The organism is Micromonospora chalcea (genome assembly GCF_002926165.1).
GTDB lineage: Bacteria > Actinomycetota > Actinomycetes > Mycobacteriales > Micromonosporaceae > Micromonospora > Micromonospora chalcea.
The window spans coordinates 57,023-114,693 of sequence record NZ_MAGP01000046.1; the positions used below are offsets into that span (position 1 = coordinate 57,023).

The following is a 57,671-nucleotide window of genomic DNA, read 5'->3' on the forward strand; positions in this document are numbered from 1 at the left end:
CGTGCGGGCACTGCGGGCCCACGTCGAGACCTGGCGGCCCTACACCCTCTGGTACGTGGGGCTGGTCGGCCTGGCCGGCGCCGCCGTGGCCGGCGGCCCGCACCATCCGTGGGTGCTGCTGTCGGCCTGGGCCGCGCCGACCGCCGGCTGGCTCGGCGGCCACTATCTCGGCGACTACTTCGACAGGCACCTGGACGCCGGCAGCAAACCGCACCGGCCGATCCCCTCCCGGCGCCTCGGCGCGGGCACCGCGCTCTGGTGCGGCTGGGCCTGTTTCACGCTGCTCGGCGTCCTGGCCGTGCTGGGCGGGTGGGGCACCACCGCGGCGGCGCTGCTGGCCGGGTGCGGCATCGTCGCGTACAGCAGGTGGTTCAAGGCCCGCGGCATCGCCGGAAACCTGGTCCGGGGCGCGCTCGGCGCGGTCGCGCTCGTCTACGGCGCGCTCGCCGCCGGCCTCGCCCCGGACCGCGCCTCGGCGACGCCGGTGCTGCTCGCGCTCGTCGTCGCGTTCTGGTCGCACGACGCGATGTCCAACCTGGTCGGCGCGTTGCGCGACATCGACGGCGACCGCGCGGGCGGTTACCGGACGCTGCCGGTGGGGCGGGGCGTGCCGTTCGCGGTGCGGACCGTGCTGGCGCTCTACGCCGTCGCGATCGCCGCCGCCGTGGCCGCCGGGCTGCTCGCCGGCCGGGGCGCGCGGACCGCGTACCTGATCACCGTGCTCGTGGTCCTGCTGACCGGCGTGGTGGCACTGGCCCCGCTGGTACGCCGGCGCGGCGGCATGCCGGTCGTGGTGGCGCTGCGCGCGCACTCGGTCCTGGTGGTGGAGCGGGTCGCGCTGGCCTCCGCGGCGGTCGGGCTGGGCCTCGGCGTCGCCGTGCAGCTCGCGCTCGCGCTGCCGATGGTCGCGCTGACCTGGGTCGCGCAGCGCGCCATGCGTGCCCGGCACGAACTCGGTCCGCCGGTCGCGGGCCTGACCCTCGCCACCCGCAGTCGAGTACCGGTGGAGGACGCGCCATGACCACTGTGACCACCGAGGCCGTCGGGAAGGCCGTCACCGCCGGCGCGGAGGCGCTCCTGCGCCGGCGCCGCCCCGACGGCGCGTTCGGCGACGACCCGCCCGCCTCGGTGCTGGGTACCGCGGGCGCGGTGGCCGCGCTGCACGCCGCCGACCCGTCCGGCTGCGCGGACCTGGTCGGCGCCGGAACCGCGTGGCTGCGCCGGCAGCAGCACGACGACGGCGGCTGGGGCGGCGTGGTGGGCGCCGGCACCGAGGTCGTGCCCACCGCCGTCGCGATCGCGGCGCTGGCCCTGACCGCGCCGGCCGACAGCGCCGGGGCGATCGCGGCGGGCCGGACCCGGCTGGCCGCGCTGGGCGGCGTCGACACCGTCACCGACCCGGCCATCTCCTTGCTCTGCCGCCAGTTGCTCACCATGGCCGGGATGACCGCCGAGGCGGGCCCGCTGCGCCGGCTGCCACTGGAGATCGTCCTGTTCGACCGGGTACGCCGGCAGCGCCTGTCGTTCCGTACCGCGCCGTTCATCGGGCTCGCCCTGATGCAGGCCGACCTGCTGCCCACCGGCCGCCTGCGCCGGGCCACGCTGGGCCGGGCCCGGCCGGTGGCGCTGCGGCTGCTGCGGTCCATCCATGACCACGAGGGCGGCACCGGCGCGCTCAGCGAGGACCCGTGGCCGGCCGCGCTGGTGCTGCTCGGCCTGGCCCGCAGCGGCGAGGCGCCGGACATCGCCCGCGCCGTCGTCGGCTGGCTGCGCCGGGCGGTACGCCCCGACGGCGCCTGGGACGCGGTCACCAACCTGGACCTGACCCGGACCGGGTACGCGGCGACCGGGCTGATCGCGGCCGGCTACGCCGACGACCCCCGGTTGCGCGCCACCCGGGAGTTCCTCCACGCCGGCCGCAAACCGGAGGCGTTCGAGGTGCTGGACGTGCCGCCGGGCGGATGGAGCTACTCGAACGCGCGCGGCTGGCCGGTGACGCTGGAGTCCGCCGAGATCCTCTCCGCGCTGGCCGGCTTTCCCGGGGCCGACGCCGACCCGGTCCTGCGCGACGGACTGGCGTGGCTGGTCGGCCGCCAGGACAGCCGCGGCTCGTGGAGCCTGTGGGTCCGTGACACCCGGCTCGCCAACGACGGTCCGTGCCCGGCCATCACCAGCCAGGCGATCCTCGCGCTGCACGACGCCGGCCACCCGGACGACCATCCGGCGATCGCCCGGGCGGCGGCCTGGCTGCTGACCCGGGCCGCGGCCGACGGCACGTTCGAGAACCTCTGGTACCGCGACCGCACCTCCGGCACCGCCGTCGTGGTCGCCGCGCTGTCCCGGGTCGGGCACGCCCGGCACGAGGTGGTGCGCCGGGCGGCCCGGTGGCTGCGCGACACCCAGTTGCCCGACGGCTCGTGGGGGCCGGGCGACGGCACGGCGGGCTCGGTCGAGGAGACGTCCTGGGCCGTCCAGGGCCTGCTCGCCACCGGCGACCCGGACGCCACCGGGGCGGTGGACCGGGGCGTGGCCCGGCTGGTCGCCGCCGCCGGGCCGGACGGGAGCTGGCCGGCGGCCCGGGTGTGCAACTACATCCGCCACCACATGCGCTATCCCAACGCCGTGATCACCCAGGCGCTCGCGCTGCGGGCGCTCGGCGAGTACCGCCGGGCCGCCGCGCGGCCGGACGTGGCGCCGCCGGCGGTGACCCGATGACTCCCGACGTGGTGGTGGCCGGCGCGGGCGCCGGCGGCCTGGCCTGCGCCCGCGCGCTCGGCGCGCTCGGCCTGCGGGTGCTGGTGCTGGACCGGCAGCGCACCCCGGCGTCGATCGCCAAGGGCGAGATCCTGCAGCCCGAGACGGTACGCATCCTCGACTCCTGGGGCCTGCTGGACGCCCTGCGGGCCACCGGCGCGCGCCCGGTCGGGCGGCTGGCCATCCGCGACCCGGCCGGCGAGCCGTTGCTCTGCCTGGACTACGCCGGGCTGCCCGGCGCGTACCGGCAGATCCTCTGCGCCGACTACGGCGACCTGCGCCGCGTGCTCACCGACCGGCTGCCGTCCGGAGCGCGCATCCGGTGGGGAGCGCGGGTCACCGGCGTCCTGCGCGACAGCGACGGGCGCATCGGCGGCGTCCGGTTCGTCGCCGACGGCGCCGAACAGGAGATCCACGCGCCGCTGGTGGTCGCCGCCGACGGCATGTCGTCGCCGCTGCGCCGCGGCGCCGGGATCGCGGTCCGGCGCCAGGAGTACCCGCACGGCCTGGTCGCCTTCGACGTGGCCGGCGCCGACGTGGCCGAGGAGGTGTCCGCCTACCGCACCGGCCGGGGACTCTGCCTGGTCTACCCGCTGCCGGGCGGGCGGTGCCGCCTGTACGCGCAGGTGACGCCGGACGAGTTCCGGGGGCGCGTCGACCTGGGCGCGTGGTGCGACCGGCTGCTCGCCGACGTGCCGGCGATCCGGCCGCTGGGCGCGGCGCTGCGCGCGAGCCTGGACCGGCGCCAACTGCTCGCGGTCTACCGGCTGCGCAGCGCGCGCCTGGCCGTGCCGGGGCTCGCGCTCGCCGGCGAGGCCGCCCACGCGGTGCACCCGATGGCGGCGCAGGGCGTCAACAGCTCCCTCGGTGACGCCGAGACGCTCGCCGCCTGCCTGGCGGCCGAGGGCGGCGCGCCGGAACCGGCGGCGGTGGACCGGGCGCTGCTCGCCTTCGAGGCGGCGCGGCGGCCCCGCCTGGACCACGTCGCGACGGTCAGCCACAACGCCTCCCGCATGATCACCGCGGTGTCCGGGCTGCCGAAGCTGCTCGGCGCGCGGATGATGCGCCGCACCGCCGCCAACCCCCGCCTGCTCGGGCTCACCGCCGGCAACCTCTCCGGCACCGACGTCCGGCCGCTGTCCGCGGTCGACCGGATGTACCAGCTCGGGCTCCTGGCCGACCGGCGAGCGCACACCCCGCCGGTCCCGTCGGAAAGTGAGCGACCATGACGCCTGGCACCGCCGTCGGGACGCACCCGCCGGCCGACCTGTCCATGAACGAGACCCCCTACCCGCCGCTGCCGGGGGTGCGGCGGGTGGTCGCCGACGCCGCCGCGGCGCTGCAGCGCTACCCGGACCGCACGTCGGCGGCGCTCGTGGCCGCGCTGTCGCGGCGGCTCGGCGTGGGACCGGAGGCGATCCTCGTCGGCCCCGGCTCGGCCGGACTGTGCCAGCACCTCGTGCAGTCCCTCGGGCCCCGGCCGGACGTCGTCCACCCGGCCCTGTCGTTCGAGGGCTACCCGCTGATCATCGGCAACGCCGGGGCCCGCGCCGTGCCGGTGCCGATGGACGGGTACGGCCACGACCTGCCCGCGATGGCGGACGCGGTGACCGAGCGGACCCGCTGCGTGCTGCTGTGCAACCCGAACAACCCGACCGGGGCGGCGCTGCGCCGCGACGACGTCGAGGCGTTCCTGGACCGGATCCCGGCCGACGTACCGGTCATCGTGGACGAGGCGTACCGCGAGTTCGTCACCGACCCCCGCTCGCCGGACGGGATGGACCTGTACCGGGCGTACGACAACGTCTGCGTGCTGCGCACGTTCTCCAAGGCGTACGGGCTGGCCGCGCTGCGCGTCGGGTACGCCGTCGTGCCGCCCCGGCTCACCCGGGCCGCCGCGCTCACCGGGGCGGTGTTCTTCCCCTCCGCGCTCGCCCAGGCGGCGGCGGTGGCGAGCCTGACGCCGGAGGTGGACGCGGAGCTGACCCGGCGGTGCACGGAGCTGGTGGCGGAGCGTACCCGCCTGGTCGGCGCGCTGCGCGGCCTCGGGCTCACCGTGGCGCCCAGCGAGGCCAACTTCGTGTGGCTACCGCTGGGAGAGCGGGCCGTGCCGTTCGCCGACCGGGCCCGGGAGACCGGCATCCTGGTCATGGCGCTACCCGGCGCCGGGGTCCGGATCACCGTCGGTTCCCCGGAGGCGAACGAGCGGCTGCTCGCGTTCGTCCGCGCGGCGCTCGCCGACGGGCTCTGACCGGCCGGCCGGCGCCAGCGCGACCACGCTCAGGTAGTTCAGGCCGGGCTCGTAGTCGGCCACCACCACCGGCCGGGGCCGCGCCGCGTCCCCGGCGAGACGGTCCAGCAGCGCCCACCAGACCCCGGTGGACGGCTGCCTGCGCGGCCCGGTCGTCACCGCGGCGCCGCCGTGGCCGGGCCACACGGCGGCCAGGTCCGCGCCGAGCACGACCGCGACATCGGTACGTCCGGCCGTCAGCTCGCCCACCTCGGCCGCCGCGAGCGCGGCCACGTCGCCGGCGTCGACGTCCACGTGCTGGCGCAGCGCGGTCACCCGCGCGCCGCCGCCGAGCCCGATCAGCTCGGGACCGCCGGCCGCACCATCGCTGTCGCCGTCGCGGTGCGCGCCGTCGTCGGCGAGCGCGTCGTAGAGCATGGCCACGGCCCGGTGGCGCGCCGGTACGGGCACCGCCGCGTCGTACGGCAGCACCGCCTGCTCGACGGCGAGCAGCAGGGCGCGGCGGCACCCGTACGCGCGGGCGATCCGCAGCCCGGTGAACGCCGCCGCCGAACCCTGGTCGCAGAGCGCGAACGACATCGGCGTGCCCGGGCAGACGTGACTGAGGTACGCCGCGGTGGCCCGCCCGGGCAGCATGTCGTGCACGGCGAACGCCAGCACGAGCAGGTCCACCGGCTCGTCCGGCGGCACGACGGCGGGGATCAGCTCGGCGGCCATCTCCCCGTACGACTGGCCCAGCGCCGCCGCGGGCGCGTCGAACAGGCCGGCGGGCACACGCAGCCCGTACGGCCGGGTCAGGTCGGCCAGGTAGCCGGCGGCGCGCTCGCGCAGCACGGGGTCGCCGAGCAGCGCGGCCGGACCGGTGAACGTGCGCCGCGCGGCCCGCAGCAGGCGGAGTCCGGTCTCCATGGTGGCCTCCGCCGCTCAGTGCTCGAAGACCATGGCGGCGAACGTCGCGCCGTCCCCGGCGCCCACCGCCGCGACCAGATAGCGGTCACCGGGCCGGAGCAGGTCGCGCTGCCGGGCGGTGCGGTAGTTGACGAACGCGTCGGCGCAGAACACGTGCCCGGTCTCGGTGACGTTGTCCAGCAGCACCCGGTCCAGCGGCAGCCCGATCAGCCGGCACAGCCGCTTCCAGGTCATCAGGTTCACGTTGTGCGGCAGCACCAGCCGCAGCTCGGACAGCGTCGTGCCGGACCGCTCCAGCGCCCGGCCGATCACCTCGGCCAGCGCCGGCCGGTACGCCCGCTGGAACCGCGCCGGGGACTCGCCGCCGGCCACGTCGAACTCGCCCCGCTGGTGGCAGGCGTACGCGAGCAGCCGGTCCCGGCCGCCACCGGCGCTGAGCAGGCAGGCCGAGGCGCCCTCGCTGAACACCGACGTCTCCGGGATGAACTGGGCGTCACGGGTGAACGCCTTCTCGCCGGTCAGCACCAGCGCCAGCGGCGGGCCGTCCGGCGTGTCCGGTTCGGACGCGAGCAGCCGCCCGGCCACGTCGATCGCGGCGAGCGCGCTGGCGCAGGACTGCTGGGTGAGCGTGAACGCGAGCGCGTGGCCCAGCCCGAGCGCGCGGCACACCTCGTGCAGCGGGTTGACCGGGTAGGGGGTGACCACCGGGAAGGCCCGCCCGTACACCACGAACCGCACCCGCCGCCGCAGCGTGTGCAGCGCGGTGAGGCCGTGCGCGGCGCGCAGCAGCAGGTCGGTCAGGGACAGCCCGGGGTCGCGGCGGACCTCGGTCAGGCCGTGGAAGCGGCGGAACAGGCGCACCTGCATGTCGCTCAGGCCCAGTGGCGCGGCCAGGCTCTCGACCGGCACCCGGCGCTGCGGCAGGAACACCGAGACGGCCTCGATGGCCGTCATGCGCGAACCGTCACGACACGGATCAGATCAGTGACGCCGATGGATGTCAACGCGCGTGCGATCATATCGACGTGGCTCGCTTCCTGTTCGTCGTCCTGCCGGTGGAGTCCCATCTGAACGCGCCGGTCGCCATCGCCCAGGAACTGGAGGCGGCCGGGCACGAGGTGGCCTGGGTCGGGCCGCGCAGCGATCTGCGCCCGCTGGTCGGCCCGGACGCCACGCTGTTCCCCACCGGCAAGCGCTACTACCGCCCCGACGACGCGGCCGGGATGGCCTCGGTGCGCAGCCTCTGGGAGGGGCACGTGCTGCCCGCGAACCGGTTCATCCGCGACGCCGCCGACGCCGCCGTCGAGCGGTACCGGCCGGACGTGGTGGTGGCCGACCAGTACGCGCTGGCCGGCGCGCTCGCCGCGCACCGCCGCGGGCTGCCGTGGGCGACGTTCTGCGTCGGCATGCTGGAGCTGACACCGCCGACCGAGGAGATGCCCGAGTTCACCGGCTGGGTGGACGCCCAGGTCCGCCGCGTGTGGGCGATGACCGACCTGCCGGTGGACGAGACGATCGACCTGCGCTTCTCGCCGTACCTCGTGATCGGCCTGACCACGACGGCGCTCACCGGCCCGGCGCCGCTGCCGCCGGGCTGCGTGCTCACCGGGCCGGCGCTGGGACGGCGGCCGAACGCGCCCGCGTTCGCCTGGGAGGCGTGGGATCCCGGCCGCCGGCACGTGCTCGTCACGGTCGGCACGATGGCCGAGCACCTCGCCGCCGACTTCTACCGGCGGATGACGGCGGCGACCGCGCCGCTCGCCGACCGGGTCCAGGTGATCCTCACCGCCGGCGCCGGACTGGTGCCCGACCCGCCGCCGCACGTGCTCGTCGCGCCCCGGGTGCCGGTGCTCGAGCTGATGCCCCGGCTCGACGCCCTCGTGTCGCACGGCGGGCTGGGCACCGTGTCCGAGGCGCTGGCCCACGGTGTGCCGGTGGTGGTCGCGCCGATCCGGCACGACCATCCGGCGGTGGCGCGGCAGGTGCGCCGGGCCGGCGCCGGACTGGAGGTCTCCTTCGGCTCCGCGACCCCGGCGGAGCTGACCGCCGCGCTGAGCGCGGTGCTCGACGAACCCGCGTACCGGGCGGGAGCGCGCCGGGTGGGGGAGTCGTTCGCGGCGGCCGGCGGCGCCCGCGCGGCGGCGGCACGTCTCGCCGTGTTGGCACGCACGGCTCCCGACACTGACGCATCGACCGTTGTCCAACCGTCGGGGCCGAACTAGCCTGACCTGACGCACCCGCGCCGGCGTCGCGCCGCACGAGGAGGCTCGATGATCGAGGCCACCGGCCTACGCAAGTCCTTCCGGGTCGGACGTGGCCGCGGCGCCACCACTGTCGAGGCGGTACGCGGCGTCGACTTCGCGGTCCGGCGCGGCGAGATCGTCGGATTCCTCGGCCCGAACGGCGCGGGCAAGTCCACCACGCTGCGGATGCTCGCCACGCTGATCCGGCCCAGCGGGGGAGCGGCCACCATCGCCGGGGTCGACCTGCTGCGCGCGCCCGCGCAGGTGCGGCGGCGGATCGGCTTCGTGGCGCAGGCCAGCGGCACCTACGACGACTCGACCGCCCGGCGGGACCTGGTCCTCCAGGCCCGGATGCACGGGCTGTCCAAGTCGGTGGCGCAGGAGCTGGCCGCCGGGGCGATCCGCGCGTTCCAGCTCGACGACTTCGCCGACCGCAAGATCAAGACGTACTCGGGCGGGCAGCGCCGCCGCCTCGACGTCGCGCTCGGCGTCATCCACTCGCCGCAGGTGATGTTCCTGGACGAGCCGACGGCGGGGCTCGACCCGCCCAGCCGGGTCCGGATGTGGCAGGAGGTACGGCGGCTGCGCGAGGAGGGCATGACCATCTTCCTCACCACGCACTACCTGGACGAGGCCGACAGCCTCTGCGACCGCGTCTCGATCATCGACGCCGGGCGGATCGTGGCCGAGGGCACCCCGTCGGCGCTCAAGCGCGAGATCTCCGGCGACGTGGTCGCCGTCGACTTCGCCGCCGCCGACGTCGCGGACGAGACCGGCGGCGACCTGCCGGCCGCGACGAAGCTGCTGGCCGAGGCGCCGTACGTGCACGCGGCCGAGCCGGTCGACGGCACGCTGCGGCTCTACGACGACAGCGCCGCCACGGCCATCCCGCAGGTCATGCGGGCGCTCTACGACCGGGGCATCGAGCCCGGCGCGATCGAGGCCCGCCGGCCCAGCCTCGACGACGTGTTCCTGGCCAAGACCGGCCGGTCGCTCGCCGAGTGACCGGGCGCCGAGAGGAGTACGGCGTGAAGCTCGTCCGCGACACCTGGCTGATCTTCCAGCAGGAGGCCGGCCTGATGGTGCGCAACCCGGTGATGGTGGCGTTCAGCCTGGCCCAGCCGATCACCTACCTGATCCTCTTCGCGCCGTTCCTCAAGGTGGTGATGGTCGACCGGGGCGCCTCGACCTACGCCGACGCGTACCGCATCTACGTACCCGGCCTGTTCGTGGCGATGGGCCTGTTCGGCGGCCTGTTCGCCGGTTACGGGCTGCTCAGCGCGCTGCGCGCGGGCATCATCGACAGGTGCCGGGTGACGCCGGTGAGCCGGACCGGCCTGCTGCTGGGCCGGGCGCTGATGCACGTGTGCCTCAACGTGGTGCAGGCCATGGTGGTCACGCTCGTGGCGCTGCCGTTCGGCCTGCGGGTGCACCTGGCGAACCTGCTGGTGTCGTACGCGCTGCTGTCGGTGATGGTGCTGCTGAGCACCTCGATCTCGTACGACATCGCGTTGCTGGTCCGCAACGAGAACAGCCTCGGCGTGCTGGTGAACACCGTCGGGCAGCCGGTGTCGCTGCTGGCCGGCGTGCTCATCCCGCTCGTGCTGGCGCCGATGTGGATCCAGCGGGTCGCGGTGTGGAACCCGTTCGCCTGGGCCACCGACGGCATGCGGGCGCTGTTCGCCGGCCAGATCACCCAGAGCGTGGTCTGGCAGGGCGCGCTCATCATGTCCGGGCTGGCCGCGGCGAGCCTGTTCTGGTCGTCGCGCCTGTTCAACCGCGACGTCTCCTGACCGAGCGTACATCGAGCATTGTCTCAGCGTGGCGGGCGCTCTAGCCTGATCGTGTCCCCGCCCGGCGGCCGGTACGCCGCCGGCGCGGCCGTGACGTGTGTCAGCTGAGGAGGCGACTCGTTTGGGTGCCGACAACTTCCGCGCGACGCTGGCGGCCGACATGGAGCTGGGCGCGGGCAACGTGCTGCTCCGGCTGGCCGAGCACGGCGCCGACATGGACATGCCCCGGGTGACGTTCGACGTCGACGTCGACGGCATCCCCGCCTGGACGCCGCTGTCGCTCGCCACCCTGACCGAGCGGGTCGCGGCGCGGGCGGCGTGGTTCCGGGCGCGCGGCGTCCGCCGGGCCGACCCGATCGCGGTGTACGTGACCTCGGCGCCGGACGTGTTCCTCAACTTCCTGGCGCTGACCTGGCTCGGCGCGATCCCGGCGCTGATGAACGGCAACATGCCGATCGAGCTGGCGGCCGAGTTCGTGCGGCGGCTGCGCGCCGCCGGGGTGGTGGTCGACGCCGACCACGCCGCCCTGGCCGGGCACGACCTCGGCGCGCCGGTCCTCGGCGACGCGGCGCAGACCGGCGCGGGCGACCCGGCGCAGGCCCCGCCGCACCACCGGCACCACCCGCAGGACCCGGTGGTCATCACCCACTCCTCGGGCACCACCCGGGTGCCGGCGGCGATCGTCCACTCGCACCACGGCCTGTTCGCCGCGATCCGCGCGGTCCGGCTCACCGAGTCCCGGCCGTACGGCGAGGTGCGGGAGATGTCCGCGCTGCCGGCCGCGCACGCCGCCGGCATCATCACGCTCAACCAGGCGCTCTGCAACGGCTACCAGCTGCTGTGCCTGTCCGCGCAGGGCGGCCCGTTCGCGCGCAGCGCCGAGACGATCCTCTCCGCGATCGAACGGTGGCGCCCCACCGGCGTCTTCGGCTTCGCGGTGACCTGGTCCGAGCTGGCCCGGGTCGACCTCACCACCCGCGACCTCAGCTCGGTGCGCAACTGGTTCAACACCGGAGACTGCGCGCACGAGTCGCACGTACGCCGGCTGGTCGCGGTCGGCAGCCATCCCACGTACACCCGCGACGGCATGGTGGACGCCCCCGGCTCGAAGTTCGTCGACATGCTCGGCTCCACCGAGATGGGGCACGGCGCGTTCCGGATCACCCACCGGCTGGGCAGCGACCGGTACGACCGCTGTGTCGGCAAGCCGTACCCGTTCGCCGAGATCGCGCTGCTCGACGTGGAGACCGGTGAGGAGGTAGCGCCGGGGCAGGTGGGGCACGTCGGCCTGAAGTCGCCGACGCTGGCGCTCGGGTACTGGAACGACTCGGTCACCACGTACCGCACCCGGCTGGGCGGCTACTACCTCACCGGCGACCTGATGTACCGCGACGAGGCCGGCGACTACCACCACGTCGACCGGGCCAGCGACGCGGTCGACCTGGGCAGCGGGACCTGGCTGTACACCGCGCTGTCCGAGGAGCGCGTCCTGCGGCACTGCCCGGACGTCCGTGACTGCACTGTGGTCGCGGCGGCGGCCGAGGACGGCACGACCGTCACCGACGTGCTGCTCCTGCTCGCCGAGGACGCGGATCCGGCGCGTGACCGCACCGACCGGGTCCGGGCCGCGCTGGGCCCCGCGGTGGCCGCGACGCTGCGCCGGGTGGTGACCGTCCCGGACGACGACGTGGTCATGGGACCCACCGGCAAGGTCCGCAAGTTCCTGATGCGACAGCGCCTGCTCGCCGGCGCCGCGGCGCCCGGCGCCGGCTGAGCGGGGGAGATCGACACCTGGCGCGGCCGTGCCAGAATCTGGCCGTGTCCTACCTCCCCTCGCAGCCGTACCCGCCGATGCACGGCGTCGTCCCGCTGATCGCCTACCCGCACCCGATCACCCCGCCGCCGGGCTGCGGAGTGCTCGTGGTCTCGGTGAACCGGGGGCCGTACATGATTCCCGCGCCGGTCACCAGCCGCTTCAAGATCGACCGCCAGGTGGTCGCGATCCCGGGCGAGGGCACGTGGCACGTCGCCGTCCCGGCCGGCGGGCACGACGTCCGCTACACCGACTTCATGGGCGTCCCGCTGATGACCACGTCGCTCATGGTCCAGCCGGGAGCCGCCCACCACCTGGTGTTCCGCTTCGGCGGTTGGCGCAACCGGGTGCACGACGGGTACGGCACCGACGTGACGCGGTTCGGCCTGTGGTCGAACTACTCGGTCGCCCTCGTCACGCTCGTCGTCGGCGGGCTGGCCTGCTGCGGCGTGTTCGGGGTGATGCTGGGCTCGACCGGGTAGCGGCGCCCGGCGCGGGCCCGGCCTTGATCCGGAAAGCCGCCGAAACTTCCGGTCACCATCGCTTACTCGGCTCGTTCAAGAGACCCCCGGCAGGGCTGCGACAGCCTCACGCGGCAGCGCTAAGCCCTATTTGTGCTACTTCGGGTTTCCACAACATTTCCGGAACTTGTTGACACGGAGAAATGAGCCTCCAATACTGTGGCCATCGGCGTATCTCGATTGACGTCGATGTCCGTCCACCGCCGTGGCGCGCAGTCGCCCGTCCCGCCGTCCACCAGCGGACGGCCACATGCGGCTCGTGCCACCCGGCTGGCCGCGCCAGCCGGTCACAGGGAGGAAACCCGTCCATGAACGACGCCCCCGTCCGCACGGGCAACCGCAGGCGCGGACGCCTCCGGATGCTCTTCGGCGGCGCCTGTGCCGTGGCGCTGATCGCCGCCGGGACGACGGCGGTCACGTCCGGCCCGGCCTACGCCGACACCACCGTCACGTCGAACTCGACCGGCACCAACAACGGCTACTTCTATTCCTTCTGGAAAGACAGTGGCAACGTCTCCATGACCATGGGCAACGGTGGTCAGTACAGCACCCAGTGGAGCAACATCAACAACTTCGTCGCCGGCAAGGGCTGGAACCCGGGCGGCCGCCGCACGGTCAGCTACTCCGGCAGCTTCAACCCGTCCGGCAACGCGTACCTGACGCTCTACGGGTGGACCCGCAACCCGCTCGTCGAGTACTACATCGTCGACAGCTGGGGCAGCTGGCGCCCGCCGGGCAGCGGCTACATGGGCTCGGTGTCCTCCGACGGCGGCACGTACGACATCTACCGCACCCAGCGGGTCAACGCCCCCTCGATCGAGGGCACGCGGACGTTCTACCAGTACTGGAGCGTCCGGCAGTCGAAGCGCGTGGGCGGCACCATCACCGCCGGCAACCACTTCGACGCCTGGTCCCGCTACGGCATGAACCTCGGTTCGCACGACTACCAGATCCTCGCCACCGAGGGCTACCAGAGCAGCGGCAACTCCAACATCACGATCGGCGGGACCAGCGGTAACCCGACCACCCCGCCGCCGAACAACGGTGGCTGCACGGTCAGCGTCAGCCGGGCCGAGGAGTGGGGCGACCGGTTCAACGTGACCTTCTCGGTCAGCGGCACCAGCAACTGGGTCGTCAGCATCCAGACCCAGGGCGGCCAGAGCCTGCAGAACAGCTGGAACGCCTCGGTCAGCGGCACCAGCGGCACGCTCACCGCGCGTCCCAACGGCAACGGCAACAACTTCGGCATCACGCTCTACAAGAACGGCAACAGCAACACGCCCACCGCGAGTTGCTCAGCCGCCTGAGCCCTCTTCCGGGGAGGGGGTGCCGCGCCTGGCGCGGCACCCCCGTTTTCGTGTGCGCGGACGGCCGCGGTGGCGGCCGACACACCTGGGCAGAAACTTGATTCATTCCAAAAGACCGGGCTAAGGTCGTCGCATGACGGCCGACTTCGAGACGCAGCTCCGGGCGGTCTCGTTGCGGGTGACCCGGCCCCGGCTGGCGGTGCTCGCGGCGTTGCGCGACCACCCGCACGTCGACACCGACACCGTGATCGCGCTGGTCCGCGCGGAGCAGCCCACCGTGTCCCACCAGGCGGTCTACGATGTGCTGCGGGCCCTCACCGACGCCGGGCTGATCCGGCGCATCCAGCCGGCCGGCGCCACGGCCCGCTACGAGTCTCGGGTGGGAGACAACCACCATCACGTCGTGTGCCGTTCCTGCGGCGCCATCGCCGACGTCGAGTGTGCCGTCGGTAGCGCCCCCTGTCTCACCGCCTCCGACGACCACGGTTTCGTGGTGGACGAGGCGGAGGTCGTCTACTGGGGCGCCTGCCCCGGCTGCGCGGCCGACCGCACCGCCCAGTGATCCGCCAGTTCGGAAGGAAACAGATGAGCGACACCCAGGACAACCGGCCCGTCAGCCCGCAGGGCGTGGACGCGAAGGAGGCGGCCGGCTGCCCGGTCGCGCACGACTCCGTGACCGCGCACGGCAGCGAGAGCGAGAACCCGGCGATCGACTCGCCGACCCCGAAGACCGGCGGTCGTCCGCGCAGCAACCGTGACTGGTGGCCCAACCAGCTCGACCTGTCGGTGCTGCACGCCCACTCGGACAAGGGCAACCCGCTCGGCCCGGAGTTCAGCTACGCCCGGGAGTTCGCCAAGCTCGACGTCGAGGCGCTCAAGCGGGACATCACCGAGGTCCTCACCACCTCGCAGGACTGGTGGCCGGCCGACTTCGGTCACTACGGCGGCCTGATGATCCGGATGAGCTGGCACGCCGCGGGCACCTACCGCATCGAGGACGGCCGCGGTGGCGCCGGCGACGGCGGTCAGCGGTTCGCCCCGCTGAACAGCTGGCCGGACAACGCCAACCTGGACAAGGCCCGCCGGCTGCTCTGGCCGGTCAAGCAGAAGTACGGCCAGAAGATCTCCTGGGCCGACCTGCTGGTGCTCGCCGGCAACGTCGCGCTGGAGTCGATGGGCTTCAAGACCTTCGGCTTCGGCTTCGGCCGTGAGGACGTCTGGGAGCCGGAGGAGATCTTCTGGGGCCCCGAGGACGCCTGGCTCGGCGACGAGCGCTACGCCTCCGAGAAGGAGATGGTGGCCGGCGTCGGCGCGACCGAGATGGGTCTGATCTACGTCAACCCGGAGGGCCCGCGCGGCAACGCCGACCCGCTCGCGGCGGCGCACTTCATCCGCGAGACGTTCCGCCGGATGGCGATGAACGACGAGGAGACCGTCGCGCTGATCGCCGGCGGCCACACGTTCGGCAAGACCCACGGCGCGGGCCCCGCCGACCAGCACGTCGGCCCCGAGCCGGAGGCCGCGCCGCTGGAGGCGCAGGGTCTGGGCTGGCTCAGCACGTACGGCGAGGGCAAGGGCGGCGACACGATCACCAGCGGTCTCGAGGTGACGTGGACCGACAAGCCGACGCGGTGGTCCAACCGGTTCTTCGAGATCCTCTTCGGCTACGAGTGGGAGCTGACCACCAGCCCGGGTGGCGCCAAGCAGTGGGTCGCCAAGGACGCCGAGGCGATCATCCCGGACGCACACGACCCGTCGAAGAAGCACAAGCCGACGATGCTGACGACCGACCTGTCGCTGCGCGTCGACCCGGCGTACGAGAAGATCTCCCGCCGGTTCCTGGAGAACCCGGACGAGTTCGCGCTGGCGTTCGCCAAGGCCTGGTACAAGCTGCTGCACCGTGACATGGGCCCGGTCAGCCGCTTCCTCGGCCCGTGGGTGCCGGAGGCCCAGCTCTGGCAGGACCCGGTGCCGGCCGTCGCGCACGAGCTGGTGAACGACGCCGACGTCGCCGCGCTCAAGGGGAAGGTGCTGGAGTCCGGTCTCACCACCGCCCAGCTGGTCTCCACCGCCTGGGCCTCGGCCGCGAGCTACCGCTCCACCGACAAGCGCGGTGGCGCCAACGGCGCGCGGATCCGCCTGGAGCCGCAGCGCAACTGGGAGGTCAACCAGCCCGAGCAGCTCGCCACCGTGCTGGCCACGCTGGAGGGCATCCAGCAGGAGTTCAACGCCGCCGGCGGCGCCCAGATCTCCCTCGCCGACCTGATCGTGCTGGCCGGCTCGGCCGCTGTCGAGCAGGCGGCGCGCGACGCGGGCGTCGAGCTGACCGTGCCGTTCCACCCGGGGCGTACCGACGCCACCCAGGAGCAGACCGACGTCGAGTCGTTCCGGGTGATGGAGCCGCGCGCCGACGGGTTCCGCAACTACCTGCGGCCGGGCGAGAAGACCCAGCCGGAGGTGCTGCTCGTCGACCGGGCGTACATGCTGAACCTGACCGCGCCGGAGATGACCGTGCTGGTCGGCGGTCTGCGCGCGCTCGGCAACAACGTCCGGGGCGCGTCGCACGGCGTGCTCACCGAACGGCCCGGCGTGCTCACCAACGACTTCTTCGTCAACCTGCTCTCCCCGGGCACCCGGTGGAAGGCGTCGGAGTCCGAGGAGCACGTGTACGAGATCCGGGACCTGGCCACCGACCAGGTCAAGTGGACCGCCACCGCGGTCGACCTGATCTTCGGCTCCAACTCGCAGCTGCGGGCCCTCGCCGAGGTCTACGCCAGCGACGACGCGCGGGAGAAGTTCGTGCGTGACTTCGTCGCCGCCTGGACGAAGGTCATGGAGCTGGACCGCTTCGACCTGGCCTGATCCGCCGTCTCCGAGCGAGCCCCGGTCCGTCGCGCCGCGACGGACCGGGGCTCGTCCCGTGTCCGGCGGGTGTCGGGGATCAGCGGCGCACACCCGGCCCGCAAACGTTGGAAAATCTGCTCAGAAGTTGCGGTCGTCCCGCGAATCGGTTTGTTTCGTCCCGAGCGTCGGGATCCCGGTCGAGCGCCGGATCGCTCGGTCCAGCGTGGATCGCCGCTGGTGGTCGGGGATCTGACCCCGCTCGTGTTGCCTGCGGGTTTCGAAAACTTTGCCGCAAGCTCTTGCAAAGACTTTCATGGATGGCGCATGGTGTTCGCTACCCGGGACGGCCGCCCCACCCCCCGCTCACCCTTTCGAACCCACGGAAGAGGTCCCCCAACCATGCTTTCCGTCAGGCCACACCCCCGTGGCCGTGCCGGTCGCCTGCTGCTCGCCGCCGCGCTCGTCGCGGCGGGCGGCACGGTTGCCGTCGCGGCTGCCACCACCACCGCCGCACCCGCCCGCGCCGCCGTCGTACTCAACGACAGCGAGGTGACCGCCAACCTCTGGGAATGGAACTGGACCTCGGTCGCCGCCGCCTGCACCGACCACCTCGGACCGGCCGGCTACGGCGCGGTGCAGGTGGCACCGCCGCAGGAGTCGGTGAAGCTGCCCGCCAGCGCCGACGGCGCCTACCCGTGGTACGAGGTGTACCAGCCGGTGTCGTACAAGCTGGACAGCCGGTTCGGCAACCGCCAGCAGTTCGCCGCGATGGTCACCGCCTGCCACAACGCCGGTGTGCGCGTCTACGTCGACGCGGTGGTCAACCACATGGCCGGCACCAACAACCCGGCCGGTACGCGCGGCTACGCCGGCACCGAGTTCTCCGGCTACAGCTACCCGGCCGTGCCGTACGGCGACGGCGACTTCCACCGCCCCGGCGACAACTGCCCGACCGGCGGCGCCATCAACGACTGGAACAACGAGGCCCAGGTGACCAGCTGTGAGCTGCTGTCGCTGTCGGACCTGTACACCGAGAAGGAAGCGGTCCGGAACAAGATCGCCGCGTACCTCAACGACCTGATCGGGCTCGGCGTCGACGGCTTCCGGGTCGACGCGGTCAAGCACATCCGCAAGGACGACTTCGCGGCCATCCTCGGCAAGCTGAACAACACGGTCGTCGAGGGCCGGCGCCCGTATGTCGCGCAGGAGATCTTCGACGGGGCGAGCAACTCCGCGCTGCAGGCCCGTGCGTACATCGCCAACGGCGACGTGCTCGACTTCGCGTACGCCAAGGGCATCCGCTCGGCCTTCCAGGGCTCCATCTCGGCGCTGGCCAACGTGCCGAACTGGAACCTCGACGCGCCCGGCGCCAACGTCTTCGCCATGGTCACCAACCACGACCTGGAGCGCGACGGCGTGGTGCTGTCGTACAAGAACGGCACCGACTACGTGCTGGCCAACTACTTCGCACTGGCCTACCCGCACGGCAAGCCGTCGGTCTACGACAGCTTCACCTGGTCCAACCGCAACCAGTCCCCGCCGCACGACGGCACCGGACGGGTCACCGACACGGTCTGCGGCGCCGCCTGGACCTGCCTGAGCCGCACCACCGGCGTCAAGGGCATGGTCGGCTGGGCCAACGCCGCCCGCCCGGTGAAGACCGTCTCGGACTTCACCACGGTGAACAGCAACGTGATCGGCTTCCACCGGGGCGACCGGGCGTGGATCGGCATCAACGACTCCGGCTCCGCCACCACCGCCACCTTCACCACCGGGCTCGCCGACGGCCGGTACTGCGACGTCATCTCCGGCGTCGCCACCGGCAGCGGCTGCACCGGCTCCACGGTGACCGTGTCCGGCGGCCGGGCCACCGTGACCCTCCCGGCCAACGACGCGGTCGCGATCCACGTGAACGCCCGGCCGGGCGCGAGCCCGTCCCCGTCGGCCTCCCCGACCGTGTCGCCCACCGTGTCGCCCTCGCCGACCGTGTCCCCCACGGTGAGCCCGGGTGACCGGATCGCCACCACGTTCACCGTCACCGCGAACCTGGCCGCCGGGCAGGACGTCCGCGTCGTCGGCAGCATCTCCGCGCTCGGGTCGTGGACGCCCGCGAGCGGCGTCAAGCTCACCGCGCAGGGCGGCGGCGTCTACCGTGCCACCGTCGACCTGCCCCGGTCCACCGCGGTGGAGTACAAGTTCGTCAAGCTGACCGCCGCCGGCGCGGTCACCTGGGAGTCCGGCGCCAACCGGACGCTCACCACGCCGGCCACCGGCACGTACGCGGTGACCGAGACGTTCCGCGGTGACACGGTCTCCACGGCTGTGGCCACCACGTTCTCCGTCACCGCGACCACCGCCTACGGGCAGAACGTGTTCGTGGTCGGCAACATACCGGCGCTCGGCGGCTGGAACCCGGCCGCCGCCGTCGCGCTCTCCTCGGCCGCGTACCCGGTCTGGCGGGCCACCGTCGACCTGCCCGCGAACACCGCTGTCGAGTACAAGTACGTCAAGAAGAACCCGGACGGGACGGTGACCTGGGAGTCCGGCGCGAACCGGACGCTCACCACGCCGGCCGGCGGCACCCGGGCCGTCACCGACACCTGGCGCTGACGATCGTGCGGCCCGTCCCCCTCACCCCTGGGGACGGGCCGCATCCGCGCCGGTCAGACCGCCGCGAACGACCAGACCTGGGCCGGGTTGCCGAACCCGGTGCAGCGGTAGATCTGGACCGTCGCGCCGTCGGCGTCCGATCCACTCCGCACGTCCATGCACCGGCCACCGACCTGCGACTTGATCTGGTGCACCCCCGCGAACGAGTTCGGGTCGACCGTCCACTTCATGCTCGACGTGCCGGTGCAGGCCCACTGCTGCAACGGCGTGCCGTCGGCGTTCACCCCGTTGCGGACGTCCACGCACATGCCGCTGAACTGGTTGACGAACGTGTAGGTGTCCCTGCCCACCGGCGACCAGCGCTGCACGGCCTGGCCGTCGCAGGTGCGCTGCACGACCCGGCCGCCGAGCGACGACGGGGCGCCGGACCGGTCCACCTCCAGGCACTTGCCGCTGCCGTAGTTGACGATGGCGTAGTGGCCGCTGGCGGCCTGTGCCGGCGGGCCGTACGCCACCCCGAACCCGGCGGCGAGCAGTCCCGCCGCCAGCACCCCGGCCGCTCTCTTCCCGATCATGGTGTCTCCCCTCGGAGTCGTGTCGTCGTCCCGGATCCGCCGGTGGTCACCGGCCGGACGACTGGGGAAGACGCTAGGGAGCCACGACGGCACCCGGATCCGGGTTCCTCCTAGTCGACGAGGCCGCGCGGGCACCCTGTCGGGTTCGCGTCGCGCCCGCCCGGACGGACCACACCGGCGGCTAGCGTGCGGTCATGGGCAGCGGTCCGGCGCCGGCCGGTGCCGTCGGCACGGCCACGGACACCGGTGATGACGCCCTGCTCGGGCGCGCCGACGAGTGCCGGCGGCTCGGCGCGCTGCTGGCCGACGCGGTCGACGGTCACGGCGGCGCCCTGGTGCTGCGCGGTGCGGCAGGCGTGGGCAAGACGGCGCTGCTGCAGCACTGTGCCGCCCGGTCCACCGGGATGCGGGTGCTGCACGCCACCGGCGCGCCGTTCGAGGCGGACCTGCCGTTCTCCGCGCTGCACCAACTGGCGCGGCCACTGCTGCACCGGCTCGGCGATCTGCCCGCGCAGCAGGCCGACGCGCTGCGTACCGTATTCGCCATCGACGGCAGTTCCCGTCCGGTCAACCGGCTCGCCGCGTACGTGGCGACGCTGAGCCTGCTCACGACGGCGGCCGAGGACACGCCGGTGCTCTGCCTGGTCGACGACGCGCACTGGATCGACCCGGCCTCCGCCGAGGCGTTGCTGTTCACCGCCCGGCGGCTGCTCGCGGACCGGGTCGCCGTCGTCTTCGCGGCCCGCGACGCCCCCGCGTTCCCCGCGCCCGGCCTGCCGGAGCTGCCGCTGACCGGTCTGGCGCGCGACGACGCGATCCGGCTCGCCATGCGCGCCGGCCTGGACCGCCGGGTGGCCGCCGACCTGGTCGCGGCCACCGCCGGCAACCCGCTCGCGCTGACCGAGCTGCCGGCGACGCTGTCCGAGGAGCACCGCAACGGGTGGCTGCCGCTGCGGGAGCCTCTCGTGCTCGTCGAACGCATCGAGACGACCGTCCTGGCGCACGCCCGCGGGCTGCCCGACGACACCTGGCGTGCGCTCGTCGCCTGCGCGGTCACCGAGGTCACCACCCCGGCGCTGCTGGAGCGGGTCCTGGTGGCGGACGGGCTGCGCCTGGGCGTGCTGGACCCGGCGGTCGACGCCGGGCTGATCCGGGTGACCGACCGTGAGGTGACGTTCCGCCATCCGCTGACCCGCGCCGCGGTGCACTCGGTCGCCGGCCCCGGCCGGCGGCGGGCCGCTCACCTGGCGGTGGCCGCCGCGCTCACCGGCGACGACACCGCCGACCGCCGGGCCTGGCATCTCGCGGCCGCCACCACCGTGCCCGACGAGGGCGTCGCCGCGTTGCTGGCCGACTCCGCCGAGCGGGCGCAACGCCGGGGCGGCGTGGTGGCCGAGGCCCGCGCCTACGAACGGTCCGCCCGTCTCACCCCGGACCCGGACGTACGCGCGTCCCGGCTTGCCGCCGCGTCGCGCGCCTGGGCCAACGCCGGCGCGAGCCGGCACGCGATCACGCTGGGAGAGGAGGCGATCGGACTGACCCGGCGCGCCGACCTGCGCTGCCGGGTCAAGCCGTTGCTCGCCCACCTGGCGCAGCAGCACGGTGACACGGCGGGCGCCGAGGCGTACCTGGCCGACGCGCAGGCGTACGCGCAAGCGGATCCGCTCGGCGCGGCCCGGCTGATGAGCGCCCGCGTCAACCAGTTCTGGGCGCGGCTGGACGTCACCGGCATGGTGCCGCTGTGCGCGCGGGTGGCCGAGCTGGCCGCCGCGGACGCGGGCGCGACCTGGCCGAAGGGCCCGATCCGGCTGGCCGCGGCACAGGTGCTGGCCGGGCTGCCCGAAGGGGTCGCGTCGGCCCGTGCCCTGGTCGCCGCCTGCGCCGGCCACGCCGACGGCTCGGCGGCGGAGCTGGCCGAGGTGTTCTGCTGGCTCGGGGACCACGACACCGCGCGGGCGCTGCTGGAACCGGAGATCGACCGGGCCCGCGCCGCAGACGACGTGTTCCTGCTGGCGTACGCCCTGCCCCGGCTCGCCGGGCTGGAGTGGCGCACCGGCCGGCTGCACGCGGCGTACCAGGCCGCCGCCGAGGCGGTCCGGATCGCCGAGCAGGTGGCGCTTCCGGTGCTGCGGGCGGAGGCGCTGGCCGCGCTGGCCTTGGTGGAGGCGCTGCTCGGCGAGGAGCCGGAGGCGCTCACGCACGTCGAGGACGCCCGCCGGCTCCTGCCGGGCGAGTTCCGGGAGATCGAGGTCCGGCTCCGCTACGCCACCGGGATCGCGGCGGCGGTGGGGGCGCGCTGGCAGGACGCCGTGACCGAGCTGGAACGGGTCCGCCGGGCCCAGCGCGACGGCGGCATCGCCGAACCGGGGTGGCTGCCCGTCGCGGCCGAGCTGGCCGAGGCGTACGCGCACCTGTCCGACCCGCAGCGGTCGGCGCGGCGGCTGCGCGACCTGGCCGGGGCCGGCGGTGCCGCCGCCCGCGCCGCCGCCGCGCGCGTCGAGAGCCTGCTCGCCGGCGAACCGGACCTGGACGAGGTCTTCGCGGCGGCGCTGGCCCGGTGCGATCCCGCCGTCGTCCCGCTGGAACGGGCCCGGACGCTGCTCAGCTACGGGCAGCGGCTGCGCCGGGCCCGGCGCCGCCGGGACGCGCGGGTCCAGTTGCACGCCGCGCTGCGGTTGTTCGAGGCGCTCGGCGCGCAGGGCTGGGCGCGGCGGTGCCGCACCGAGATCGACGCCACCGGCCGGCGGCCGCCCGAGCCCGGCGACCGGACCGTCGACCGGCTGACCGGCCAGGAACGCCTGATCGCCCTGCACGTGGCGGAGGGCCTGACGAACCGGGAGATCGCGGCCCGGGTCTTCCTGTCGCCGAAGACCGTCGAGTACCACCTCGGCAACGTCTACCGGAAGCTTCGGCTGCGCTCCCGGCCGGAGCTGATCCGCCACCTGTCCGGCCCGCCGGCCGCGGGCTGACGACCCGGCCGGGCGGCCGCCTTTGCCGCGGCCAGGCACGCCACGGCGGCGAGTACCAGCGGCGGCCGGCCGCCGACCGCGACCGCCGCCGACCCGAGCGGGATGGCCAGCGTGATCGGGCCGAACATCACCGTGTTCGCCGTCCCGGCGACCCGCCCGAGCATCTCCCGCGGCGTGTACGTCTGCACGGCGGTGACCGCCGCGACGAGCGTCCACGGCAGACCGACGCCGATCACCACCGAGGCGGCGACCGTGCCCGGCCACCACGGCAGGCAGCGTCCCAGACAGCCGGCCGCGAACAGGACCGCGCCGGCGACCCCCACCGTGATCTCGCCGTGGCGGCGGACGAGCCGGCCGACGACCAGCCCGGCGAGCAGCGATCCGCCACCCTGCGCGCCGGCCAGCACACCGAGGAAGGTGGACGGCAGCCCGAGGCCGGTCACCACCACGTCGTACAGCGCCGCGGTGGTGAAGCCGGACATCGCGATGGACGCCGCCGCGAGCGCCACCGGCACGCGTACCGCCCGCCGGGCCAGGAGCGCGGTCAGCCCGGCCCGCAGCCCCACCGCGGGTGCGGTCGGGGGAGCGGACGCCGCCCGGGCCAGGCGTAACGCGCCGTACAGGGCTGCCACGAGCACCGGTACGACGGCGGCGAGCACCGCGACGACGTGCCCGCCCCGCCACGCGTACAGTCCCGCGCCGGCCAGCGGCGCCACCAGCTTCACGCCCTCCTGCGCGCTCGACCGCCAGCCGTTGACGTCGGCCAGCCGGGCCGGGGGGAGCGCGGCGGGCAGCAGCGCGGTCTCGCCGGCGTCGACGAGCACGTATCCGATCCCGTAGGCGAGCGAGACGGCGTAGATCAGCCACGCCTGGCCGGGCCCGCGCACCGCCAGCAGGCTCAGCAGCGCGCCGGCGAGAGCGAGGTTGACGCCGACCACCAGGGGCCGCCGGGGGACCCGGTCGAGCAGGCCGCCGAGCCAGGGGCCGGCCAGCGTCGGGGCGTAGACGCAGAGACCGGCCAGCGCCGCGAGCCCGGTGGAGCCGGTCAGGTCCAGGATCCAGATGCCGGAGACCAGGGCCATGGCGCTGCCGCCCAGGCCGGACAGCAGCGAGACGGCCACGAACAGGACGGCGTTGCGGCGCATGGGTCCCCCGAGAGTTGAGCCTGGAGGACTCATCCTCGGGACGTGAGCCGGGGCGTGGCAACACTTCGGGGCTACGTCAATGTCTTGTTGACAGTGTCGCCGTGATGCGCCCGGCGGCGGCGCGTACCGGAGGCGGCAGCCGGAGTCCGGCCCCGGCGAGATCGTCGGCTAGGTGCGCGGCCAGCGCGTACAGCGGCCCGGCAGGGGCGTCGAGCGCGAGCGCGCAGGTGCGGCGCGTCAACGCCGCGCGGGGGAAGCGCCCGTCCCACGCGCGGTCCGTCTCGATCCAGCGGCGCAGGTCGGCGACCGCCGCCCGCAGCATGGGCAGGTCGGGGGAGCCGGTCGGGTCGAGCCGGGTCACGCGGGCCCGCCGGGCCGCCGCGAGACGCTGCCGGCGCTGCTCGGCGGCCTGCCGGCTGCCCAGGCCCAGCGCCCGCGCGATGTCGGCCCAGGTGGCGCCGTCGTGCCGGGCCCGGTCGATCAGGTCCAGCTCGCGGTCGTCCAGCCGGACCCGGGCCGCGGCGATCTCGGACAGGCCGGCCAGGCTCACTCGTCAACGCTACATTGACACGGGCCCGAGAAGGTCAGCCCTCCGGCCGTCGCGCGGCAAACCGGGCCGGTGTCTCAGCGCGGCGGCGAGACGTACAGGCCCGTCCGGCAGCCGGTCTCGCCCGGCTCCAGCCAGATCCGGTCGTACCCGGGAGCCTCGATCTTCCCGGCCGGGGTGCGGACGAGCAGGAGGCAGTCCCGTTCGGCCGGTACGCCGACGGCGGCGACGAGCGCGCCCTCGTGCACCGTCGTGTCGACGGTGATCCAGTCCTGCGGGAACGCCGCCCGCACCGCGCCGGCAAGGGTGTCCGGGGTGGCGGTACGCAGCACGGCGGTGAGCCGCTGCCGCCCGTCCTCGGGCACCTTCGGTACCGGCGCGGCGGTGGGTGGCGAGGGCGCGGCCCCGCTCGGACAGTCGATCTCGTGGTACGTCGTGTAGCGGTAGAGCTGGAACTCGTACCGGTAGCAGCGGGTGGCGTCGCCGGCGCTGTTGCTCGCGCCGCCGACCGACACCGGCGGTCGTTCCGGCACCGTCACCACGAACCGCACGTCGACGGTGGCCCGCTCGTCTCTGGCGGTGCGGCCGGACCAGGCCAGGGCCTCCCGCCGGACGGTCTCGTCATCGCCCGACGCGGTGCCCTGCGGCTGCTGGACGATCTCGGCCGCCGCGATCGACCCGGCGTCGCGGACCCGGTTGCGGTGCCCCAGCTCCGTGTTGAGCTGCTTCGCCTCCGCCGCCGCGACGTCGCGCGCCAGTTCGTCGCCGCTCTCCTCGCCGAATCCCCTTCCGCATCCGACCGACGCGAGCAGGAGCACCGCGAGCGCCCAGCGGACCGGCCGGTGACGGGACGGAGGTGTCGGGGCGGCGGCGCTGCGTGTCCGGTTCACCGCACGGACGTTACCGACGAGTCGGACGCCGCGCTGCCCCGTACCGCGGGGGCCGTTGGTCCCGGGTCCGACAGGCCCTCGGCCCTGCGAGCCGCGCCCGCGCACCCGGCATGCTGGGAGTGCCCGGCGCGGGCGGCGACGACATGGAGGGCAATGTGGTGATCAACGGCGGGCAGGGCACGGTGACGCCCACCGAGATCTCTCCGGCCCCCGCGACCGGGCTCGGCTCGGCCGAGGCGGCTGCCCGGCTGCGCGCCGACGGGCCGAACACGGTGGCCGCGCCACGCAAGCGCGGGCTGGCCGGCCGGATCTTCCGTCAGCTCACCGATCCGCTGGTGGCGCTGCTGCTGGCCGCCGCCGTGGTGACCACGCTGCTGCGCGACTACCCCGACACCGCGGTGATCGTGCTGGTCGTCCTGATCAACACGGCGATCGGCGTGGTGCAGGAGGTACGCGCCGACCGGGCGGTGGCGGCGCTGGACCGGCTCGCGGCGCCGACCGCGCGGGTGGTCCGCGACGGCCGTGACCTCGTGCTCCCCGCCGCCGACCTGGTCCGGGGCGATCTGGTCCGGCTGGAGGCCGGCGACGTGGTGCCCGCCGATCTGGACCTCACCGACGCGGTACGGCTCAGCCTGGACGAGTCGGCGCTCACCGGTGAGTCGGTGGCGGTGACCCGGGTAGCGGGGGAGGAGGCGAGCGCCGGCACGGTGGTCACCACCGGCCGCGCCACCGGGACCGTGGTACGCACCGGCGCGGCGAGCGCGCTGGGCCGCATCAGCGCCCTGGTCGCGGCGACCCGCCCGGCGCCCACCCCGCTGCAACGCCGCCTGTCCTCGCTCGGCCGGGTGCTCGGGCTGACCGCCGTGGTGCTCTCCGGGCTGGTCTTCGCGCTCGGCGTGTTCGACAGACGCCCGGTCACGCAGATGGCGGTCACCGCGGTGAGCCTCGTGGTGGCGGCCGTACCGGAGTCGCTGCCCGCCGTCGTCACGCTCGCGCTCGCCCTGGGCGCACGCCGGATGGCCGGCAGCCGGGCCATTCCCCGGCGGCTGCACGCGGTGGAGACCCTCGGGTCGGTCACCGTGATCGCCTCCGACAAGACCGGCACGCTCACCGAGGGCCGGATGGCCGTGCAGCACGCGGTCGTGCCCGGCCGCGACCGCTACGCCGTGACCGGCACCGGCTACGCGCCCGACGGCGAGGTGCGCCACCGGGGCGAGCCGGTGAGCGCCCCGGACGAGCTGCGCGCCCTCGCCCGCGCCGGGCTGCTCTGCAACGACGCCACGCTGACCCCGCCGACCGGCGAACGGCCGGAATGGACAGCGATCGGCGACCCGCTGGAGGCCGCGCTCGTCACGTTCGCGGCTCGCTGCGGTCTGGATCCGGAGACCACCCGCGAGGCCTGGCCCCGGGTCGCGGAGGCCCCGTTCGACCAGGACCTGCGCCGGATGACCACCGTGCACCGCCGCTGCGACGGGCGCTACCTCGTGGTCTGCAAGGGCGCGCCGGAGAACCTGCTGGCCCCGCCGCTGATGGACGCCGACGCCGAGGAGCTGGCCGAGCTGACCGATGCCGCGCACCGGCTCGCCGCCGAAGGGCTGCGGGTGCTGGCGGTGGCCTCGGCCGTGGTCGACACGCTGCCGGACCCGGCCCGGCCGACCGGCCTGCGCCCGCTGGGCCTGGTCGCGGTCGGCGACCCGCTGCGCACGGCGGCACCCGGCATCGCGGCGGGCTTCGAGCAGGCCGGCATCCGGCTGGTCCTGATCACCGGCGACCACCCGGCGACGGCCGCCGCCATCGGCGGCCGGCTCGGGCTCTGGCGCGACGGCGACCCGCTCGCCAACGGCGACGACGGCGACCCGGGCGGCGCCCACCCCGACACCCGGGTGTACGCGCGGACCCAGCCAGAGCAGAAGCTCGACATCATCGCCGGCCTTCAGGACCGGGGACATGTCGTGGCGATGACCGGCGACGGCGTCAACGACGCCCCGGCGCTGCGCCGGGCGGACATCGGCGTGGCGATGGGCGGCGGCACCGAGGTCGCCCGGCAGGCCGCCGACCTGGTGCTCGTCGACGACGACCTGACCACCGTGGCGACCGCCATCGGCGAGGGCCGCCGGATCTACGACAACATCCGCCGGTTCCTGCGCTACGCGCTCGCCGGCGGGGTCGCCGAGATCGCGGTGATGCTGCTCGGACCGCTGGTCGGCCTGCCGGTGCCGCTGCTGCCGGCGCAGATCCTCTGGATCAACCTGCTCACCCACGGCGTACCCGGGGTGGCGCTGGGCGCGGAGCCGGCCGAGCCGGGCACGCTGCGCCGCCGTCCCCGCTCGCCGCAGGAGTCCGTGCTCGGCGGCGGCCTCGGCCGGGACGTGCTGGTCACCGGCGCGCTCATCGCCGCCGCGACGCTCGGCGCCGGCGTGTGGGCCGCCGCGGCGGACCGGCCGTGGCAGTCGGTGGTCTTCGTGGTGCTCGGCCTCGCCCAGCTCGGCGTGGCGCTGGCCGTCCGCGCGACCCGGGCGCCCGGCTCGCGGGAGCACAACCGCGCCCTGCCGGTGGCGGTCGCGATCTCCGCGGTCCTCCAGGTCGCCGGCGTGCTGCTGCCGCCGCTGCGCGAGCTGCTCGGCACGTCCCCGCTGAGCGCGCTCGACCTGCTCGCCTGCGCCGCGATCGGCGTCCTGCCCGGGCTGGTGCTGCGGCTGACCCGCCGCACGGCCGACGGGACCGACGGCCATCGCGCCGGGACCCAGGACCCTGCCCGGCCGGCCGCCGGACGGGCAGGCTGAGGACAGTGAAGGAGGCGTCATGACAATCCACTCGCAGGCCCCCGTCGTGGTGGGCGTGGACGGATCGGCCACCGCCCTGGACGCGGTCCGGGTCGCCGCCCGCGAGGCCGCCGACCGGAACCGGCCGCTGCAGGTGGTGCACGCGTTCATCTGGCCGCTGACCCGCGCGCCGCTCACCCCGGCCCCGGGCGCGCCCGCCGGCGCCGGCCTGCGCAACCAGGCCGAACGGTGCGTCGCCGAGGCGGTCGCCGAGGCCGGCAAGGTCGCGCCGGACGTACCGGTCACCGGCGTGGTGGTCGACGGCGCGCCGGCTGCGGTGCTGGTCGCCGAGTCCCGCGACGCCGCGCTGATCGTGCTCGGACACCGCGGCCTGGGCGGCTTCGCCGGCCTGCTCATCGGCTCGGTCACGCTCCAGGTGTCCGCCCGCGCCCACTGCCCGGTGCTGGTGACGCGCGGCGAGGCACGCGCCGACGGCCCGGTCGTGGTCGGCGTGGACGGCTCCGAGCTGTCCACCGCGGCGGTCGGGTTCGCGTACGAGGAAGCCGCCCGCCGGGGCGCCTCGCTGATCGTGGTGCACGCCTGGCTGTACCCCACCCCGATGGGTCCCGGCGACATCCTGCCCCTGGTGTACGACCCGGAGGCGCTCGCCGAGGAGTCCCGGCGCGTCGTCGCCGAGTCTGTCGCCGGCTGGTCGCAGCGTTACCCCGACGTGCCGGTGCGGCAGCGGTCCATCCGCGGAGCCCCGGCCCGGGTGCTGGTCGAGGAGTCGAAGGACGCCCAGCTGGTGGTGGTCGGGGCGCACGGCCGTGGCGCGTTGGGCGGGCTGCTGCTCGGCTCGGTCAGCCACGCCGTGCTGCACCACGCCCACTCGCCGCTGGTGATCGTCCGCGACGCCGCCTGACTCCGCGACAGCGCCTGTTTCCGCGACAGCGCCTGACGCCGCGACGGCGTCAGGCGCGGCGGACCGTGGTGAGGTCGGCCAGCCCGGAGATGGTCAGCAGCGGCTCCAGCAGCGGACCGGCGACCAGCGCGATCCGGTCGGCGTGCGGGAACAGCGCGGCCAGCCCGGCGCTGTCCAGGTACTCGACCTTCGTGAGGTCCACGACCAGGGGTTCGCCCTCGGGCCGTACCCCCTCGGCCAGCGCGTCGGCGAACGAGGATGCGTTGCTCATGTCGATCTCGCCGACGGCGGTCAGCACGCGGACGCCGTCGGGACGGTCGCTCGTGGTGAGAGTCAGGGACGCGCTCATGCGGTGATCCTCGCCTGCATGTCGACGGTGGTGCCGGTCGCTCCCGGAGTGACGCTGATGCTGTCCATCAGCGCGCGCATGAGCACGAGCCCCCGGCCGCGGTGCGGATCGGGGGGTTGCTCGCGCTCCCGCCAGTGACCGCTGTCGGTCACGCTCAGGCGCAGGTTGTTCGCGGTGGCGGCGGCGCGCAGCCGGATCCGCCCGCCGGGGTTGTCGCGGTGCCCGTGCTCGATCGCGTTGGCGCACGCCTCGCCCGCCGCCACCAGGATGTTGTAGGCGTGGGCCGGGGCCAGCCCGCAACGGTCCAGCCATCCTCGCAGCGCGGTACGCACCTCGGCCAGCCGCGTCGACTCGGCCGGGAACTCCAGCTCCAGCGGCCCGGGATGGCGGTAGAGCAGCAGCGCCACGTCGTCGTGGTAGCCGCCGTCGGGCGTGAGCCGATCCATGATCTCGGTGGCGAGCACCTCCACCGGCGCGTGGTGGCCCTGCTGGATGGCGTCGGTGGCGCGGGCGATGCCGACGGTGATCGGCTGGCGGCGGCGTTCCACCAGACCGTCGGTGTAGAGCATCAGGGTGGCGCGCGGCGGCACCGTGGCCTCCGCCTCCGGTCGTTCCTCACCCGCGCGGACGGCCAGCGGCCGGGACCGGCCGTGCTGCAGGAGCTGGGGAGTGCCGTCGGCGCCGACCACGATGGCCGGCGGGTGACCGGCGCTGGAGTAGCGCATCAGGCCGGTGACCGGGTCGAGGACGCCGCAGAAGACGGTGGCGCAGGACGCGCCGGGAAGCAGCGCGGCGAACCGGTCCAGCGCCGCCAGCGTCCGGGCCGGGCTGGGGTCCTGCAACAGCAGGGCGCGGCACGCGCTGCGCAGCTGCCCCATCACGGTGGCGGCCCGCAGCCCGTGTCCCACGCAGTCGCCGACGACGATGCCGATGCGCCCGTCCGGCAGCTCCACCGTGTCGTACCAGTCGCCGCCGACCTTCAGCGGCACCGCGGCGGGGGCGTACCGCACGGCGAAGCCGGCGGGCAGTTGCGCCGGGCCGAGGATCGCCCGTTGCAGGGCCAGCGCGGTCTCCCGCTGCTGGTCGATCTGGTGCACCCGGTGCAGCCCCTGACCGATGTGGCCGGCCAGCAGCGCCAGCAGGGTCTGGTCCTGCTCGGTGAAGGGCCGCTTCTCGCCCAGGTCGATCCAGAGCGCCATGGTGCCGTGCGGGTGCTCGACTGCGATGCCGGCGCCGTGTCGGCGTGTCGCCACCGGCGTCAGCAGCGGGGTGTCGCGCAGCGCGAGCAACGCCTGCCGGCGTTTGGCGGGCAGCGTCGCCCACCGGGCCGCCGGGTCGGTGCCGGTCACGTCGGGGGTGGGCAGGTCACCGAAGACGGCGGTGAGCACGCCCGCGGCCCGCCACAGCTTGCGCAGCTCGTCCAGCACGCCGTGCAGCGCGTCGGCGAGGTCGTCGGCCCGGGACAGGCGCATGCCGAGCCCGGCCAGGGCGGTCTCCCGCTGGACCGCGTAGTGCTCGGCGGTGACGTCACGGAACGTGCCCACGATCATCCGCCGGCCGCTGTCCGGGTCGTCCACCTGGTTGAACGCGGCAGAGATCCAGATCCGGTGCCCGTCGCGATGGGTCACCGGCACGGTGTAGGTGCCGCGGGACTGGCCGACCAGCCTCGAGAACGCGGCGGCCACCTGACGGTGCGCGTCCGGTTCGGCCTCCTGGTCCGGCCACCACGGCTGTACCGGCGGATAGGGCAGGCCCTCGGTCCCGTAGCCGAGGACGTCGGTGAACGCCGCGTTGATCTCGACCACGGCGCCGTTCTCGTCGCAGACGAAGAACGCCTCCTGCAGCGAGTCGACGAGCGCGGTGCGCCAACGCGCGTGGTGGTTGCGCAGCCGCGCCAGCTCCACGTTGGCGCGTACGCGGGCCAGGCGCTCGGCGGCCGGGAACGGCTTGACCAGGTAGTCGTCGGCGCCGGCCTCCAGCCCTTCGATCGAGGCCTCCTGGCCGGCGCGGGCGGACAGCAGCAGCACCGGGGTGCCGGCCGTACGGGGATCGGCGCGCAACGCGGCCACCAGTTGCAGGCCGTCGAGCCGGGGCATCATCACGTCGCTGACCACCAGGTCGGGCGTCTGCGCGCGGGCGGCGTCCAGCGCGGCACGCCCGTCGGCGACCGTGTGCACCTCGTGTCCGGCCGAGCGCAGCAGCCGGGTGAGGTACTCCCGCATGTCGGCGTTGTCGTCGGCCACCAGGACGCGGGCCGGCGCGCCGCCGGGCAGCGGATGCACCGGGCCGTCCGTGGCGGCGGGCCCGTCCTCGCCGACGACGGCGCCCGGGTCGGCGGGCAGCCAGCGCAGCGCCTCCTGCACGAACGGCTCGGCCGACCCGGGCGCCCGGCCGGCGCCAGCCGGGGTGAGCGCGTCGGCGGGCAGGTGAGCGGTGCCGAACGGCAACCGGACGGTGAAGGTTGTGCCGCGGCCCACGGCGCTGTCCGCGTCGATGTCGCCGCCGTGCAGCGAGACCAGTTCCTTGACCAGGGCGAGGCCGATGCCGCTGCCCTCGCCGGAGCGGGACCGGGCGTTCTCGATGCGGTGGAACCGCTCGAACAGGCGCGGCATCTCCTCGGCCGGGACGCCGATGCCGGTGTCGGAGATCCGCAGCACGGCCATCCCGTGCTCGGCGTCCATCCGCACCCGCACCGTCCCGTCGAAGGTGAACTTCAGCGCGTTGCTGAGCAGGTTGAGCACCACCTTCTCCCACATGCCCCGATCCACGTGCACCGGCTCGGGCAGGGGCGCGCAGTCGACCTCGAAGGAGAGGCCGGCGCGCTCGATCGCCGACCGGAAGACGCTGGCCAGGTCGGCGGTCACCGCGGCCAGATCCACCGGCTCGTAGCGGGCCTGCATCCGGCCCGCCTCGATGCGGGAGAAGTCGAGCAGGCTGTTGACCAGCTTGCCCAGGCGCAGCCCGTTGCGGCGGATGACGTCCAGCTCCGTGCGGACCCGCTCGTCGGCGTCGTGCAGCCGGCCGCGCAGCTCGTCCACCGGCCCCATGATCAACGTGAGCGGGGTGCGGAACTCGTGACTGATGTTGGAGAAGAAGGCGGTCTTGGCGCGGTCCAGCTCGGCGAGCTCCTCGGCCCGCCGCTGCTGCGCCTGATAGCTGCGGGCGCTCGCGATTCCGGTCGCCAGGTGCCCGGCGGTCAGCTCCACGAAACCGCGGTAGCCGTCGTCCAGCGCCCGGTAACGGTTGAGTCCCGCCACCAGGAACCCGTACGGCGCGCCGCCCTGCTGCCGAAGCGGCACCAGCAGGGCCTCGGCCGGCGGGGCGGGCCAGACACCCGCGGGCAGGTCCGCGAAGGCCGGGCCGTCGAGCGTCACCCGTACCGGGTCGCCCTCGGTGAGGGCGCCGGCCGGCCACGGGGCGGCGGGGTCGGTGAGGGACAGCGTGGCCGGGGCCGCCGGGTGACCGGCCGGCAGCCCGGTCGCCTCCGCCAGCCGGGCGTCGCCGTCGCGGTCGTACAGGTAGGTGAGCGTGAACGGCAAATCCTGCGGGTTGCGGGCCAGCTGGCGGCTGACGAACGTGAGCGTCTCCTGCTCGGTGCGGATGACGCTCGGGTCCGAGCCGAGGTCGCGCAGCGTGGCCATCCGCCGCTCGCCGATGACCCGCTCGGTGTCCTCGCTGACCACGCAGAGCATCCCGACGAGGCTGCCGTCGTCGTCGCGCAGCGGGCTGTAGGAGAACGTGTGGTACGTCTCCTCCCGGTAGCCGGCCCGCTCCAGGAACAGCAGCAGTCCCTCGTCCCAGGTCGCCTCGCCGGTGCGCAGCACGGTGTCGACGCGGGGACCGATGTCGTCCCAGATCTCGGTCCACACCTCGTTCGCCGGGCGGCCCAGCGCCCACGGGTACTTGCGGCCGAGCGTGTCCCGCCGGTATGCGGCGTTGCAGAAGAACGTCAGCTGCGGTCCCCAGGCCATCCACATCGGGAACCGGGAGGACAGCAGGATCCGCACCGAGGTCCGCAGGCTCTGCGGCCACGTGTCCGGCGGCCCGAGCGGGTGCGCGGACCAGTCGACGCGGGCCAGGTCCGGCCCGATCTCACCGTCGACGGCGAAGACGTCGGCGCGCGTACGCGGGTCGGTGTCAGCGCCGCTCATCGCCCGAGTCTCCCCCACCCCGTCCGATCCCGCTCGTCCGGGCCGCGTCGCGGCCTCGTTGTCGCTTCTTGCCCCGTCGCGCCCCCGGCACTCCACCCGGGGCGGGGAGATCTGACTCACGTGACGGCGGCGGGTCAGGGCAGGGGTTCGTGGTGCGGCAAAACGAAAGGCTGCGGCATAACGAAAGGCAAGGAGACCGATCTCCTTGCCACTATCAATGTATATCGCACCCCGGGTCTTGCCGCAAGGCCCCGGTGATGCCGCAGAATCATCGGCCGATGCGGGTTGAGCTGCGAAAACGGGGGCACGGCATGACCGGACGGTACGTGTGGCAACTGCACGAGGTGGACGAGGCGCGGATCGCCGCGGTCGGCGGCAAGGGCGCGCACCTGGGGGCGCTGACGCGGATCGACGGGGTGCGCGTACCCAGGGGTTTCTGCGTGACGACGGACGCCTTCCGGCTGGTGGCGCGGACGCCGGCGCTGGCCGGCCCGCTGGACCGGCTGGCCCGCGCGGACGCGGACGACCCGGCGGCGCTGCGCACGGCCGCCGCCGAGGTCCGTCGCGCCGTCGAGCGGACCGCCCTGCCCGGCGACGTCGCGGCGGCGGTCACCGCCGCGCTGGCCGCGCTCGGGGCGGACGCCGCGTACGCGGTGCGCTCCAGCGCTACCGCGGAGGACCTGCCGGACGCCTCGTTCGCCGGCCAGCAGGACACCTACCTCAACGTGGTCGGCACGGCCGAGGTGCTGCGGCACGTCAGCCGCTGCTGGGCCTCGCTGTTCACCGACCGGGCGGTGACCTACCGGCGGCGCCACGGCATCGACGACCGCGCCGTGGACATGGCGGTGGTGGTGCAGCGGATGGTCTTCCCGGACGCCGCCGGGGTTCTGTTCACCGCCGACCCGGTCACCGGCGACCGGCGGGTGGTCTCGGTGGAGGCGGGCTTCGGGCTGGGCGAGGCCCTGGTCTCCGGCCTGGTGAACCCGGACGTGTTCACGGTGCGCGACGGCGCTGTCGTCGGCCGGCGGATCGGCGCGAAGTCACGGGCCGTGCACGCGGCGCCCGGCGGCGGCACCCGGCAGGCGCCCGTCGACCCGGCGCGGCAGGCCCAGCCGGCGCTGACCGACGCGCAGGCGGTACGCCTCGCCGCGCTGGGCCGGCGGGTCGAGGCGTACTTCGGCTGCCCGCAGGACGTCGAGTGGGCGGTGACCGGGGACGACGTCCACATCCTGCAGAGCCGGCCGATCACCACGCTGTTCCCGGTGCCGGCTGCCGCCGCCGACGGGACGTTCCACGTCTACCTGTCGGTCGGCCACCAGCAGATGATGACCGACGCGATGAAGCCGCTGGGCCTGTCGATGTGGCGGCTGACCGCCATGGCGCCGATGCACGAGGCGGGCGGCCGGCTGTTCGTCGACGCCACACCGCACCTGGCCACCCCGGCGGGCCGTACCGCGTTCCTGGGCATGATCGGCCGGGCCGACCCGCTCACCCGGGACGCGCTGGAGACGGTCCTCGCCCGCGACGTCGTACCGGCCGCGCCGGACCCGGCCCCGGCCGGCCCGCCCGCGGGTGGGCCGCCGCCGGCGATCGACACCGATCCGGCAATCGTCACCGGCCTCGTCGCGCGCAGCCGGGCGTCCGTCGCCGCCCTGCGCCGCGACATCGAGGGCCGCAGCGGACCGGAGCTGTTCGACTTCCTGATCGAGGCGTTCGCCGAGCACAAGCGGGTGCTCACCGATCCGGTGAGCGCCCAGGTGATCATGGCCGGGATGCAGGTCGCCTGGTGGCTCAACGACAAGCTGGGGGAGTGGCTCGGCGAACGCGACGCCGCCGACACGCTCACGCTGTCCGCGCCCGGCAACGTCACCGCCGAGATGGGGCTGGCGCTGCTCGACGTGGCCGACGTGATCCGGCCGTACCCCGAGGTGGTGGCGTTCCTGCGGGACGCCGGCGACGGGTTCCTGGACGAGCTGCCGAAGCTGCCCGGCGGCGTCGAGGCGCGCGCGGCCGTCGATGGCTACCTGGACCGGTACGGCATGCGCTGCGTCGGCGAGATCGACATCACCCGGCCACGGTGGAGCGAGCGCCCGGCCACGCTCGTGCCGCTGATCCTGGACAACGTCCGCACCTTCACCCCGGGCGCTGCCGCCCGCCGCTTCGCCGAGGGCCGGGAGCGGGCCGAGGCGAAGGCCCGGGAGGTGCTGGACCGCCTGCGCGCGCTGCCCGACGGTGAGCGCAAGGCCGCCGAGACGCAACGCATGATCGACCGGGTACGCACGTTCGCCGGCTACCGCGAGTACCCGAAGTACGACATCGTGAGCCGCTACGCCGTCTACAAGCAGGCGCTCATGGCCGAGGCGGACCGGCTGGCGCGCGCCGGTGTGCTCGCCGGTCCGGAGGACGTCTTCTTCCTCACCTTCGACGAGTTCCGCGAGGTCGCGGCCACCGGGCGGGCCGACGCCGGGCTGATCCGGCGGCGCCGCGAGGAGTTCCGGGCGCACCAGGCGCTCACCCCGCCCCGGGTGCTCACCTCCGACGGCGAGGCCCTCAACGGCTCGTACCGGCGCGACGACGTGCCGCCGGGCGCCCTGGCCGGGCTGGCGGTCTCGGCCGGCGTGGTCGAGGGGCGGGCGCGGGTCGTGACGGACCTGACCCGGGCCGACGTGGAGCCGGGCGACATCCTCGTCACCGCGTACACCGACCCGAGCTGGACGCCGCTGTTCGTCGCAGTCGCGGGACTGGTGACGGAGATCGGCGGCCTGATGACGCACGGCGCGGTGATCGCCCGCGAGTACGGCCTGCCCGCGGTCGTGGCGGTGCCGGACGCGACCCGGCTGATCCCCGACGGCGGGCGGATCCGCGTGCACGGCACCGACGGGTACGTCGAGCTGCTGTCCTGACCGGCGCGGCATGCTCGATGATGGAGGTCCGGCGAGCGGGGAGGCGCGATGCGGATCGGGGAGCTGTCGGCGCGTACCGGGGTCAGCGCCCGGTCCATCCGGTACTACGAGCAGCAGGGCCTGCTCGCCGCCCTGCGCACGCCGAGCGGCCAGCGGGTCTTCGCCGAGTCGGCGGTGGACCGGGTCCGGCTCATCCAGCGGCTGTTCGACGCCGGGCTGAGCAGTCGCCGGATGGCCGAGCTGCTGCCCTGCGTGACCGATCCGGAGATCCGCACCTCGTGGCTGACCGACCGGCTGCGCGAGGAACGGGCCCGGATGACCGCCGAGATGGCACGGCTCGCGCACGCCGTCGCGGTGCTCGACGACGTGGTGGCCGACATGACAGTGACCGAGGACACCCGGGATCCGGCCGCCTGAGCGCTTGCAGTTGACACCGGTGTCAACTCCTAGCGTCGGGTCATGAACGCGACTCTGGACACCGCATCGCCGGTGACGCCGCTGCTGGAGCCGGTCACCGTCGCCGGCCTGTCGTTGCCGTCCCGCTTCGTGATGGCGCCGATGACCCGTAACCGCGCGCCCGGCGGCGTGCCGACGCCGGAGATGGCCGAGTACTACCGGCGCCGCGCCGCGGCGGGCGTCGGCCTGATCGTCACCGAGGGCGTGCTGGTGGACCATCCCAGCGCCGGCCACGAGGACACCGTGCCACGGATGACTCCCGGCGCGGCCGAGGCCGGCTGGCGCGGCGTGGTCGAGGCGGTGCACGCCGCCGGCGGCCGGATCGCCGCGCAGCTGTGGCACCTGGGCAGCCTGCGCGAGCCGGTGGACGGCGCTCCGGCGTGGACCCCCGCGGGGGTACGCGAGCCGGGCCGCCCCGCGCCGCACGCGATGACCGCCGCCGACGCGGACGTCCTGCTGGCGGCGTACGCGGACGCGGCAGGGGTGGCGGTCCGGGCCGGGTTCGACGCGGTCGAGATCCACGCCGCGCACGGTTACCTGCTGGACGAGTTCCTGTGGCCGTACACGAACCGCCGGACCGACGCGTTCGGTGGCTCCCCGGCGCGGCGGGCGGCGTTCCCGGCGGCCGTGGTCCGCGCGGTGCGCGAGCAGGTCCCGGCACACCGGCCGGTGATCGTGCGGTTCTCCCAGTTCAAGGAGCGGGCGTTCGACGCGCGGATCGCCGAGACCCCGGCCGAGCTGGCGCGGATCCTCGGCGCGTTCGCCGAGGCCGGCGCGGATGTGCTGCACGCCTCGCAGCGTCGCTTCTGGGAGCCGGCGTTCCCCGGCTCGCCGCTGAACCTGGCCGGCTGGGCGAAGCGTCTCACCGGTCTGCCGTCGATCACCGTCGGCTCGGTCGGGCTGCGCCGGGACTTCCTGCGCGCGGGCGGCCCGGAGTCGGTGGCGGGCCTGGCCGCGCGGCTGGCGGATGGGGAGTTCGACCTGGTCGCGCTGGGCCGCGCGCTGCTCGGCAACCCGGCCTGGGTGACGCACGCCGCGGCCGGCCGGCTGGACGAGATCGTCGACTACCGCAAGGCGCACGAGGACGTCTATCCGTAGGCGCCAGGGGTTGACGCCGGGGGATGTTATCGCTCACAGTCGATGGCAGGGCATGAGCGCCGCAAGGCTCACCGGGCGAGCCGCGCTGGTCGTACCCCGACACCGTCACCGGACGCGGAGTCGGGGGAGTCGCACCACCACCATCGCGTAACCCCCGGAAGAGGAATCCGCATGAGACGAAAGAGAGCCTTGCTGACCACCGGCATCCTGGCCGGCGCGCTCGCCGCCGGCATGGCGGTGGCCCTGGCGCCGGCCGCGAGCGCCGGCACCACGCTGCGCGCGGCGGCGGCCGAGAAGGGCCGCTACTTCGGCGCTGCGGTCGCCACCAACAAGCTGTCCGACAACACGTACGCCACGGTGCTGAACCGCGAGTTCAACTCCGTGGTGGCCGAGAACGAGATGAAGTGGGACGCCACCGAGCCGCAGCAGGGGCGGTTCAACTACAGCGGTGGCGACCGGCTGGTCAGCCACGCCCGCGCGAACGGGATGTCGGTGCGCGGGCACGCGCTGCTCTGGCACCAGCAGCAGCCGTCGTGGGCGCAGGGTCTGTCCGGCAGTTCGCTGCGCAACGCCGCGATCAATCACGTCACCCAGGTCGCCACCCACTTCCGGGGGCAGATCTACGCCTGGGACGTGGTGAACGAGGCGTTCGCCGACGGCGGCAGCGGCGGGCGCCGTGACTCGAACCTGCAGCGCACCGGCAACGACTGGATCGAGGCCGCGTTCCGGGCCGCCCGCGCCGCCGACCCGGGCGCGAAGCTCTGCTACAACGACTACAACACCGACGGCATCAACGCGAAGTCGACCGGCATCTACAACATGGTGCGCGACTTCAAGTCGCGTGGCGTGCCGATCGACTGCGTCGGCTTCCAGTCGCACCTGGGCACCACGATCCCCGGGGACTACCAGGCCAACCTCCAGCGGTTCGCGGACCTCGGCGTGGAGGTCCAGATCACCGAGCTGGACGTGATGACCGGCGGCAACCAGGCGAACATCTACGCCGCCGTCACCCGGGCCTGCCTGGCGGTGTCGCGCTGCACCGGCATCACGGTGTGGGGCGTGCGGGACTGCGACTCGTGGCGCGGCTCGGACAACGCGCTGCTGTTCGACTGCTCGGGCAACAAGAAGGCGGCGTACAACGCCGTGCTCGACGCGCTCAACGCGGGCGGGAACAACCCGCCGCCGACCACGACCCCGCCACCGAACAACCCGACCACGCCACCGCCGGGTCAGGGCGGGTGTACGGCCTCGGTGACGCTGAACTCCTGGACCGGTGGCTTCGTCGCCAACGTGAAGGTGACAGCCGGCTCGTCGGGCACCCGGGGATGGACCGTCACCATGACGCTGCCGGGCGGCGCGAGCGTCACAAACACCTGGAGCGCCACCGCGAGCGGTAACAGCGGCACGGTGCGGTTCACGAACGTCGACTACAACGGCCAGCTCGGCGCCGGCCAGAGTGCCGAGTTCGGGTTCCAGGGCAACGGAAGCGGATCGGGCATGACGCCCACCTGCTCTGCCTCCTGAGCTCAGGCGTCGCGGGGGCGGTACGACGTGCCGCCCCCGCGACGTCCGGTCGCGTCCTACCTGGAGCGCCGTCTCTGTTACAAGAAAGAGACATGCACATTTCGCGCGATTGGTTGACGGGGCAACTTGTGAGCGTTAACACTCGCCGTGACGGTTACCTGTGTCACAGGGGCCCACGGAGGGGAGAGGACGCTCGTGCGCAGACGAATCCTGGCCGCAGTCAGCGGCGCCGCGCTCGCGATCAGCCTGGCCGCGTGCAGCGGCGAGGGCGCCGGAGGCGGCTCGGACACCAGCTCCGCCAAGCCCGGCGACCTGACGATCGGCGTCTCGATGCCGACCCAGACCTCGGAACGGTGGATCGCCGACGGCAACTCGGTGAAGGAGAAGTTGCAGGCCAAGGGCTACAAGGTCGACCTGCAGTACGCCGGGGACGACATCCCCACCCAGTCGCAGCAGATCGACCAGATGATCACCCAGGGCGCGGACGTGCTGGTCATCGCCCCGATCGACGGCACCGCGCTCAGCGGCCAGCTCCAGGCCGCCGCGGCCGCGAAGATCCCGGTCATCTCCTACGACCGGCTCATCCGTAACAGCCCCAACGTCAGCTTCTACGTCAGCTTCGACAACTACAAGGTGGGCGTGGCCCAGGCCAACGCGCTCCTGGTCGGCCTCGGCCTGCTCAACAAGGACGGGTCCAAGGGCGCCGCGACCGGCCCGTTCAACGTGGAGCTGTTCGCCGGCTCGCTCGACGACAACAACGCCGGCTTCTTCTTCAACGGCGCGATGGACACGCTCAAGCCGTACTTCGACGCCGGGACGCTGAAGGTCAAGTCGGGGCAGACCAAGATCGAGCAGGCCGCCATCCTGCGCTGGCAGCAGGAGACCGCGCAGAAGCGGATGGAGGACCTGCTCACCTCCAGCTACAACGACGGCAGCAAGGTCGACGGCGTGCTGTCGCCCTTCGACGGCCTCTCCCGGGGCATCATCACCGCCCTGCAGAACGCCGGTTACCGCGGCGGCGCCAAGAAGATGCCGGTGGTGACCGGGCAGGACGCCGAGGTCGCGTCCGTCAAGCTCATCAACGACGGCGTGCAGAGCTCCACCGTGTTCAAGGACACCCGGCTGCTGGCCGAGCAGGCGGTGATCGCCGCCGAGGCGTTCCTGCGCAAGGAGGAGCCGAAGGCCAACGAGACCAAGGCGTACAACAACGGCGTCAAGGTCGTGCCCGCATTCCTGCTGCCGGTCCAGACGGTCTACAAGGAGGACATCAAGTCCGTCCTGATCGACTCCGGTTACCTGACCGAGCAGGAGGTCGCGGCCGGCCGAGCCGGCTGATCCGGCCGGCGGGCCCGGTGGCGCGGTACGCCACCGGGCCCGCCCCGCTCCGGACACCACGACCACGAGCAGGACGGATACCCATGAGCGACCACATCCTCGAGATGCGTGGCATCACGAAGACCTTCCCCGGGGTCACCGCGCTGCAGGACGTCTCGCTCGCCGTACGGCGCGGCGAGATCCACGCGATCTGCGGCGAGAACGGCGCCGGCAAGTCCACCCTGATGAAGGTGCTGTCCGGGGTCTACCCGGCGGGCAGCTACGACGGCCAGATCGTCTTGGACGGCGAGCAGGTCGGCTTCCGGGGCATCCAGGACAGCGAAGCGCGCGGCATCGTCATCATCCACCAGGAACTCGCGTTGGTGCCGTACCTGTCGATCGCCGAGAACATCTTCCTCGGTAACGAGCGCCGGGGCCGCGGCGGGCTCATCGACTGGCACCGCACCAACGCCGAGGCCGCGGCGCTGCTGCGGTCGGTCGGGCTGCACGAGAACCCGGTCACCCCGGTCATCCAGCTGGGCGTCGGCAAGCAGCAGCTGGTGGAGATCGCCAAGGCGCTGTCCAAGAAGGTGCGGCTGCTGATCCTCGACGAGCCCACAGCGGCGCTCAACGACGTCGACTCGGCGCACCTGCTCGACCTGATGCGCAGCCTCCGCGACCAGGGCATCACCTGCATCATGATCTCGCACAAGCTCGGTGAGATCACGGCGATCGCCGACTCGACCACCGTCATCCGCGACGGCCGTACCGTCGAGACGCTCGACATGGCCGACGGCGCTGCGACCCAGGACCGGATCATCCGCGGCATGGTCGGGCGCGACCTGGCCACCTTCTACCCGACCCGCGACGTGACCCCCGGCGAGGAGGTGCTGCGGATCGAGGACTGGACGGTGCGGCACCCGACACAGGACCGCCTGGTGGTCGACCGGGCCTCGCTGCACGTGCGCGCCGGTGAGGTCGTCGGCATCGCCGGCCTGATGGGCGCCGGGCGCACCGAGCTGGCCATGAGCGTGTTCGGCCGCGCCTACGGCCGCGACATCAGCGGCCGCCTGTACGTCAAGGGCCGCGAGGTACGGGCGCGCACGGTGGCCGAGGCGATCGCCAACGGCATCGCGTACGCCACCGAGGACCGCAAGCACTACGGCCTCAACCTCATCGACGACGTCCGGGGCAACATCTCGGCCGCCGCGCTCGACAAGCTCGCCCGCAACGGCTGGATCGACGGCAACCGGGAGATCCAGGTCGCCGAGCAGGGACGGCGCGACATGAACATCAAGGCCCCGACCGTGATGTCGGTGGTGGGCAAGCTCTCCGGCGGCAACCAGCAGAAGGTCGTGCTGGCGAAGTGGCTGTTCACCGACCCGGACGTGCTGATCCTCGACGAGCCGACCCGGGGCATCGACGTCGGCGCGAAGTTCGAGATCTACACGATCGTCAACCGGCTGGTGGCCGAGGGCAAGGCGGTGGTCCTCATCTCCTCCGAACTGCCCGAGCTGCTCGGCATGTGCGACCGCGTCTACACCCTCGCGGCCGGCCGGATCACCGGGGAGATGCCGGTGCGCGAGGCCACCCAGGAGAACCTGATGGAACTCATGACCAAGGACAGGGATCTCGTCCGATGACCAGCACGAAGCCCACGCCCCAGAAGGTCGCCGCGCCCGACACCGGCGCGGCCGCGAGCCTGCACACCGGCACCAGCGACCCGCGCACGCTGATCCTCGGCAACCTGCGGCAGAGCGGCATCTACATCGCCCTGGTGGTGATCGTCGCGCTGTTCGCGGTCCTCACCGACGGTGTCTCGCTCAGCCCCGGCAACCTGACCAACATCGTGCTCCAGTACTCCTACATCCTGGTGCTCGCGATCGGCATGGTCATCGTGATCATCGGCGGCCACATCGACCTGTCCGTGGGATCGGTGGTGGCGCTCACCGGAGCGGTCTCCGCGGTGCTCGTCATCCGGGAGGGCATGCCCTGGTGGGCCGGCGTGCTGGCCGCGCTCGCGGTGGGCGTCGCGGTCGGCGCGTGGCACGGCCTCTGGGTCGCGTACGCCGGGATCCCGGCCTTCATCGTCACCCTGGCCGGCATGCTCCTGTTCCGCGGCCTCACGCTGCGGGTGCTGGACAACATCTCGCTGTCGCCGTTCCCCGAGGAGTACCAGCGGGTCGCCGCCGGCTTCCTCAACGGACTGCTGGGCGGCGAGGGCTACGACGCCTTCACGCTGTTCATCGGCGCGTTCGCCGTCGTCGGGTACGCGGTGGCCGTGTTCCGGACCCGCGTCGCCCGGGTGCGCCACGAGCAGCCGGTGGAGTCGTTCCCGCTGTTCGTCCTGCGGATCGTGGTGGTCGGCGCCGTGGTCATGTGGTTCGCCTGGCAGCTCGCCAACGCCCGCGGCCTGCCGATCGTGCTCATCGTGCTGGCCGTGCTGGTGCTGATCTACGGCCTGCTCACCCGCCGTACCGTGTTCGGCCGGCAGGTGTACGCGATCGGCGGCAACCTGCCCGCGGCGATGCTGTCCGGCGTCCGGGTGAAGCGGGTCAACTTCTGGATCTTCGTCAACATGGGCTTCCTGTCCGCCGTGGCGGGCGTGATCTACTCGTCCCGGTCCAACGGCGCCCAGCCGGCCGCCGGCAACATGTTCGAGCTGGACGCGATCGCGGCCGCCTTCATCGGCGGCGCGGCGGTCACCGGCGGGGTCGGCACGGTGGTCGGCGCCATGGTGGGTGGCCTGATCATGGCGGTGATGAGCAACGGGATGCAGCTCATGGGCGTCGACCAGTCCGTCCAGTCGGTGGTGAAGGGTCTCGTCCTGCTCGTGGCGGTGGCGTTCGACATCTGGAACAAGCGCCGGGCGGCCGGCGCCCGGTGACGGCCGGCCGGACGCTCGCCCCTTCGTCCGGCCGACCGCCGTTCACCGGCCGCAGCCGCTCACGCCCGGCTCCACCGTTGGTTGGCGTTGCCGTGGCAGGTCCAGACGATCACCCGGGTGCCGTTGGCGGTGCCCGCGTTGTCGACGTCCAGGCACAGCGACGGGAAGCGCACGTTGCTCACCGTGCCGTTGCCGTTGATGGTCCACTGCTGGTTGGTGCCGCCGTTGCAGTCCCAGATCTGCACCCGGGTGCCGGCGGTCGCGTTCGTCGGCACGTCCAGGCACTTGCCGAGCACCTGCAACGCCTGCCCGTTGGCCGTGAACTGCTGGTTGGCGTTGTTGTGACAGTCCCAGATCAGGGTGCCGGTGCCGTTGGCGGTGCCGGCGTTGTCGACGTCGAGGCACCGGCCGGACGACTCGCTGCGCAGCCGGAACGTGGTCGGGACCGGTGGCGGGGTGGTGGTGCCGCCGCCGCTGACCCGGTAGACCACGGTGCCGTGCGCGGGCACGCTGGCGGAGATCGTGCCGGTGCTGGTGGAGGTGGCGTCGGTCCAGGCGTCGCGCAGCGTGAACGAGCTGCCGCTCTTGCCGATCGCCGCCGCCGTGGTGGAGACGGTGGTGGTCGAGCTGCCCTGGTTGAACAGGGCGACCGCCACGTCTCCGTTGGCCAGCGGCTTGGCCAGCACCCGCCGGGTGCCGTCGAAGGAGACCTGGACCGCCTGGCGGCCGAGCGTGTCCTGGTTGATCGCGACCAGGTTGGCGTTGCGCAGGATCGCCAGTGTGGCCGCGTTCGTCGAGCGGACGTCGTGGCCCATCATCAGCGGTGCCGCCAGCATCGACCAGAGCGCGAAGTGGCTGCGCATCTCGGTGTCGTTCATGCCTCCTCGGCCGACTTCGAGCATGTCCGGGTCGTTGAAACCGCCGGGGGCGGCGTACCCGGCCAGGGGCACCGTCACGTCGACGATGTTCTGGATGCCCATCGGGTATCCGTTGGTCTGGCCGGTGTTCCACGCGTTGGTGATGTCCTCGGTGGTCCGCCAGAGGTTCGCCACGTCGCTCCAGTTGCGCTGCGGCCCGGTCTTGGCGTGGTAGCTGTTGGGGTTGATGCTGTAGACGATCGGCCGGCCGGTGGAGGCCAGCGCGTCGCGCATGATGCCGAACCGCGCCACCTGGTCGTTTATCGTCCCGGTGCCGGAGCACCAGTCGTACTTGAGGTAGTCCACGCCCCACGCGGCGAACTGCCGCGCGTCCTGGTACTCGTGGTTGAGGCTGCCGGTGGCGCCGGGGAACGCGCCGCCGACCTGGGCGCAGGTCTTGTCCAGCGGCACCTGGTAGATGCCGAACAGCAGGCCACGGGCGTGCAGGTAGTCACCGAGAGCCTTCATTCCGCTGGGAAACCGCTGCGGGTGCGCCTGGAGGTTGCCCTGCGCGTCCCGGTTCGGGTTGAACCAGCAGTCGTCCACGACGACGTACTTGTACCCGAGGTCGCGCAGTCCGTTGGCGACGATCGCGTCGGCGGTCTGCTGGATGAGGGTCTCGTTGATGTTGCAGCCGAACGTGTTCCAGGTGTTCCACCCCATCGGCGGCGTACGGGCGACGCCGTTGTCCAGCGCCCGGGCCGGGCGTGGGGCGACTGCCCCGTCGGTGACGGTGGCGGCGAGCGCCACCGCCGCGACACCCAGGACGGCGAGCGTCCGTCGGGTCCATCTGCGCACTGGGTCCTCCTCGGTGGCCGGGCGCCGTCCGTGCCGGTACCCGGAAGGGAGCGGCCCGCCGGTCGCACGGCGTCGCCCGTGGTACACGGGGACGGACGCGGCACGGCAGTTCCACCAGGGCCGATCGGTGCCGGCGGGCGCTCGTGGGTGGTGGGGTTCCGGCGGTCGACGGGGTCGCCGTCCGTCGCCGCCCGGCTGCGGCGCCGGGGTTTCCCGGACAGCGGCGCCACAGTGTGTGGGGATGGCGAAATGTTATCGCTGACATCAAACACTGTAAATAGCCTGGCGACCCTCGGGCGGCTTGCGGCGGCCTGCTGCCGAGAGTGCCGCGGCGAGAAAAAGAGCCGCTGAGCGGCCTTCTGGGCGGCCCCGCGGCGGTATCTGGGCCCTCGGGCCGGGGGAGTCGGGAGCGCCGAGAGAATTTCCGGAAGTTCCATCGATTGTTGTCGCTAACAGGCCGTCTGCCCGAGGTTCGACCGCGCCGTCGGCGTGGATCTCCCGGCCGGCGGCCGGGCCGGTCCGCGCGGGGCGGCGGGCGCCGGTTCCGGGCGCCGCCGCTCGTTACGTAGCTGTTGCCCGGACGTGTCTTGACGGATGTGTATGTGAGCGCTAACACTAACTCCGTGACACGGCGGAGGTGCAAATGAGCGAAGTGGACGCGACCGACCGGTACGTGATCGGGGTCGACTTCGGCACGTTGTCCGGCCGGGCGCTGGTGGTCCGGGTCCGCGACGGCGCTGAACTCGGCACCGCGGTGCACGACTACCGGCACGGGGTCATCGAGACCGCGCTGCCCGACGACGGCCCGGCGTTGCCGCCGGACTGGGCGCTGCAGGACCCCGACGACTACCGCGACGTGCTGCGCCACGCCGTACCGGCAGCGCTCTCGGCGGCCGGTGTGGACCCGGCACTGGTGGTCGGGATCGGCATCGACTTCACCGCCTGCACGGTCCTGCCGACGCTCGCCGACGGCACGCCGCTGTGCGAGATCCCGGAGCTGCGCCACCGGCCGCACGCCTGGGTCAAGCTCTGGAAGCACCACGCCGCGCAGCCGCACGCCGACCGGATCAACGCGCTGGCGCACGAACGCGGCGAGCCGTGGATCGGCCGCTACGGCGGCAAGATCTCGGCGGAGTGGCAGTTCGCCAAGGGGCTGCAGATCCTGGAGGAGGACCCGGAGATCTACCGGCGCGCCGAGCGCTTCATCGAGGCGGCCGACTGGATCGTCTGGCAGCTGTGCGGCGTCGAGACGCGTAACGTCTGCACCGCCGGCTACAAGGGCATCCGGCAGGACGGCCGGTACCCGTCCCCGGACTACCTGGCCGCGCTCGACCCGGACTTCACCGACTTCGTCGCCAAGCTGGACGGTCCGCTGCTGCCGCTGGGCGCGCGGGCCGGCGCGCTCGACGCCCGCGCCGCCGCCTGGACCGGCCTGCCCGAGGGCATCGCGGTCGCGGTCGGCAACGTCGACGCGCACGTCACCGCCGCCGCCGCCCAGGCGCTGCGGCCCGGCCGGCTGGTGGCCATCATGGGCACCTCCACCTGCCACGTGCTCAACGGCACCCACCCGGCCGAGGTGCCGGGCATGTGCGGCGTGGTCGACGGCGGCATCAGCCCCGGCGCCTGGGGCTTCGAGGCCGGGCAGAGCGGCGTGGGGGACATCTTCGGCTGGTTCGTGCGCCACGGCGCCCCGGCCGGATTCGACTCGCACGAGCGGCTCACCGAGGCCGCCGCGGCCCAGCCGGTCGGCGCGCACGGCCTGGTGGCGCTGGACTGGTGGAACGGCAACCGGTCGCTGCTGGTCAACCACGACCTGAGCGGGCTGATCGTCGGGCTGACGCTGGCCACCCGGCCGCCGGACGTCTACCGGGCGCTGCTGGAGGCCACCGCGTACGGCACCCGGATGATCGTCGAAGCGTTCGCCCAGGCCGGAGTGCCGGTCGACGACCTGGTGGTGGCCGGCGGGCTCACCTCCAACCGGCTGCTGATGCAGATCTACGCCGACGTCACGAACCGGCCGCTGAGCATCATCGGCTCCGCCCAGGGGCCGGCGCTCGGCTCGGCCATCCACGCCGCGGTCGCGGCCGGCGAGTACCAGTCGATCCACGAGGCGTCCGCCGCGATGGGACGGATTGAGGAGGCGGTCTACCGGCCCGTACCGGAGAACGTCCGGGCGTACGACGCGCTCTACGCCGAGTACCGCGCGCTGCACGACCACTTCGGCCGCGGCGCGAACGACGTCATGCTGCGCCTGCGGGCGATCCGCAACGCGGCGGTCGACGCCCGCGCCGCCGCACCCTTGGAGGTGGTCGGATGAACAGCCAGGTCGCCGAGCTGCGCGAGACGGTGGCCCGCCTGCACCGCGAGCTGACCCGCTACGGGCTGGTGGCCTGGACCGCCGGCAACGTCTCGGCCCGCGTACCCGGTCAGGACCTGATGGTCATCAAGCCCAGCGGCGTCGACTACGACGACCTGACCGCCGAGTCCATGGTGGTCTGCGACCTGAGCGGCACTGTCGTCGACGGCGGCGGCTCGCCGTCCAGCGACACCGCCGCGCACGCCTACGTCTACCGCGCGATGCCCGAGGTCGGCGGCGTGGTGCACACCCACAGCGGCTACGCCACCGCCTGGGCGGCCCGGGGCGAGGCGATCCCGTGCTGGCTGACCGCGCAGGCCGACGAGTTCGGCGGGGAGATCCCGGTCGGGCCGTTCGCGCTGATCGGCGGCGACGACATCGGCAAGGGGATCGTCAGCACGCTGTCCGGGCACCGCTCGCCCGCGGTGCTCATGCGCAACCACGGCGTGTTCACCATCGGCCGGGACGCCCGGGCGGCGGTCAAGGCCGCCGTGATGTGCGAGGACGTCGCCCGCACCGCGCACCTGGCCCGAGCGCTCGGGCAGCCGCTGCCGATCGCGCCGGCCGACATCGACTCGCTCTACGACCGTTACCAGAACGTCTACGGCCAACGCCCGCCGGCGCCCTGACCCCGGACCGGGCGCCGCGCACCCACCCCACCACCACACCCGGACGCACCGGCTCCCCGCCGCGCGTCCGGAACATCCAACCCCGGAGGAGAACCGATGAGTACCAGGAGCACGGCCCGCAGGGTCATCGCCGCGCTCGCCGGCGTGCTGCTCGCCGGCAGCATGGCGGCCTGCGGCAACAGCGACACCGGTGGCGATTCCGGTGACGGCAACGACAAGATCGTCCTGGGTTTCTCCCAGGTGGGCGCCGAGAGCGGCTGGCGCACCGCGAACACCACCTCGATCAAGGAAGCGGCCGCCGAGGCCGGCATCGAGCTGAAGTTCGACGACGCGCAGCAGAAGCAGGAGAACCAGATCAAGGCGATCCGCAACTTCATCCAGCAGAAGGTCGACGTGATCGCCTTCTCGCCGGTGGTGGAGTCGGGCTGGGACACCGTGCTCAAGGAGGCCAAGGACGCGAAGATCCCGGTCATCCTGACCGACCGCGCGGTCGACTCGGCCGACAAGTCGCTCTACAAGACGTTCCTCGGCTCGGACTTCGTCAAGGAGGGCCGCCTCGCCGGCGAGTGGCTGGTGGAGCAGAAGAAGGCGGCGTCCGGCCCGGTCAACATCGTCGAGCTGCAGGGCACGACCGGCTCGGCCCCGGCCAACGACCGGAAGAAGGGCTTCGCCGAGGCGATCGCCGCCAACCCCAACCTGAAGATCGTCGCGTCGCAGTCGGGTGACTTCACCCGGGCCGGCGGCAAGCAGGTCATGGAGCAGTTCCTCAAGGCCAACCCGAAGATCGACGTGCTCTTCGCGCACAACGACGACATGGGCCTGGGCGCGCTCGAGGCGATCAGCGCGGCGGGCAAGACGCCCGGCAAGGACATCACCATCATCACCGTCGACGCGGTGAAGGACGGCATGCAGGCCCTCGCGGACGGCAAGTTCAACTTCATCGCCGAGTGCAGCCCGCTGCTCGGCCCGCAGCTGATGGAGCTGGTCAAGAAGGTCAAGGCCGGCGAGGAGGTCCCCGCCCGGATCGAGACCGAGGAGACCACCTTCACCCAGGAGCAGGCCAAGGAGGCACTGCCCAACCGCAAGTACTGACCCACCCCGGGGGTCGCCGTCGCGAGACGGCGGCCCCCGTGCCACCACCGTCTAGAAGAGGTCCGATGGGATGACGGGTAACCGTCCGGTCCTGACCATGACCGGCATCAGCAAGACCTTCCCCGGGGTCCGCGCGCTGCACGACGTCGACTTTCGGCTGTTCCCGGGCGAGGTCCACGCCCTGATGGGTGAGAACGGCGCCGGCAAGTCCACCCTGATCAAGGTGCTGACCGGCGTCTACGGGACCGATGCGGGCGTCATCACCCTCGACGGCGAGCAGGTCTCGTTCAGCGGGCCGATGCAGGCCGCCGCGGCCGGCGTCAGCACCGTCTACCAGGAGGTCAACCTCTGCACCAACCTGTCGGTGGCGGAGAACGTCTTCATCGGCCGCGAGCCGCGCCGGCTCGGCGCGGTGCGCTGGGGCGAGATGCGCCGGCGGGCCCGCGACCTGCTGGCCCGGCTCGACCTCGACCTCGACGTCTCCGCGCCGCTGGGCACGTACTCGCTCGCGGTGCAGCAGATGGTCGCCATCGCCCGGGCGATCGACGTGCAGGCCCGGGTGCTGATCCTGGACGAGCCGACGTCCAGCCTGGACGCCGGCGAGGTGGCGCAGCTGTTCCGGATCATGCGCCAGCTCCGTGACGAGGGCATCGCGATCCTGTTCGTCACGCACTTCCTCGACCAGGTCTACGGCATCGCGGACCGCATCACGGTGTTGCGCAACGGCACGCTGGTGGGGGAGTACCGCACCGAGGAGCTGCCGCAGTTCAGCCTGGTCGAGAAGATGATCGGGCAGGAGCTGGACGTGCTGGAGCGGCTCGACGAGCAGCAGAAACGCGCCACCGTCGACACCGCTGACGAGGCCCCGCTGGTGGACGCCGACGGGCTGGGCCGGCGTGGCGCGGTCGCCCCGTTCAGCCTGCGCATCCACGCCGGTGAGGTGGTCGGCCTGGCCGGACTGCTCGGCTCCGGCCGTACCGAGGTGGCGCGGCTGATCTTCGGCGCGGACCGGGCCGACCACGGCCAGGTCCGGCTCGACGCCGGCCGGGCGCCGGTGCGCAACCCGATCCAGGCCATCGGCCAGGGTGTCGGCTTCTGCTCGGAGAACCGGCGGGCCGAGGGCATCGTCCCGGAGCTGACGGTCCGGGAGAACATGATCCTGGCGATGCAGGCCGCGCGCGGCTGGCTGCGTCCGATCCCGCGCCGCCGCCAGGACGAGCTGGTCCGCCGGTACGTCGAGGCGCTGAGCATCCGCCCGGCCAACCCGGAACTGCCGGTGCGCAACCTGTCCGGCGGCAACCAGCAGAAGGTGCTGCTGGCCCGCTGGCTCATCACCGAGCCGCGCCTGCTCATCCTGGACGAGCCGACCCGCGGCATCGACGTCGGCGCGAAGGCCGAGATCCAGAAGCTGGTGGTGCAGCTCTCCGACGGCGGCATGGCGGTGCTGTTCATCTCCGCCGAGCTGGAGGAGGTGCTGCGCCTGAGCCACCGGGTCGCGGTCATGCGCGACCGCGAGATGGTCGCCCAGCTCGACAACGACGACACGCTCGACGCCGACCGCGTCATGCGCACCATCGCCAGCGGCACCACGCGGAAGGAGGTGACCCGATGACCGCCGTCGCCGCCCGCCTCCGCCCGCTCACCGGCCACCGCCTGTTCTGGCCGGCGCTGGTGCTCGTGGTGATGCTCGCCGCGAACACCGTCTACCGTCCCGGCTTCCTCGCCGTCGAGGTCAAGAACGGCCACCTGTACGGCACGCCCATCGACATCCTGCGGCTGAGCGCGCCGCTGATCCTGGTCGCGCTCGGGATGACGCTCGTCATCGCCACCGGCGGCATCGACCTGTCCGTCGGGTCGCTCTGCGCCATCAGCGGCGCGATCGCCTGCCTGCACATCAGCGGGGCGGCCGACCAGAACAGCCCGGCCACGGTGGCCACCGCGCTGGCGCTGGCCTTCGGCGCCGCGCTGGTGCTCGGCGCGTGGAACGGCGTGCTCGTGGCGGTCATGGGCTTCGAGCCGATCATCGCCACGCTGATCCTCATGGTGGCCGGCCGGGGCATCGCCCAGCTGGTCACCGAGGGGCAGATCATCACGATCAACTCCGGGCCGTACCGGGCGATCGGGCTCGGGCACTTCCTGACGCTGCCGCTGGCCATCCTGATCGCGCTCGCCGCCGCGCTGCTGGTGGCCGCGTTCACCCGGCGTACCGCGCTCGGCCTGATCGTCGAGTCGGTCGGCGGCAACGCCGAGGCCAGCCGGCTGGCCGGCATCCGGTCGCGGCGCATCGTCTTCCTCGTCTACGTGATCAGCGCCGCCTGCGCCGCGCTCGCCGGCTTCATGGTCACCGCGAACGTGTCCAGCGCGGACGGCAACGCCGCCGGCCTGTGGATCGAGCTCGACGCGATCCTGGCGGTCGTGATCGGCGGCACGTCGCTCGCCGGGGGCCGGTTCTCCCTCGGCGGCACCGTCCTCGGCGCGCTGATCATCCAGACCCTGACCACCACCGTGTACGCCATGAACATCTCGCCGCAGACGTCGCTGCTGTTCAAGGCGGTCGTCGTCATCGCCGTCTGCCTCGTGCAGGCCCCGGCGTTCCGCGCCCGGCTGCGCCGGCGGCGGCGCGGGACCGAGCCCGGGCCGGCGGCGCCGCAGCGGGAGAAGGAGCAGGTGCCGGCATGAGCAGCACGTCGTTGACCACCGGCCGCTCCTGGCGGCCCAGCCTGCCCCGGCGGCACGTCCCGGTGCTGGCCACGCTCGCCCTGCTGCTCGTCATGTACGGCATCGGCGTGTCCCAGTACCGCGCGTTCTCCAACATCCAGGTCGTCTTCAACGTCTTCATCGACAACGGCTTCCTGCTCGTGGTCGCGGTCGGCATGACGTTCGTGATCCTCACCGGCGGCATCGACCTGTCCGTCGGCTCGGTGGTCGCGATGACCGCGATGGTGTCGGCGTCGCTGTTGCGCGACGGCCTGCCCGCGGCGCTGGTGCTGGTCATCGCGCTGCTGATCGGCCCGACGCTGGGCTTCCTGATGGGCTGCGCGATCCACTTCTTCGAGATCCAGCCGTTCATCGTCACACTCGCCGGGATGTTCTTCGCCCGCGGCATGTGCACGTTCATCAGCGACTCCTCGATCTCCATCACCGACGGCTTCTGGACGTCGATGTCGCAGCAGCGCATCGGCGACCCGGCCGGCAACTTCGTCTCGATCAGCGTGCTCATCGCGTTCGCGGTGGTGCTGATCGCGGCGTACGTGCTGGCGTACACCCGGTTCGGCCGCAACGTGTACGCGGTCGGCGGCAACGCGCAGTCGGCGCTGCTGATGGGCCTGCCGGTGGCGCGGACCCGGATCGCCGTCTACACGATCAGCGGGCTCTGCTCGGCCATCGGCGGCATCCTGCTGTCGTTCTACACGCTCTCCGGCGCGCCGCTGATCGCCGTCGGGATGGAGCTGGACGTGATCGCGGCTGTGGTGATCGGCGGCACCGTGCTCACCGGCGGTTCCGGGTACGTCTTCGGCACCGTGCTCGGCGTGCTGGTGCTCGGCGTGATCCAGACCCTGATCACGTTCGACGGCAGCCTCAACTCCTGGTGGACCAAGATCGTGATCGGCGGGCTGCTCTTCGCGTTCATCCTCCTCCAGCGCCTCATCGGCATCCGGTTCAAGTGACGGTTCCTAGCGCGGAAGGCAACAACATGGCAACTCACCCCCAGCCCGAGGTCTGGTTCCTCACCGGCAGCCAGGGCCTGTACGGCGAGGACACCCTGCGGCAGGTCGCCGAGCAGTCCCGGCAGATCGCCGCGCGCCTGGACTCCTCGCCGGACATCCCCGTCCGCGTGGTCTGGAAGCCGGTCCTCACCTCCAGCGCGGACATCCTGGCGGTGTGCCGGGACGCGGCCGTGCAGGGCGCGGTCGGGGTGATCGCCTGGATGCACACGTTCTCCCCGGCCAAGATGTGGATCTCCGGGCTGGACGCGCTACGGACGCCGCTGCTGCACCTGCACACGCAGGCGAACGTGGCGCTGCCGTGGGACGAGATCGACATGGACTTCATGAACCTCAACCAGGCCGCGCACGGCGACCGGGAGTTCGGGTTCGTCCAGACCCGGCTCGGGGTGGCCCGCAAGACCGTCGCCGGCCACGTCACCGACCCGCGCGTCGTCGGCCGGGTCGCGGCCTGGGCCCGGGCCGCCGTCGGCTGGTCGGCGCTGCGGACGCTGCGGCTGGCGCGCTTCGGCGACAACATGCGCGACGTCGCGGTCACCGAGGGGGACAAGGTCGAGGCGGAGCTGCGCTTCGGCGTATCGGTGAACACCTACGGCGTCAACGACCTCGTCGCGGCCGTCGACCAGGTGGCGGACGCGCAGGTGGACGACCTGGTCAAGGAGTACGACGACACCTTCCGGGTGGCGCCGGAGCTGCGGCCCGGCGGGGACCGGCACGACTCGCTGCGGTACGCGGCGCGCCAGGAGCTGGGCCTGCGCGCGTTCCTGGAGGCCGGCGGGTTCCGGGCGTTCACCACGAACTTCGAGGACCTCGGCGGGCTGCGCCAGCTTCCCGGGATCGCGGTGCAGCGCCTGATGGCCGACGGCTACGGCTTCGGCGGCGAGGGCGACTGGAAGACCTCGGTGCTGGTGCACACGCTCAAGGCGATGGCCGTCGGGGTGCCGGGCGGCACCTCGTTCATGGAGGACTACACCTACGACCTGACGTTCGGCCAGGAGCTGATCCTCGGCGCGCACATGCTGGAGGTGTGCCCGAGCATCGCCGCCGACGTGCCGAGCGCGCAGGTGCATCCGCTGAGCATCGGCGGGCGGGAGGACCCGGTGCGCCTGGTCTTCGACGCCGCGCCCGGCGCGGCCGTGGTGCTGGGCATGGCGGACATGGGGGAGCGGTTCCGGCTGGTGGCCAACGCGGTGGACGTGGTGCCGCCGCCGCACCCGCTGCGCCGGCTGCCGGTGGCGCGCGCGGTCTGGCGTCCGCAGCCCGACCTGGCCGGCTCGGCGGAGGCGTGGATCACCGCGGGCGCGCCGCACCACACCGTGCTCTCCCAGGCCGTCGGCGTGGAGGAGCTGCGTGACCTGGCGGCGATGGCCCGGACCGAGCTGGTGGTCATCGACGCGGAGACGCGCCCGCACCGCTTCGCCGACGAGCTGCGCTGGAACCAGGCGTACTACCGGCTCGCCCGGGGCTTCTGAACCCCCTCGCCGCCCGCCGCGCCGACCCGCGTGGCGGGCGGCGTGTTACGCCTTGACGAACGCCATGTTATCGCTCACAGTCGATGGATAGGGTCACCGGCACCGCTCGCGGGCCGTTCCGGGCGCGATCTGCGCCGCAGTTGCCAGGGATCCGACTCCCGCCTGGGTGGGCATCGCTGTTAGCGATAACGCCGACGTCGTCGGCGCGCGTCGCCGTGCCCGGGCTCCGGTCGACGAAGGAGGATCATGGTGACGGCTCGACTGTCCCGTGGACGTGGACGCCTGTCCCGGCTGCTGGCCGGGGTGGTGGCGCTGCTTGTCGGTGGCGTGGTGGTGGGCGCCGTGCCCGCGCCCGTCTCCGCGGCCACCGTGGACACCAGCGCGTACTACGTGCTGGTGAACCGCAACAGCGGCAAGGCGCTGGACCTGTACAACCAGGCGACGAACGACGGCGCGCGGATCACCCAGTGGACGCGCAACGACGGCGCCTGGCAGCAGTGGCAGTTCGTGGACTCCGGCGGTGGCTACTACCGGCTGCGCTCCCGGCACTCGGGCAAGGTGCTGGACGTGACCGGCGCGTCCACCGCCAACGGGGCCGCGGTGGTCCAGTGGACCGACCACGGCGGCATCAACCAGCAGTTCCGGCTGGCCGACTCCGACAGCGGGTACGTCCGGCTGATCAACCGGAACTCGAACAAGGCGATGGAGGTGCAGAACGCCTCCACCGCCGACGGCGGCAACATCGTCCAGTACGACGACTGGAACGGCGCGAACCAGCAGTGGCAGCTGGTGCGGGTCGGCGGCAACCCGGGTGACCCGGGCACGCCGAGCGGCAACTTCACCAACCCGGCGGTCTGGCAGGACTTCGCCGACGTCGACATCATCCGGGTCGGCGACGTCTACTACATGTCCGCCTCCACCATGCACTACTCGCCCGGCGCGCCGGTGCTGCGCTCCTGGGACCTGGTGAACTGGGAGTTCGCCGGGCACTCGGTGCCGCGGCTGGAGTTCGGCACCAAGTACGACCTGAGCGCCAGCGAGCAGGCGTACGTGGACGGCATCTGGGCGTCGACGCTGAACTACCGGCCGAGCAACCGCACGTTCTACTGGGCCGGGTGCATCGATTTCGCGCAGACCCACATCTACACCGCCACCGCCGTGGACGGCGCGTGGAGCCGCCTCGCCACCATCCCCAACTGCTACTACGACGCCGGCATGCTGATCGACGACAACGACACCATGTACGTCGCGTACGGCAACGGCACGATCAGCGTGGCCCAGCTGTCCGCCGACGGGCGCAGCCAGGTGCGGGCGCAGCAGGTCTACCAGACGCCGTCGAGCATCGGCACGCTGGAGGGGGCGCGCTTCTACAAGCGCAACGGCGCGTACTACATCTGGCTGACCCGGCCGGCCAACGGCCAGTACGTGCTGAAGTCCACGAACGGCCCGTTCGGCCCGTACGAGCAGCGGCAGGTGCTGCTGAACCTGCCCGGCCCGATCTCCGGTGGCGGCGTGCCGCACCAGGGCGGGCTGGTGCAGACACAGACCGGCGCCTGGTACTACATGGCGTTCACCGACGCCTACCCGGGCGGCCGGATGCCGACGCTGGCGCCGATCACCTGGACCTCCGACGGCTGGCCGCAGCTGCAGACCGTCAACGGGGCCTGGGGCGCGAGCTACCCCAACCCGCTGCCGACCCGCCCGGTCAAGCCGCTCACCGGCACCGACACGTTCTCCGGCACCACGCTCGGCCCGCAGTACGAGTGGAACCACAACCCGGACAACAGCAGGTGGTCGGTGAACAACGGCCTGCGCCTGCAGACCGCCACCGTCACCAACGACCTGTACCGGGCCCGCAACACGCTCACCCACCGCATCCAGGGTCCGACCTCGACCGGCACCATCGAGCTGGACTACTCGACCATGCGCGACGGTGACCGGGCCGGCCTGGCGATGCTGCGGGACAGTTCGGCCTGGATCGGCGTACGGCGGGACAACGGCGCGACCCGGGTGGTGATGACAAACGGTCTGACCATGGGCTCGAACTGGAACACCACGAGCACCGGGACGGAGATCGCCGGCGCGGCGGTGTCCGGCGGGCGGATCTGGTTGCGGGCCAACGCCGACATCCGGCCCGGCTCCGGACGGCAGGCGCGGTTCTCCTACAGCACCGACGGGGTGAACTTCGTGTCGCTGGGCAACGCGCTGACGCTCAACAACGCGTGGCAGTTCTTCATGGGCTACCGGTTCGGCTTCTTCAACTACGCCACGCAATCGCTTGGCGGCGCGGTGACGGTGCGGCAGTTCTCGCTGACGACACCGTGACAACGGTCACCATTCGCGGCCGTTGACACATCTTCCATAGCTCGGGGTGCGGCTCCGGCAATCGCCGGAAATGCCGCACCCCGGGCCCAATTCCACCCGCTCCGAGCTGCCTGTTCGTGCCGCTGCGCAACGGAAGGGAATGAGCCGCCTGTCGATTCCGCGATAATCGGCGCGCCACGGTGGGAACGGTCGATCTGCGGTAGCGATACCGATGGGACCGCTGGCGTAGACTGTCGCCACCCGGGACGGTCCGGTCGAGATCGACCGGGTGTGGCCGCCGCGGGCAGTGGCGAAAGTGAGGTGGCCGTGCGCGGTCCTGCGATGACGGACGTGGCTCGCCTCGCCGGGGTTTCGCACCAGACGGTCTCCCGGGTGCTCAACGGGCATCCCAACGTGCGTGAACAGACCCGGCTGCGGGTCCAGGCCGCCATCACCGAGCTCGGCTACCGGCCCAACCGCGCGGCCCGCGCGCTGGTGACCGGCCGTTCCCAGGTGATCGGCGTGGTCGCGCAGAACACCACGCTGTACGCCCCGGCGTCGCTGCTGGCCGCGCTGGAGCAGACCGCCGCCGAGGCGGGTTTCGCGGTGAGCGTCGGCAGCGTCCGCGACCTCGACCACCGTTCCATCTCGGCGGCGGTGGAGCGGCACCTGGCGCACCGGGTGGCCGGCATAGTGGTGATCGCGCCCGTCGAGTCGGCCGGGGAGGCGCTGGAACGGCTGCCCCACGACGTGCCGCTGGTGACAGTCGACGGCGACCCCCGGCGGCCGATCCCGCTGGTCACCGTCGACCACATCGCCGGCGCCCGGGCCGCCACCGAGC

Annotated in this window: 41 protein-coding genes (2 of these 41 running past the window's edge); 32 read left to right on the forward strand and 9 right to left on the reverse strand. The window is 73.2% G+C overall.

The window, feature by feature from the left end; all coding sequences use genetic code 11:
- The 4 genes in view from BAW75_RS05765 to BAW75_RS05780 are tightly spaced (each overlapping or abutting the next) and all read left to right on the forward strand, a layout consistent with a single transcriptional unit that may run on beyond the window.
- A protein-coding gene (locus tag BAW75_RS05765) for a UbiA family prenyltransferase (protein WP_104112883.1) crosses the window boundary here: on the forward strand, positions 1-1,021 show its 3' portion. Its footprint begins 17 nt before the window's first position; the window shows 1,021 of its 1,038 coding nt (coding positions 18-1,038); its start codon lies beyond the left edge, outside the window; the stop codon is at positions 1,019-1,021.
- The gene (locus tag BAW75_RS05770) at positions 1,018-2,715 is read left to right on the forward strand and encodes a prenyltransferase/squalene oxidase repeat-containing protein (RefSeq protein WP_104112884.1); all 1,698 of its coding nucleotides are present in this window, start codon (positions 1,018-1,020) and stop codon (positions 2,713-2,715) included. The genes BAW75_RS05765 and BAW75_RS05770 overlap by 4 nt, the downstream gene beginning before the upstream one ends.
- Positions 2,712-3,983: an FAD-dependent oxidoreductase gene (locus BAW75_RS05775; protein WP_104112885.1), complete on the forward strand. Its 1,272-nt coding sequence runs from the start codon at positions 2,712-2,714 to the stop codon at positions 3,981-3,983. The genes BAW75_RS05770 and BAW75_RS05775 overlap by 4 nt, the downstream gene beginning before the upstream one ends.
- Positions 3,980-5,005, forward strand: a complete 1,026-nt coding sequence (locus BAW75_RS05780) for a histidinol-phosphate transaminase (RefSeq protein WP_104112886.1) — start codon at positions 3,980-3,982, stop codon at positions 5,003-5,005. Before BAW75_RS05775 ends, BAW75_RS05780 begins: the two co-directional genes overlap by 4 nt.
- Here BAW75_RS05780 and BAW75_RS05785 read toward each other — a convergent pair.
- Both BAW75_RS05785 and BAW75_RS05790 read right to left on the reverse strand, forming a co-directional pair.
- Positions 4,910-5,914 (reverse strand): 2-hydroxy-acid oxidase, encoded by a 1,005-nt coding sequence (locus BAW75_RS05785; protein ID WP_104112887.1) that lies wholly within the window; start codon positions 5,912-5,914, stop codon positions 4,910-4,912. The genes BAW75_RS05780 and BAW75_RS05785 overlap by 96 nt on opposite strands.
- 15 nt (positions 5,915-5,929) lie before the next feature.
- On the reverse strand, positions 5,930-6,868 hold the full coding sequence (locus tag BAW75_RS05790) for a 3-oxoacyl-[acyl-carrier-protein] synthase III C-terminal domain-containing protein (RefSeq protein WP_064445604.1): 939 nt from the start codon (positions 6,866-6,868) through the stop codon (positions 5,930-5,932).
- 71 nt (positions 6,869-6,939) lie between these two features.
- Here BAW75_RS05790 and BAW75_RS05795 point away from each other — a divergent pair, with 71 nt between their 5' ends.
- The 9 genes from BAW75_RS05795 (at position 6,940) to BAW75_RS05835 (ending at position 19,045) form a co-directional block, all read left to right on the forward strand.
- Entirely contained in the window at positions 6,940-8,136 is a 1,197-nt protein-coding gene (locus BAW75_RS05795; RefSeq protein WP_069088427.1) for a glycosyltransferase, read from the forward strand.
- A gap of 48 nt (positions 8,137-8,184) precedes the next feature.
- Entirely contained in the window at positions 8,185-9,162 is a 978-nt protein-coding gene (locus BAW75_RS05800; RefSeq protein WP_104112888.1) for an ATP-binding cassette domain-containing protein, read from the forward strand.
- A 23-nt stretch (positions 9,163-9,185) separates the two neighbouring features.
- Positions 9,186-9,950: an ABC transporter permease gene (locus tag BAW75_RS05805; protein ID WP_030499122.1), complete on the forward strand. Its 765-nt coding sequence runs from the start codon at positions 9,186-9,188 to the stop codon at positions 9,948-9,950.
- A gap of 121 nt (positions 9,951-10,071) precedes the next feature.
- Positions 10,072-11,724, forward strand: coding sequence for a class I adenylate-forming enzyme family protein (locus BAW75_RS05810; RefSeq protein WP_104112889.1), 1,653 nt, complete (start codon positions 10,072-10,074; stop codon positions 11,722-11,724).
- Between the two features lie 44 nt (positions 11,725-11,768).
- Positions 11,769-12,245 carry a hypothetical protein gene (locus BAW75_RS05815; protein ID WP_104112890.1) on the forward strand — a complete coding sequence of 159 codons (477 nt, stop codon included), beginning with the start codon at positions 11,769-11,771 and terminating at the stop codon, positions 12,243-12,245.
- A gap of 347 nt (positions 12,246-12,592) precedes the next feature.
- Positions 12,593-13,591: a glycoside hydrolase family 11 protein gene (locus BAW75_RS05820; protein ID WP_064445607.1), complete on the forward strand. Its 999-nt coding sequence runs from the start codon at positions 12,593-12,595 to the stop codon at positions 13,589-13,591.
- Positions 13,592-13,724: 133 nt separating this feature from the next.
- Positions 13,725-14,153 carry a Fur family transcriptional regulator gene (locus BAW75_RS05825; protein WP_030499126.1) on the forward strand — a complete coding sequence of 143 codons (429 nt, stop codon included), beginning with the start codon at positions 13,725-13,727 and terminating at the stop codon, positions 14,151-14,153.
- 23 nt (positions 14,154-14,176) lie between these two features.
- Positions 14,177-16,453, forward strand: a complete 2,277-nt coding sequence (gene katG, locus BAW75_RS05830) for a catalase/peroxidase HPI (protein WP_104112891.1) — start codon at positions 14,177-14,179, stop codon at positions 16,451-16,453.
- 381 nt (positions 16,454-16,834) lie between these two features.
- Entirely contained in the window at positions 16,835-19,045 is a 2,211-nt protein-coding gene (locus BAW75_RS05835; protein ID WP_104112892.1) for a carbohydrate-binding module family 20 domain-containing protein, read from the forward strand.
- Between the two features lie 53 nt (positions 19,046-19,098).
- Here BAW75_RS05835 and BAW75_RS05840 read toward each other — a convergent pair whose 3' ends face one another.
- Positions 19,099-19,620: an RICIN domain-containing protein gene (locus BAW75_RS05840; protein ID WP_043323284.1), complete on the reverse strand. Its 522-nt coding sequence runs from the start codon at positions 19,618-19,620 to the stop codon at positions 19,099-19,101.
- 194 nt (positions 19,621-19,814) lie between these two features.
- On the opposite strand from BAW75_RS05840, the gene BAW75_RS05845 reads away from it, so the two are divergent.
- The gene (locus BAW75_RS05845) at positions 19,815-22,589 is read left to right on the forward strand and encodes a helix-turn-helix transcriptional regulator (RefSeq protein ID WP_104112893.1); all 2,775 of its coding nucleotides are present in this window, start codon (positions 19,815-19,817) and stop codon (positions 22,587-22,589) included.
- Here BAW75_RS05845 and BAW75_RS05850 read toward each other — a convergent pair.
- The 3 genes from BAW75_RS05850 to BAW75_RS05860 form a co-directional block, all read right to left on the reverse strand.
- Positions 22,517-23,734, reverse strand: coding sequence for an MFS transporter (locus BAW75_RS05850; RefSeq protein WP_104112894.1), 1,218 nt, complete (start codon positions 23,732-23,734; stop codon positions 22,517-22,519). The two genes, BAW75_RS05845 and BAW75_RS05850, sit on opposite strands and share 73 nt — an antisense overlap.
- A 76-nt stretch (positions 23,735-23,810) precedes the next feature.
- Positions 23,811-24,284, reverse strand: a complete 474-nt coding sequence (locus tag BAW75_RS05855; protein WP_104112895.1) for a hypothetical protein — start codon at positions 24,282-24,284, stop codon at positions 23,811-23,813.
- Positions 24,285-24,358: 74 nt separating this feature from the next.
- On the reverse strand, positions 24,359-25,171 hold the full coding sequence (locus tag BAW75_RS05860; RefSeq protein ID WP_244206017.1) for a hypothetical protein: 813 nt from the start codon (positions 25,169-25,171) through the stop codon (positions 24,359-24,361).
- A gap of 110 nt (positions 25,172-25,281) precedes the next feature.
- Between BAW75_RS05860 and BAW75_RS05865 the strand changes: the two genes are divergently transcribed.
- Positions 25,282-27,954 carry a cation-translocating P-type ATPase gene (locus BAW75_RS05865; protein WP_244206018.1) on the forward strand — a complete coding sequence of 891 codons (2,673 nt, stop codon included), beginning with the start codon at positions 25,282-25,284 and terminating at the stop codon, positions 27,952-27,954.
- Positions 27,955-27,973: 19 nt separating this feature from the next.
- The gene (locus BAW75_RS05870) at positions 27,974-28,855 is read left to right on the forward strand and encodes a universal stress protein (protein ID WP_064445613.1); all 882 of its coding nucleotides are present in this window, start codon (positions 27,974-27,976) and stop codon (positions 28,853-28,855) included.
- Positions 28,856-28,904: 49 nt separating this feature from the next.
- Here the strand turns inward: BAW75_RS05870 and BAW75_RS05875 are convergent, their stop codons facing one another.
- Both BAW75_RS05875 and BAW75_RS05880 read right to left on the reverse strand, forming a co-directional pair.
- The gene (locus BAW75_RS05875; protein WP_043323291.1) at positions 28,905-29,204 is read right to left on the reverse strand and encodes an STAS domain-containing protein; all 300 of its coding nucleotides are present in this window, start codon (positions 29,202-29,204) and stop codon (positions 28,905-28,907) included.
- Entirely contained in the window at positions 29,201-33,355 is a 4,155-nt protein-coding gene (locus BAW75_RS05880) for a SpoIIE family protein phosphatase (protein ID WP_104112896.1), read from the reverse strand. The genes BAW75_RS05875 and BAW75_RS05880 overlap by 4 nt, the downstream gene beginning before the upstream one ends.
- 311 nt (positions 33,356-33,666) lie before the next feature.
- Here BAW75_RS05880 and rph point away from each other — a divergent pair, with 311 nt between their 5' ends.
- From rph to mmsB, 7 genes are all read left to right on the forward strand, one after another.
- Entirely contained in the window at positions 33,667-36,258 is a 2,592-nt protein-coding gene (gene rph, locus BAW75_RS05885) for a rifamycin-inactivating phosphotransferase (protein ID WP_104112897.1), read from the forward strand.
- A 48-nt stretch (positions 36,259-36,306) separates the two neighbouring features.
- On the forward strand, positions 36,307-36,675 hold the full coding sequence (locus BAW75_RS05890) for a MerR family transcriptional regulator (RefSeq protein ID WP_069088436.1): 369 nt from the start codon (positions 36,307-36,309) through the stop codon (positions 36,673-36,675).
- 42 nt (positions 36,676-36,717) lie between these two features.
- Positions 36,718-37,812, forward strand: a complete 1,095-nt coding sequence (locus BAW75_RS05895) for an oxidoreductase (protein WP_104112898.1) — start codon at positions 36,718-36,720, stop codon at positions 37,810-37,812.
- Positions 37,813-37,983: 171 nt separating this feature from the next.
- Positions 37,984-39,336, forward strand: a complete 1,353-nt coding sequence (locus BAW75_RS05900) for a glycoside hydrolase family 10 protein (protein ID WP_104112899.1) — start codon at positions 37,984-37,986, stop codon at positions 39,334-39,336.
- Between the two features lie 195 nt (positions 39,337-39,531).
- On the forward strand, positions 39,532-40,671 hold the full coding sequence (gene chvE, locus BAW75_RS05905) for a multiple monosaccharide ABC transporter substrate-binding protein (protein ID WP_043323299.1): 1,140 nt from the start codon (positions 39,532-39,534) through the stop codon (positions 40,669-40,671).
- Between the two features lie 83 nt (positions 40,672-40,754).
- Positions 40,755-42,293, forward strand: a complete 1,539-nt coding sequence (gene mmsA / locus BAW75_RS05910) for a multiple monosaccharide ABC transporter ATP-binding protein (protein WP_104112900.1) — start codon at positions 40,755-40,757, stop codon at positions 42,291-42,293.
- On the forward strand, positions 42,290-43,537 hold the full coding sequence (gene mmsB / locus BAW75_RS05915; RefSeq protein ID WP_043323303.1) for a multiple monosaccharide ABC transporter permease: 1,248 nt from the start codon (positions 42,290-42,292) through the stop codon (positions 43,535-43,537). Before mmsA ends, mmsB begins: the two co-directional genes overlap by 4 nt.
- Positions 43,538-43,596: 59 nt before the next feature.
- Here the strand turns inward: mmsB and BAW75_RS05920 are convergent, their stop codons facing one another.
- Positions 43,597-45,252, reverse strand: a complete 1,656-nt coding sequence (locus BAW75_RS05920; protein ID WP_104112901.1) for a glycoside hydrolase family 27 protein — start codon at positions 45,250-45,252, stop codon at positions 43,597-43,599.
- A gap of 643 nt (positions 45,253-45,895) precedes the next feature.
- On the opposite strand from BAW75_RS05920, the gene araB reads away from it, so the two are divergent.
- The 9 genes from araB to BAW75_RS05965 all read left to right on the forward strand — a co-directional run.
- A complete protein-coding gene (gene araB, locus BAW75_RS05925) occupies positions 45,896-47,569 on the forward strand; it encodes a ribulokinase (protein WP_104112902.1) in 1,674 nt (557 codons plus the stop codon).
- Positions 47,566-48,237 (forward strand): L-ribulose-5-phosphate 4-epimerase, encoded by a 672-nt coding sequence (locus BAW75_RS05930; RefSeq protein WP_043323308.1) that lies wholly within the window; start codon positions 47,566-47,568, stop codon positions 48,235-48,237. Before araB ends, BAW75_RS05930 begins: the two co-directional genes overlap by 4 nt.
- Before the next feature lie 96 nt (positions 48,238-48,333).
- Positions 48,334-49,329 carry an ABC transporter substrate-binding protein gene (locus tag BAW75_RS05935; RefSeq protein WP_043323310.1) on the forward strand — a complete coding sequence of 332 codons (996 nt, stop codon included), beginning with the start codon at positions 48,334-48,336 and terminating at the stop codon, positions 49,327-49,329.
- 70 nt (positions 49,330-49,399) lie between these two features.
- A complete protein-coding gene (locus BAW75_RS05940) occupies positions 49,400-50,941 on the forward strand; it encodes a sugar ABC transporter ATP-binding protein (RefSeq protein ID WP_104112903.1) in 1,542 nt (513 codons plus the stop codon).
- The gene (locus BAW75_RS05945) at positions 50,938-52,008 is read left to right on the forward strand and encodes an ABC transporter permease (protein WP_104112904.1); all 1,071 of its coding nucleotides are present in this window, start codon (positions 50,938-50,940) and stop codon (positions 52,006-52,008) included. The genes BAW75_RS05940 and BAW75_RS05945 overlap by 4 nt, the downstream gene beginning before the upstream one ends.
- On the forward strand, positions 52,005-52,997 hold the full coding sequence (yjfF, locus tag BAW75_RS05950; protein WP_043323316.1) for a galactofuranose ABC transporter, permease protein YjfF: 993 nt from the start codon (positions 52,005-52,007) through the stop codon (positions 52,995-52,997). Before BAW75_RS05945 ends, yjfF begins: the two co-directional genes overlap by 4 nt.
- Before the next feature lie 26 nt (positions 52,998-53,023).
- On the forward strand, positions 53,024-54,526 hold the full coding sequence (gene araA / locus BAW75_RS05955; RefSeq protein WP_104112905.1) for an L-arabinose isomerase: 1,503 nt from the start codon (positions 53,024-53,026) through the stop codon (positions 54,524-54,526).
- Between the two features lie 246 nt (positions 54,527-54,772).
- Entirely contained in the window at positions 54,773-56,851 is a 2,079-nt protein-coding gene (locus BAW75_RS05960) for an RICIN domain-containing protein (RefSeq protein WP_244206019.1), read from the forward strand.
- A 321-nt stretch (positions 56,852-57,172) separates the two neighbouring features.
- A protein-coding gene (locus BAW75_RS05965) for a LacI family DNA-binding transcriptional regulator (protein ID WP_208635193.1) crosses the window boundary here: on the forward strand, positions 57,173-57,671 show its 5' portion. 491 nt of this gene lie beyond the right edge of the window; 499 of the gene's 990 nt are visible here — the first part of the coding sequence; its start codon is at positions 57,173-57,175; its stop codon lies beyond the right edge, outside the window.

Coding starts and splice junctions, on each gene's coding strand:
- BAW75_RS05770 (WP_104112884.1), top strand. CDS start 1,018: ATGACCACTGTGACCACCGAGGCCGTCGGGAAGGCCGTCACCGCCGGC.
- BAW75_RS05775 (WP_104112885.1), top strand. CDS start 2,712: ATGACTCCCGACGTGGTGGTGGCCGGCGCGGGCGCCGGCGGCCTGGCC.
- BAW75_RS05780 (WP_104112886.1), top strand. CDS start 3,980: ATGACGCCTGGCACCGCCGTCGGGACGCACCCGCCGGCCGACCTGTCC.
- BAW75_RS05785 (WP_104112887.1), bottom strand. CDS start 5,914: ATGGAGACCGGACTCCGCCTGCTGCGGGCCGCGCGGCGCACGTTCACC.
- BAW75_RS05790 (WP_064445604.1), bottom strand. CDS start 6,868: ATGACGGCCATCGAGGCCGTCTCGGTGTTCCTGCCGCAGCGCCGGGTG.
- BAW75_RS05800 (WP_104112888.1), top strand. CDS start 8,185: ATGATCGAGGCCACCGGCCTACGCAAGTCCTTCCGGGTCGGACGTGGC.
- BAW75_RS05820 (WP_064445607.1), top strand. CDS start 12,593: ATGAACGACGCCCCCGTCCGCACGGGCAACCGCAGGCGCGGACGCCTC.
- BAW75_RS05825 (WP_030499126.1), top strand. CDS start 13,725: ATGACGGCCGACTTCGAGACGCAGCTCCGGGCGGTCTCGTTGCGGGTG.
- katG (WP_104112891.1), top strand. CDS start 14,177: ATGAGCGACACCCAGGACAACCGGCCCGTCAGCCCGCAGGGCGTGGAC.
- BAW75_RS05835 (WP_104112892.1), top strand. CDS start 16,835: ATGCTTTCCGTCAGGCCACACCCCCGTGGCCGTGCCGGTCGCCTGCTG.
- BAW75_RS05840 (WP_043323284.1), bottom strand. CDS start 19,620: ATGATCGGGAAGAGAGCGGCCGGGGTGCTGGCGGCGGGACTGCTCGCC.
- BAW75_RS05845 (WP_104112893.1), top strand. CDS start 19,815: ATGGGCAGCGGTCCGGCGCCGGCCGGTGCCGTCGGCACGGCCACGGAC.
- BAW75_RS05850 (WP_104112894.1), bottom strand. CDS start 23,734: ATGCGCCGCAACGCCGTCCTGTTCGTGGCCGTCTCGCTGCTGTCCGGC.
- BAW75_RS05865 (WP_244206018.1), top strand. CDS start 25,282: ATGCTGGGAGTGCCCGGCGCGGGCGGCGACGACATGGAGGGCAATGTG.
- BAW75_RS05870 (WP_064445613.1), top strand. CDS start 27,974: ATGACAATCCACTCGCAGGCCCCCGTCGTGGTGGGCGTGGACGGATCG.
- BAW75_RS05875 (WP_043323291.1), bottom strand. CDS start 29,204: ATGAGCGCGTCCCTGACTCTCACCACGAGCGACCGTCCCGACGGCGTC.
- BAW75_RS05880 (WP_104112896.1), bottom strand. CDS start 33,355: ATGAGCGGCGCTGACACCGACCCGCGTACGCGCGCCGACGTCTTCGCC.
- rph (WP_104112897.1), top strand. CDS start 33,667: ATGACCGGACGGTACGTGTGGCAACTGCACGAGGTGGACGAGGCGCGG.
- BAW75_RS05890 (WP_069088436.1), top strand. CDS start 36,307: ATGCGGATCGGGGAGCTGTCGGCGCGTACCGGGGTCAGCGCCCGGTCC.
- BAW75_RS05895 (WP_104112898.1), top strand. CDS start 36,718: ATGAACGCGACTCTGGACACCGCATCGCCGGTGACGCCGCTGCTGGAG.
- BAW75_RS05900 (WP_104112899.1), top strand. CDS start 37,984: ATGAGACGAAAGAGAGCCTTGCTGACCACCGGCATCCTGGCCGGCGCG.
- mmsA (WP_104112900.1), top strand. CDS start 40,755: ATGAGCGACCACATCCTCGAGATGCGTGGCATCACGAAGACCTTCCCC.
- mmsB (WP_043323303.1), top strand. CDS start 42,290: ATGACCAGCACGAAGCCCACGCCCCAGAAGGTCGCCGCGCCCGACACC.
- araB (WP_104112902.1), top strand. CDS start 45,896: ATGAGCGAAGTGGACGCGACCGACCGGTACGTGATCGGGGTCGACTTC.
- BAW75_RS05930 (WP_043323308.1), top strand. CDS start 47,566: ATGAACAGCCAGGTCGCCGAGCTGCGCGAGACGGTGGCCCGCCTGCAC.
- BAW75_RS05935 (WP_043323310.1), top strand. CDS start 48,334: ATGAGTACCAGGAGCACGGCCCGCAGGGTCATCGCCGCGCTCGCCGGC.
- BAW75_RS05940 (WP_104112903.1), top strand. CDS start 49,400: ATGACGGGTAACCGTCCGGTCCTGACCATGACCGGCATCAGCAAGACC.
- BAW75_RS05945 (WP_104112904.1), top strand. CDS start 50,938: ATGACCGCCGTCGCCGCCCGCCTCCGCCCGCTCACCGGCCACCGCCTG.
- yjfF (WP_043323316.1), top strand. CDS start 52,005: ATGAGCAGCACGTCGTTGACCACCGGCCGCTCCTGGCGGCCCAGCCTG.
- araA (WP_104112905.1), top strand. CDS start 53,024: ATGGCAACTCACCCCCAGCCCGAGGTCTGGTTCCTCACCGGCAGCCAG.
- BAW75_RS05960 (WP_244206019.1), top strand. CDS start 54,773: ATGGTGACGGCTCGACTGTCCCGTGGACGTGGACGCCTGTCCCGGCTG.